Source organism: Gemmatimonadota bacterium, from assembly GCA_030747075.1.
Classification (GTDB): Bacteria; ARS69; ARS69; order ARS69; family ARS69; genus ARS69.
Genome location: JASLLL010000010.1, coordinates 1 through 57,671 on the forward strand (window position 1 = coordinate 1; position 57,671 = coordinate 57,671).

49 protein-coding genes (1 of these 49 running past the window's edge) are annotated in these 57,671 nt (G+C 65.6%); 45 read left to right on the plus strand and 4 right to left on the minus strand.

Going from position 1 to position 57,671, the window contains the following annotated elements; all coding sequences use genetic code 11:
• From QF819_04920 to QF819_04940, 5 genes are all read left to right on the plus strand, one after another.
• Nucleotides 1-865 (plus strand): hypothetical protein (locus QF819_04920; protein ID MDP6802502.1); only part of this gene is annotated, 865 nt, incomplete at its 5' end.
• Between the two features lie 85 nt (nucleotides 866-950).
• Nucleotides 951-2,063: a hypothetical protein gene (locus tag QF819_04925; GenBank protein MDP6802503.1), complete on the plus strand. Its 1,113-nt coding sequence runs from the start codon at nucleotides 951-953 to the stop codon at nucleotides 2,061-2,063.
• Nucleotides 2,064-2,271: 208 nt separating this feature from the next.
• The gene (locus QF819_04930) at nucleotides 2,272-4,359 is read left to right on the plus strand and encodes a multiheme c-type cytochrome (GenBank protein ID MDP6802504.1); all 2,088 of its coding nucleotides are present in this window, start codon (nucleotides 2,272-2,274) and stop codon (nucleotides 4,357-4,359) included.
• Between the two features lie 5 nt (nucleotides 4,360-4,364).
• A complete protein-coding gene (locus QF819_04935; protein MDP6802505.1) occupies nucleotides 4,365-6,959 on the plus strand; it encodes an FG-GAP-like repeat-containing protein in 2,595 nt (864 codons plus the stop codon).
• A 74-nt stretch (nucleotides 6,960-7,033) separates the two neighbouring features.
• A complete protein-coding gene (locus QF819_04940; protein MDP6802506.1) occupies nucleotides 7,034-11,455 on the plus strand; it encodes a S8 family serine peptidase in 4,422 nt (1,473 codons plus the stop codon).
• Nucleotides 11,456-11,461: 6 nt separating this feature from the next.
• Here the strand turns inward: QF819_04940 and QF819_04945 are convergent, their stop codons facing one another.
• Nucleotides 11,462-13,483 (minus strand): hypothetical protein, encoded by a 2,022-nt coding sequence (locus QF819_04945; protein ID MDP6802507.1) that lies wholly within the window; start codon nucleotides 13,481-13,483, stop codon nucleotides 11,462-11,464.
• A gap of 35 nt (nucleotides 13,484-13,518) precedes the next feature.
• The gene (locus QF819_04950) at nucleotides 13,519-13,983 is read right to left on the minus strand and encodes an NUDIX domain-containing protein (protein ID MDP6802508.1); all 465 of its coding nucleotides are present in this window, start codon (nucleotides 13,981-13,983) and stop codon (nucleotides 13,519-13,521) included.
• Nucleotides 13,984-14,139: 156 nt separating this feature from the next.
• Between QF819_04950 and QF819_04955 the strand changes: the two genes are divergently transcribed.
• From QF819_04955 to QF819_05060, 22 genes are all read left to right on the plus strand, one after another.
• Complete coding sequence (locus QF819_04955) at nucleotides 14,140-14,796, plus strand: YkgJ family cysteine cluster protein (protein MDP6802509.1); 657 nt, start codon at nucleotides 14,140-14,142, stop codon at nucleotides 14,794-14,796.
• Between the two features lie 181 nt (nucleotides 14,797-14,977).
• Nucleotides 14,978-15,406, plus strand: coding sequence for an NADH-quinone oxidoreductase subunit A (locus tag QF819_04960; protein ID MDP6802510.1), 429 nt, complete (start codon nucleotides 14,978-14,980; stop codon nucleotides 15,404-15,406).
• 146 nt (nucleotides 15,407-15,552) lie between these two features.
• Nucleotides 15,553-16,158, plus strand: a complete 606-nt coding sequence (locus QF819_04965; GenBank protein ID MDP6802511.1) for an NADH-quinone oxidoreductase subunit B family protein — start codon at nucleotides 15,553-15,555, stop codon at nucleotides 16,156-16,158.
• Entirely contained in the window at nucleotides 16,155-16,757 is a 603-nt protein-coding gene (locus tag QF819_04970) for an NADH-quinone oxidoreductase subunit C (GenBank protein MDP6802512.1), read from the plus strand. The genes QF819_04965 and QF819_04970 overlap by 4 nt, the downstream gene beginning before the upstream one ends.
• 1 nt (nucleotide 16,758) lies before the next feature.
• Nucleotides 16,759-17,934, plus strand: coding sequence for an NADH-quinone oxidoreductase subunit D (locus QF819_04975; GenBank protein ID MDP6802513.1), 1,176 nt, complete (start codon nucleotides 16,759-16,761; stop codon nucleotides 17,932-17,934).
• Nucleotides 17,931-18,932, plus strand: coding sequence for an NADH-quinone oxidoreductase subunit NuoH (gene nuoH / locus QF819_04980; GenBank protein ID MDP6802514.1), 1,002 nt, complete (start codon nucleotides 17,931-17,933; stop codon nucleotides 18,930-18,932). The genes QF819_04975 and nuoH overlap by 4 nt, the downstream gene beginning before the upstream one ends.
• A 7-nt stretch (nucleotides 18,933-18,939) precedes the next feature.
• Nucleotides 18,940-19,599 (plus strand): NADH-quinone oxidoreductase subunit I, encoded by a 660-nt coding sequence (locus tag QF819_04985; GenBank protein ID MDP6802515.1) that lies wholly within the window; start codon nucleotides 18,940-18,942, stop codon nucleotides 19,597-19,599.
• Nucleotides 19,596-20,099, plus strand: coding sequence for an NADH-quinone oxidoreductase subunit J (locus QF819_04990; protein ID MDP6802516.1), 504 nt, complete (start codon nucleotides 19,596-19,598; stop codon nucleotides 20,097-20,099). The genes QF819_04985 and QF819_04990 overlap by 4 nt, the downstream gene beginning before the upstream one ends.
• The gene (gene nuoK, locus QF819_04995) at nucleotides 20,096-20,401 is read left to right on the plus strand and encodes an NADH-quinone oxidoreductase subunit NuoK (GenBank protein ID MDP6802517.1); all 306 of its coding nucleotides are present in this window, start codon (nucleotides 20,096-20,098) and stop codon (nucleotides 20,399-20,401) included. The genes QF819_04990 and nuoK overlap by 4 nt, the downstream gene beginning before the upstream one ends.
• 40 nt (nucleotides 20,402-20,441) lie before the next feature.
• Nucleotides 20,442-22,481, plus strand: a complete 2,040-nt coding sequence (nuoL, locus tag QF819_05000; GenBank protein MDP6802518.1) for an NADH-quinone oxidoreductase subunit L — start codon at nucleotides 20,442-20,444, stop codon at nucleotides 22,479-22,481.
• An 11-nt stretch (nucleotides 22,482-22,492) separates the two neighbouring features.
• Nucleotides 22,493-23,977 (plus strand): NADH-quinone oxidoreductase subunit M, encoded by a 1,485-nt coding sequence (locus QF819_05005; protein ID MDP6802519.1) that lies wholly within the window; start codon nucleotides 22,493-22,495, stop codon nucleotides 23,975-23,977.
• Nucleotides 23,978-23,998: 21 nt separating this feature from the next.
• Nucleotides 23,999-25,456 (plus strand): NADH-quinone oxidoreductase subunit N, encoded by a 1,458-nt coding sequence (locus QF819_05010; GenBank protein ID MDP6802520.1) that lies wholly within the window; start codon nucleotides 23,999-24,001, stop codon nucleotides 25,454-25,456.
• Nucleotides 25,457-25,616: 160 nt separating this feature from the next.
• Complete coding sequence (locus QF819_05015; protein ID MDP6802521.1) at nucleotides 25,617-27,158, plus strand: exo-alpha-sialidase; 1,542 nt, start codon at nucleotides 25,617-25,619, stop codon at nucleotides 27,156-27,158.
• Nucleotides 27,159-27,368: 210 nt separating this feature from the next.
• Nucleotides 27,369-27,911, plus strand: a complete 543-nt coding sequence (locus QF819_05020; GenBank protein ID MDP6802522.1) for an Rrf2 family transcriptional regulator — start codon at nucleotides 27,369-27,371, stop codon at nucleotides 27,909-27,911.
• Entirely contained in the window at nucleotides 27,908-29,356 is a 1,449-nt protein-coding gene (gene sufB / locus QF819_05025; GenBank protein MDP6802523.1) for a Fe-S cluster assembly protein SufB, read from the plus strand. The genes QF819_05020 and sufB overlap by 4 nt, the downstream gene beginning before the upstream one ends.
• A 49-nt stretch (nucleotides 29,357-29,405) precedes the next feature.
• Entirely contained in the window at nucleotides 29,406-30,176 is a 771-nt protein-coding gene (gene sufC / locus QF819_05030; GenBank protein ID MDP6802524.1) for a Fe-S cluster assembly ATPase SufC, read from the plus strand.
• Entirely contained in the window at nucleotides 30,173-31,501 is a 1,329-nt protein-coding gene (sufD, locus tag QF819_05035) for a Fe-S cluster assembly protein SufD (GenBank protein ID MDP6802525.1), read from the plus strand. The genes sufC and sufD overlap by 4 nt, the downstream gene beginning before the upstream one ends.
• A 5-nt stretch (nucleotides 31,502-31,506) precedes the next feature.
• A complete protein-coding gene (locus QF819_05040; GenBank protein ID MDP6802526.1) occupies nucleotides 31,507-32,775 on the plus strand; it encodes a cysteine desulfurase in 1,269 nt (422 codons plus the stop codon).
• A gap of 3 nt (nucleotides 32,776-32,778) precedes the next feature.
• Nucleotides 32,779-33,237, plus strand: a complete 459-nt coding sequence (locus QF819_05045) for an SUF system NifU family Fe-S cluster assembly protein (GenBank protein MDP6802527.1) — start codon at nucleotides 32,779-32,781, stop codon at nucleotides 33,235-33,237.
• Nucleotides 33,238-33,272: 35 nt separating this feature from the next.
• A complete protein-coding gene (locus QF819_05050) occupies nucleotides 33,273-33,605 on the plus strand; it encodes an iron-sulfur cluster assembly protein (protein MDP6802528.1) in 333 nt (110 codons plus the stop codon).
• Nucleotides 33,606-33,619: 14 nt separating this feature from the next.
• Nucleotides 33,620-34,819 carry a cysteine desulfurase family protein gene (locus QF819_05055; GenBank protein MDP6802529.1) on the plus strand — a complete coding sequence of 400 codons (1,200 nt, stop codon included), beginning with the start codon at nucleotides 33,620-33,622 and terminating at the stop codon, nucleotides 34,817-34,819.
• Nucleotides 34,816-35,223: an iron-sulfur cluster assembly accessory protein gene (locus tag QF819_05060; protein ID MDP6802530.1), complete on the plus strand. Its 408-nt coding sequence runs from the start codon at nucleotides 34,816-34,818 to the stop codon at nucleotides 35,221-35,223. Before QF819_05055 ends, QF819_05060 begins: the two co-directional genes overlap by 4 nt.
• Here the strand turns inward: QF819_05060 and QF819_05065 are convergent.
• Nucleotides 35,159-35,632, minus strand: coding sequence for a hypothetical protein (locus QF819_05065; GenBank protein ID MDP6802531.1), 474 nt, complete (start codon nucleotides 35,630-35,632; stop codon nucleotides 35,159-35,161). The two genes, QF819_05060 and QF819_05065, sit on opposite strands and share 65 nt — an antisense overlap.
• Between QF819_05065 and QF819_05070 the strand changes: the two genes are divergently transcribed.
• Both QF819_05070 and QF819_05075 read left to right on the plus strand, forming a co-directional pair.
• Complete coding sequence (locus QF819_05070; GenBank protein MDP6802532.1) at nucleotides 35,633-36,853, plus strand: DNA polymerase IV; 1,221 nt, start codon at nucleotides 35,633-35,635, stop codon at nucleotides 36,851-36,853.
• Nucleotides 36,854-36,860: 7 nt separating this feature from the next.
• A complete protein-coding gene (locus tag QF819_05075; protein ID MDP6802533.1) occupies nucleotides 36,861-39,965 on the plus strand; it encodes a DNA polymerase III subunit alpha in 3,105 nt (1,034 codons plus the stop codon).
• Here QF819_05075 and QF819_05080 read toward each other — a convergent pair.
• A complete protein-coding gene (locus tag QF819_05080) occupies nucleotides 39,910-41,367 on the minus strand; it encodes a beta-propeller fold lactonase family protein (GenBank protein ID MDP6802534.1) in 1,458 nt (485 codons plus the stop codon). The two genes, QF819_05075 and QF819_05080, sit on opposite strands and share 56 nt — an antisense overlap.
• Before the next feature lie 170 nt (nucleotides 41,368-41,537).
• Between QF819_05080 and QF819_05085 the strand changes: the two genes are divergently transcribed.
• The 16 genes from QF819_05085 to feoB all read left to right on the plus strand — a co-directional run.
• On the plus strand, nucleotides 41,538-42,074 hold the full coding sequence (locus QF819_05085) for an NUDIX hydrolase (GenBank protein MDP6802535.1): 537 nt from the start codon (nucleotides 41,538-41,540) through the stop codon (nucleotides 42,072-42,074).
• Between the two features lie 91 nt (nucleotides 42,075-42,165).
• Nucleotides 42,166-42,687 carry a hypothetical protein gene (locus QF819_05090; GenBank protein MDP6802536.1) on the plus strand — a complete coding sequence of 174 codons (522 nt, stop codon included), beginning with the start codon at nucleotides 42,166-42,168 and terminating at the stop codon, nucleotides 42,685-42,687.
• Nucleotides 42,688-42,791: 104 nt separating this feature from the next.
• Nucleotides 42,792-43,889, plus strand: coding sequence for a rhomboid family intramembrane serine protease (locus QF819_05095; protein ID MDP6802537.1), 1,098 nt, complete (start codon nucleotides 42,792-42,794; stop codon nucleotides 43,887-43,889).
• Nucleotides 43,890-43,893: 4 nt separating this feature from the next.
• On the plus strand, nucleotides 43,894-45,036 hold the full coding sequence (locus QF819_05100; protein MDP6802538.1) for an MFS transporter: 1,143 nt from the start codon (nucleotides 43,894-43,896) through the stop codon (nucleotides 45,034-45,036).
• A gap of 99 nt (nucleotides 45,037-45,135) precedes the next feature.
• Nucleotides 45,136-45,708 carry a 3'-5' exonuclease gene (locus tag QF819_05105; protein ID MDP6802539.1) on the plus strand — a complete coding sequence of 191 codons (573 nt, stop codon included), beginning with the start codon at nucleotides 45,136-45,138 and terminating at the stop codon, nucleotides 45,706-45,708.
• Entirely contained in the window at nucleotides 45,705-46,265 is a 561-nt protein-coding gene (locus QF819_05110; GenBank protein MDP6802540.1) for a uracil-DNA glycosylase, read from the plus strand. The genes QF819_05105 and QF819_05110 overlap by 4 nt, the downstream gene beginning before the upstream one ends.
• Nucleotides 46,266-46,330: 65 nt before the next feature.
• Nucleotides 46,331-48,913, plus strand: a complete 2,583-nt coding sequence (locus QF819_05115; GenBank protein ID MDP6802541.1) for a CRTAC1 family protein — start codon at nucleotides 46,331-46,333, stop codon at nucleotides 48,911-48,913.
• Nucleotides 48,914-49,062: 149 nt separating this feature from the next.
• Nucleotides 49,063-49,401, plus strand: coding sequence for a ferredoxin family protein (locus QF819_05120; GenBank protein ID MDP6802542.1), 339 nt, complete (start codon nucleotides 49,063-49,065; stop codon nucleotides 49,399-49,401).
• Nucleotides 49,402-49,479: 78 nt separating this feature from the next.
• Nucleotides 49,480-50,382 (plus strand): proline dehydrogenase family protein, encoded by a 903-nt coding sequence (locus QF819_05125; protein MDP6802543.1) that lies wholly within the window; start codon nucleotides 49,480-49,482, stop codon nucleotides 50,380-50,382.
• 134 nt (nucleotides 50,383-50,516) lie between these two features.
• Nucleotides 50,517-51,200 (plus strand): hypothetical protein, encoded by a 684-nt coding sequence (locus tag QF819_05130; protein MDP6802544.1) that lies wholly within the window; start codon nucleotides 50,517-50,519, stop codon nucleotides 51,198-51,200.
• Between the two features lie 72 nt (nucleotides 51,201-51,272).
• Nucleotides 51,273-52,385: an adenosine deaminase gene (locus QF819_05135; GenBank protein ID MDP6802545.1), complete on the plus strand. Its 1,113-nt coding sequence runs from the start codon at nucleotides 51,273-51,275 to the stop codon at nucleotides 52,383-52,385.
• Between the two features lie 56 nt (nucleotides 52,386-52,441).
• Entirely contained in the window at nucleotides 52,442-53,794 is a 1,353-nt protein-coding gene (locus QF819_05140) for an MBL fold metallo-hydrolase (GenBank protein ID MDP6802546.1), read from the plus strand.
• Nucleotides 53,791-56,769 (plus strand): fused MFS/spermidine synthase, encoded by a 2,979-nt coding sequence (locus tag QF819_05145; GenBank protein ID MDP6802547.1) that lies wholly within the window; start codon nucleotides 53,791-53,793, stop codon nucleotides 56,767-56,769. The genes QF819_05140 and QF819_05145 overlap by 4 nt, the downstream gene beginning before the upstream one ends.
• A 93-nt stretch (nucleotides 56,770-56,862) precedes the next feature.
• Entirely contained in the window at nucleotides 56,863-57,420 is a 558-nt protein-coding gene (locus QF819_05150) for a metal-dependent transcriptional regulator (GenBank protein ID MDP6802548.1), read from the plus strand.
• Nucleotides 57,417-57,662, plus strand: coding sequence for a FeoA family protein (locus tag QF819_05155; protein MDP6802549.1), 246 nt, complete (start codon nucleotides 57,417-57,419; stop codon nucleotides 57,660-57,662). Before QF819_05150 ends, QF819_05155 begins: the two co-directional genes overlap by 4 nt.
• Nucleotides 57,646-57,671, plus strand: partial view of a ferrous iron transport protein B gene (gene feoB, locus QF819_05160; protein MDP6802550.1) — the start only. Its footprint extends 2,206 nt past the window's final position; 26 of the gene's 2,232 nt are visible here — the first part of the coding sequence; it begins with the start codon at nucleotides 57,646-57,648; its stop codon lies off the right edge, out of view. The genes QF819_05155 and feoB overlap by 17 nt, the downstream gene beginning before the upstream one ends.

Below are 57,671 nucleotides of genomic sequence, written 5' to 3' on the forward strand. Positions count from 1 at the left end.
GGCGATCACGGATATCGAAAACCAAGTCCATGAAGGAATCCGCAAGACGATCCGACGTTTTCGCCTTAGGCCTTACGAGTTCTTCACCGAGGCCGAACTGCACACTTCCCTGCGGCAGGACATCCGCGCTGGACATTCGAAGATCATGACGGCTCGCCCTGGGAACCTGGCCGTAACCCTTGTGCATCAGGAATATCCGACGAACTTCCGGTACTCGAAGAGTGGCCTTCTCAGGGTAGGGCAAGGCGGACAGATCACCCCTGGATACCGCGGCATTCCTCTCACGGAAACAGATCTGAACTGCAGGAAGGGTGATCGGGGCCATTTCGACCTGGCCGTCCTTTCCCCCGACTTCCTGGATGACCGTCTCCCAAAGGCGGGGACGTCCAGTGGATCCCTCGAAGAGGGCCTGCGACACGTCATCAACAAGAGGATTAGTCTGGCACAGGAGAGGTTCACGGATAACCCTAGGAAGCATCGTCAGGAACTTCTCTACGCAATCGAGGTGAAGTACATTCACCTCTTCAATGCTGGGCACAGCAACATGCTGCGTGAAGTGGCCGCTGACTGCGAGAAACTCCACCTAGCCCACGCTCATTCTGGGGGCTTCGTCAAACCGATCTGTATCGTGTTCTGCTCATCTAAGGTGCACAAAGGGCGCGGCAAGAAAGCCCCCCTCGTCGATCAGCTGGCCAAACTCGCTGAGGGACAACTGGGCAGTTACAAGGTTCCAAAGGATGTGGCCCTGATCTTTGTCCGGTCCTTTCTCTCCGAAGGCGATGAGAAGTCCACCCCTCGGACGATCGTCTCGCCCGCCAAAGGCGGCGAGTCCTGGGTGGGAGCCCTTCGAAGGGCCGTGAAATGAACTCCTTGAGCCTTCCGCCAGCATACGCAGTTGGTTAACCTTCCCCAGCAATGGAAAGCGGCGAGCGGCCGCAAATGGAGTCCAAATGAGTGACCGACGGGCCTTTGACGGATTCTGCGCGGGCATCGACGACCAACCAAGACCCCGCACCGTTCTGCACGGGGAGCCTGTGGACGAGGAGCACTTCCAGGATCTCTCCAAGGGTCAGTTCCTGCCATTCTGCCCAGACCTGACTCACCGGTTCGAATACATTGCCTGCAACGACCCGGACGATGAGGGACTTTTCAAGGAACTATTCGGCCAGCGTAGGAAGGTCGCTGAGGAATGTGAAATGTGGTCCGCGAGACGGCTCATGGACTCCAGCGGAGAGCACATGTATCCAGAGTTCCTGGAACACTTCTATGAGCCTCCGTGCCCTTGTCCGCTGTACCAGCCAGTTGAAATAGCGGGCACGTACTTCTCCTCGCCGCACCGCATCGAGTACTACAAGGGGGCTCACAAGACCATCACCACGCTCCACGAGCGGTTCCATGCCTTACATCATCTCACGCCTGACTCCAATGGCGATATTTGGATTGACTTCCCAAGAGCAGGCCGCTTTGCCAAGGAAATGCTCGCGCAACTATTCACGTACAAATGGATCGAACTCAATCTACCCGACACTCTCCCTGACTTCACACGTCGCACAGACGGGCAGGGCATTCTCTATCAGACCTATCGTGCTTATCAGAATCGGTCGCCAGATGAGGTTGTGGAGCTGTATTGGGCTATTCGCATGAGAAAGGCCGGGGGATGGCTGGATCGAATGCCACGTAGACGTCTCGGCCTCGATCCCCGATCCCCATTTCCGAGTGACTCCATCACCTTGCGGTTCAGGACGCCTGCGGGTCGAGAAACTGACGATTCCGCCCAACACTTCATCCAAGCCGTAGGGGACCCGATCCTCAAATTGCTCGGCGTGCAACTCGGCACCCCCTCACGCTCCAAGGAACTGGATCCATTCCTCGGGTGGGAGAAGAGCGAGTGCACATCGAGCATTGTCTTTCCTTCCATGGCACCGCAAGGCTCGGGCAGGCATGAGAATTGGCCCGAGAGAATGAAGACGACGCGAAGACTGGTGGAAGTCCTGAACACTCTGCGCAAGGCACCAGCATTCATGTCGCTTCGACTCGGTAGGATCCTTATTCCATCCGAGTGACGCGCTGCCCGCGCGTGCTCACGCCACCCATGTCGCACGATATCACCAAACTTTGACCATATCTCCTTTCTCCGGCGCCGCGCATACCGCTTCCTCAATCTCTGGCATCTTCTGGTCGATAATAGGCGAGTTCTGGACCCGGTAGCCCTCTTGTGGGTAGGATGCCCGGGTCCAGCGTAGTTGGCCTCAAACTGCCAGGGAGGTTCGCATGAACCAGTCATCCAATCCCAGTCCCGCCGGTCCGAACAGGGCTGAGGAGTGGAAGTCTCGACTCGCGATCTTCGTGTCGGGGCTCCTGCTCTTTGAGACCCTCTCCGGGCTGTCGATCTGGCTTCTCCCGTTCAGCGTGCCGAATCAGGTTCTTGTCCTTCTTCACACGGTGGGCGGGCTCGTGTTTGTCATTCCGTATCTCGTCTACCAGGTGCGTCACTGGATGGTCTATCGAAAGAGAGCATGGTCTCACTACATGCTGACCGGCTATGTCGCTTTCGCCGCGATGTTCGCGAACGCGCTGTCCGGTGTCCTGCTCTCGATCCAGGCGCTGTTCTTCACGCGCATCTCGTACGCGTGGGACACCGTCCACATTGTGACGACCGTGGCGCTCGTGGCCTTCCTCCTTCCGCATGTGGTGCTTCTGATGGTCCGTGACCGAAAGGGCCGTTCCGGGAGTGCCGGGGAACTGGTGGACGCGGAGAAGCGCTGGACCTTCGGCGTCCTTGCGTGGACGGTGGGGATGTTCGTCGTGGCATTTGCCCTTTCCGCGCTCTACACGCCGGTGGAGTGGAACAACGAGTTTCCCGAAGGATACGCTTACGAAGAGGGGAAGAGCCCCTTCCGCCCGAGTCTGGCCACCACGCTCACCGGCGGCGCCTACGATGACCGGTCCCTGACCGGAAGCGAAGGCTGCGGCACCTCGGGATGTCACGAACAGATCTACGACGAGTGGGCCATCAGCGCGCATCGCTGGTCTTCGATGGATCCCGTCTTCCAGACGATCCAGGGGGTCATGGCGCAGCAGAACGGTCCCGAGTCGACGCGCTATTGCGGAGGGTGCCATGATCCGGCAAGCCTCTTCGCGGGCACGAAGAACATCTTCACCGAGGATCTGTCGAGCGTTCTTGGATACGACGAAGGCGTCTCCTGCCTGGTCTGCCACTCCATTCGCGAGACGGACCTCAAGGGCAACGCCAACTATGTGATGGCGCAGCCCGAGCGCTATATGTTCGAGACGGAGGAAGGGCCGAAGGCGAAGTTCCTGTCGGACTTTCTGATTCGCGCCTATCCCGCCAAGCATCTGGAAGTGTTTTCCAAGCGCCTCTTCAAGACGCCGGAGTACTGCGCGGCGTGCCACAAGCAGTTCATCGACGAAGAGGTCAATCAGGTCGGCTGGGTCCAGCTCCAGAACCAGTACGACAACTGGCGCAAGAGCAAGTGGAACCCCGAGGACAATCCGGAAGGCGTGGTGGAGTGTCGCGAGTGCCACATGCCGCTGAACGTCTCCACGGATCCCGCAAGCGGTGACGATCTGGATTCCTACAGGACGCTCGACGACGGGAAACACCGCGACCATCGTTTCATCGCGGCCAACAGTTTCGTGCCGAAGCTCCTGGATCTCGAAGGCTGGGAGGAGCACGAACGCCTCACGCAGGAATGGATGCGGGGAGAACGCGCCATTCCGGAGATCGACCACAAGTGGCCTTCCGGCCCGGCCGTTTCCCTGGAGATTCTGGCGCCGGAAGCCGTGGCGCCGGGTGAAGATCTGGATCTTCGCGTGGTCATCACTTCGAACAAGGTCGGACACGACTTCCCGACCGGCCCGCTCGACATCATCCAGGCGTGGGTCCGCATCGAAGTGACGGACGACGCGGGCCAGGTGGTCTACTCCAGCGGCAACCTTGACGAAGAGCACTTCATCGAGCCGGGAGCGTTCATGTTCAAGGCGGAACCGGTGGATCGCTACGGGAACCTCATCGATCGGCACAACCTGTGGGAGATGGTGGGTGTGCGGTATCGCCGGGCGATCTTCCCCGGATTCAGCGATCAGGCGCGCTACCAGTTCCAGTGTCCGTCGGAACTGGCGCAGGTCGGGGGAGCGGATCCCGACGCTCCCATCGGGAAGGACTTCACCGTGGATGCCACCGGCGTGGAGGGGGCGCTCCATGTGACGGCCTATCTCGATTACCGCAAGGTCGATCAGTACCTGCTGGACTTTGTCTACGGGGAGGACAATAAGGTCACGGCTCCCGTGGTGCGGATGGCGACGGCCGCGGCCACTGTTCGAATCGGGAGCGTGTAGACCGTATGTCCGCTCGCCGGAAGCTGATTCGGAAGACGCTGATCTTCTGCGCCGCCCCCGTCCTCGTGGTGGGGGCGGCGGTCATTCTGACCCGTCAAACCCCCGATGCCCCGTATGTCGCGGGGAAAGAAACCGACGGGATCACCCGCTCGCTGGATCGCGCCGCGGGGGATGGGTCCGCCGAACTCCGTTTCACCGAAGTCACCGCACAGGCCGGGATCGACTTCACACACTTCCCCGGTCTGCGCACCAGCCAGCTTCCCGAGGACATGGGGGGCGGGGTCGCCTGGGGAGACTACGACGGAGACGGCTGGCCCGACCTCTTCCTGGTCGGATACGCCGCGCCGATGGGGGCGGATCTCCACACGCCCGAGGCGCGCGCCGCATGCGATCGGCTCTATCGAAACCGCGGGGACGGCACTTTCGAGGATGTCACCCTTGCCGCGGGAGTGGCGGAACCGCATCGGGGCATGGCGGCGTCGTGGGCGGATTACGACTCCGACGGAGATCTCGACCTTCTCGTCTCCGGCTGGGGCGAACTCATCCTGCATGAGAATCTGGGGGAGGGGACCTTCCGCAATGTCGCAAGGGAGGCAGGCCTGTCGGGTGACGGATTCTGGGCCGGGGTGTCGTGGGCGGACGCGGACCTCGACGGCGACCTCGACTTCTATGTCTGCGGGTATGTGGACTACGAGGCGCTGCCTTACGGCATGTCGCCCCCGACTTCCGGTGCCGCAGAGTTCCCCTTCACGATCAACCCGTCTTCGCACGACGCTCAGGGCAACCGGTTCTTCGTAAACCAGGGCGACGGGACATTTGTGGACCGGGTGACGGAAGCCGGCGTGGAGTGCGTGGGCGGGAAGAGTCTGACTTGCGCGTGGGCTGACTTCAATGCGGACGGCCGACCGGATCTGTATGTCGCCAACGATGTCTCCGACAACGCCCTGTTCCTCAACCGGGGTGACGGCACTTTTGACAATGTCAGTTATGAAGCGCTGGTCGCCGACTATCGCGGAGCGATGGGCATCGGGATCGGCGACTGGGACGGCGACCTCGATCTGGACCTCTTCGTGACCCACTGGATCGCGCAGGAGAACGCGCTGTACTCCAGCATGATCACGGATCTGTCGGCGCCGGGCGAAGAAGCGCCACTGGAGTTCATGGACGATGCCGATCGCGTGGGGCTGGGGCAGTCCGCGCTGGATCTGATTGGATGGGGAACGGGATTTGTGGACTTCGACAACGACTCGCGCCTGGACCTGTTTGTCGCCAACGGGAGCACATTCCAGGATCCGAAAGACCTGTCGCGCCTCCTTCCGATGGATCCGCACCTGTACTGGAACGCCGGGGCGGAAGAGGGTTTCTTTGAGATCGGGGAGCAGGCGGGGATTCGAACCGACCCTCCCGGCGTGGGACGAGGCGCCGCTCATGCCGACTACGATCGGGATGGCGACCAGGATCTGATCATCCTGCGGCACGGGGGGCGCGCACGGCTTCTGCGCAACGACAGCGACGGCGGGCACTGGATCGGGCTCCTGCTGAAGGCGCGCTCGGGGCACGCGTCGGGGCTGGGCGCGCGGGTGATCGCCTATGCTGGCGGGAAGGCACTCTTGCGGGAAGCGGGGGCGGGGCCGTCGTACCTGTCGCAGAACGATCCGGAGGTGCGCATCGGACTGGGGGACGCCGCGCTGGTGGACAGCCTGATCGTGTCCTGGCCCGGCGGACCGAGGGAAGCGTGGACGCGGCTGGATGCCGACCGGCGCTGGATCGTGGAAGAGGGCGTTCGTCCGAAACCGGTGGGGCCGCGCGTCTCGGATGTCTCCGGGAAGGCGGTCGTCGCGGACATGCGCACGACCCTCACGCGGGACGAGATCCGTCGGTTCTGGGACCTGCGCAAGCAGGCGGACCGTCTCTTCGGGAGCGCCGACTGGGTCGCGGCGGCACAGCGGTACGGTGAGATGCTCGCGCTCGACTCCGTTCACGAGGACGCGCTGTACTACCGCGGCAACTGCTTCCTGGAACTGGCGCGTTACCGGGAGGCCCGGGATGCCTGGGAGGCGCTCACCCGCGTGAATCCGTCGAGTTCACGCGCATGGCTCCAGCTGGGGATCGTGTACTCCATTCCGGAAGCGGGCGGCCTCTTCGACCTCGCCAGGGCGGCGGCCGCTTTCGAGCAGGCTCACGACATCAACCGTGAGGAGAGCGGGTCGCTTGTCCGCTGGGGCGAAGTGGAGCTCGCGCGGGGGAATCGGGAGTCGGCCGGGAGGATCCTCCGTGTCGCGCACGAGATGAACCCCCGATCCACCTCCGCGCTGCTGTTGAGCGCGTACCTGGCCCGGGAGAATGGCCGGGGAGCACGATCGGGGGAGCTTCTGGAAAGGGCGGCGGCCTCCCTGGAGAAGATGGAACAGGTCGAGGGCGTCGCGGGAGAGGGAGACACCCGCTCGGACAAGCTGAGCGAGTCAGGCCGCAGAGCCGAGAGGCGGCGTCTTTTCTCCGCCTGCGTTCGGCAGCTGGCGCGCGCGCCGCGTCCGCTTGACGGAGAGGTTCTCTTCGCGTGTGTCGAGGAGGAGATCCGGGAGATGTCCGCGGCTCGTTGATCCGCCGGCGTGGCGGTGGTAAACTGGCGAGAAGTACCCCCCCGGCGGTTTGCCCATTCGCGGAACGAGGTCCCATGCATTCGTCTGCTGTTGTCCTGCGCGCGACGCGCTGTCTGTGTCCCCTTGCCTTTGTGCTGTTCCTCCTCGTTTCGGTCTCGGCTGCACGCCCCGCGCTGCCCGATCCCGAAGCGAGTACCGGAGTGTCGGCCGAGCCTGTTCGCCCCCTGATCTCGCGCTTCCAGAGCGATCCGAAGGGCGAGGCGGACCGGCTGCTTCTCTCCAGCGGGTTCTCCTTCCGTACTTCGGTCGGGGAGCCAGTGCTTCCGGCGGAGCTTCGGTCTTCGGCACCGCTCTCCCCGAACGAGACGGTGTCCCTTCTCGTGCAGGTGGAGGCGCCGGTTCAGGAAGGCGTCGTGCGCGCGATCCGTTCCGCGGGGGCGCGGATCGAGTCGTTCATTCCGCGGAATGCGTTCCTCGTGCGCGTTCGCGCGGGGGATCGTGCCGCGCTGGCCGCTGTTCCCGGCGTGCGATGGGTGGGAGACTACCATCCCGCGTACCGGATCTCCGCACAGGAGTCCACTCGGCTGCCGGGCGGCCGGGCGGACTTCACGCTTCTTCTCTTTGACGACGGAGACACCGGTGCGGTGTCCGGACGCATCACCGAACTCGGCGGGGAAGTGGAGATGGTTTCCGCCAACGGAATCAACCGCGCCATCCGCTGTCGGGTGGATCGTTCGCGGATCGTGGATCTGGCCGCGCATCCGGCCGTGCGCTGGATTGAACCCACGGAGCGCCCACGCTTTCAAAACGCCGATGTGCAGTGGGTGAACCAGACCTTTGTGAGCGGAGACCGCAAGGTCTGGGACGAGGGCATTGACGGGACCGGGCAGGTCGTCATGGTCGGGGACAGCGGTATCCGAACCAGTCACAACATGTTTCGCGATGATGCCGTGCCGATCACCGAATGGGGCCAGTTCCCCACGCACCGGAAGGTCATTGCGTACGAGAAGGCCGCGCCTTACGGCGACATTCTCTTCGGCGACACTTCCGGCGCGTCGTACCACGGCACGCACACCTGCGGCACAGTCGCCGGGGATGACTCGCCCCACGGGGGCAGCAGCAACGACGGGATTGCCAAGGGTGCGAAGATCTACTTCGTGGACGCGGGCGGTTCCACCAACGGGCTCTATCTTCCGGGGGATCTGAACGACTACTTCCAGCCCGCCTACGACGGGAACGCGGGCGGAGCGGCGCGCATCAGTTCCAACAGCTGGGGAAGCACCAGCGCGGGCGCTTATACGATCAGCTGTATGCAGACGGATCAGTTCTCCTGGAGCCACAAGGACTTCCTCATCTGTGTCTCGAACGGGAACAGCGGAAGCGTGGGTTCGGTCGGGTCTCCGGCGTCGGCGAAGAGCATTCTCTCGTCGGGAGGGACCAAGAACGGTTCGTGGGCCGGCCAGATCTACACATCGACCAGTCGCGGCCCGACCGTGGACGGCCGCACGAAGCCGACGGTCTGCTCACCCGGGCAGAGCGTCCGCTCCGCATCCGGGTCGAACGATGCCGGATACCAGTACATGTCCGGGACCTCCATGAGTTGTCCGAACCTCGCGGCTTCCGCCGCGCTCCTCCGGCAGTACTTCATGGAAGGGTGGTATCCCACCGGTGGCGCGGTGGCCGCCAACGCGATCACGCCGACCGCGTCGCTGCTGAAAGCGATGCTCGTGAACTCCGGCGTGGACAACTTCTCCTCGTACTCCATCCCGGACATGAACATCGGGTGGGGGCGCATCCTGCTCGACCAGGTGATGTACTTCCCGGGGGACGGGCGTCGGACGCTGGTCGTGGACGCCACCGACGGTGTGGCGACGGGCGAAGCGCATGAGTACACCGTTCGCGTGACGGACCCCTCCGAAGATCTGAAGGTCACCCTTGTCTGGACGGATTACCCGGGTGATCCCGCGGCGGCGGTCCAGCTTGTGAACGACATCGATCTGGAAGTCTCCCACGCGGCGAGCACATGGCTCGGGAATGTGTGGTCCGGCGGACAGTCCTCCACCGGCGGGTCCGCTGATTCGCTGAATGTGGAAGAGAATGTGCGGCGTGCCACTCCGACGGCCGGGGAGTACACGATCCGCGTCCTCGGCGCGAATGTGCCCTTCGGGGCGCAGCCCTACGCTCTGGTGGTGAGCGGCGGCATCGGCGGAAGCGCGGGTGTCCTGACGCTGGACGCGTCCTCGTACGCGCCGTCGCAGGCGGTCGGGATTCGCGTGGAAGACACGGATGCGGGAAGCGTCTCGGTAACGGTGGCATCCACGACGGAACCGGCCGGGGAGACGGTGGCACTCACCGGCGGGAGCGGCGTGCACACGGGTTCGGTGGCGCTGTCGCTCGGCGTGGCGGCTCCGGGTGACGGACTCCTCAGCGTCTCGCACGGGGACGCAGTGACGGTCACCTATCTCGATGCGAACCCGTCCGGGGTCGTGACCGCGGCGGCCATGATCGATGCCGACGACCCGGGCATCGGCGATGTGGCGGCCGTGGGCCGGGACATCTCCGCGACGATCTCGTGGACGACGGACGCTCCGGCAGACTCCCGCGTGGAGTACGGCACGACACCCGCGCTGGGGAACTGGAGCACGCTCGACACGCTGCAGGTCATCTCCCATGCGCATGAGTTGAGCGGCCTCAGTCCCCTGACGACCTACTACTTCGATGTGGTCTCGACCGACCACGCGGGAAACACCGTCCGTGACGACTTCGACGGCGGGCACTACCGCGTCACGACGGGAACGCAGGCGGATGTGCTGCTGGTGATCGCCGATGACACCTTCATTGAGGACCAGGCGTACGAAGACGCCTTTGCCCGGACGGGCTGGACCTTCAACACCTGGCGAAAGGCGCAGGCCACGGAGCCGGAGGTCGGAGATTCGTCGACGGGACTTCGCTCCTACCGCGCCGTCTGGTGGCAGGTCGGCTGGGAGCAGTATCCTCAGTTCCTCCGCCCGGCGCGGGACTCGCTGTCGGTGTACCACGATGGCGGCGGCCGCCTGGCGGTTGTGTCGCACGATGTTTCGTGGGCCTTTGCGAACATGGGTTCGGGGTTCTGGAGTCCGGTGAAGGCGGCGTGGCTGAATGACTACCTGCACACGGCATGGAACTCCGACCCGACCACCTGGACCGCCAACATCGGGGTCGCGGGGGATCCCATCAGCGATCCTTACGCAGCCGGCATCTCCTACACACCCTATCGGGACGGGGGAGCGGGCGACGAAGTGAGCATCGTGGACGGGTCGGGGAGCGGGGCCGCCAGTTGGTCCAACGATGATCTCTTCCCGGGCGACATCGGCATTCGCTGGGAAAGCGCGTCTCCGAACGGCACACCCGGCGACGGCGTCTGGGGCGGAACACCGACGAAGTACGCGGGGATGTACTTCGAGTGGTCCCGAATCAACGCGGGCGTCGCGGACGACGCCGACCGCGCGGAGATTCTCGACCGCACGCTGCAGTGGCTCGTGGGCGGAGACCATCCCGATGTGGCGGTCGTTGGACCCAACGGCGGGGAGGCGGTGTCATCGGGGCCTGTGGACATCTCCTGGACCGCGACGGCGGACGCGGCGACCGGCCGGGCGATCGATACGGTCAGCATTCAGATGTCTGACGACGGCGGGCAGTCGTGGAGCCTTCTGACCGACGCTCCGGGAGCCTCCCCCTATTCATGGGATGTTTCCGCGCTGCCGACCTCGGATCTCTACCGGGTCCGGGTGGTGGTCACGGACGACGGCGACCCGACCCTCTTCTCCTCCGACGCCTCGGATGGCGTCTTCACCATCGCAATCCCCGGGAACGAGACACGCGGTCCCGTGGTGCGCGCCGGTTCTCCCTCGGTGGCGCCGTTTCCCGTGGCGGCTCCCGGGAATGCCGTGCTGACGGCGGTCGTGTCCGACTCGCTGACCGGGGGGAGTCCCGTGGACGCCGCGGAGTGGAGCGTGGGCGCGGCAGCCGCCGCCGCGGGGAGCGGGACGGCCATGAGTGGATCGTTTGGAGCCGTCGTCGTGGCGGTTTCGGACACGGTGGATGCGTCCCTTCTGCCGGTGGGCGATGTGTCAGTTTGGATTCGCGGACGCGACGCGGCAGGCAACTGGGGTACGGCGAGAGAGTTCCCGATTCGCGTGAACGGCGACGCAACCGGCGTCGCTGTGCACGAAGCCGCCACGGCCTTTTCGCTTTCCCCCTCCACGCCGAACCCGTTCCACGGGTCGGTACGGATCGGGTATGCGTTGCCCACTCCGTCGCGGGTGCGCTTGAGCGTCTTCGATGTCGGGGGGCGTCTTGTCGCGCGACTGCTCGACGGCCCCGTTTCGGCCGGGCGGCACCATGCCGTCTGGGACGGGCGGGACGCGCACGGATCAGTGGTGGCTCCCGGCGTGTACTTCTGCCGGTACGAGGCGGGTGACTTCCGCGCAGAGGGCAAGCTGGTTCGCGTCCGGTAGCGGAGGCTACTCCTCTACCGGCGACGCCCTCTCCGGCGCGAACTCCGCATCGGTGTACAGCGGCAGGAGCGGAGGCGGGGGGGCTCCCGACGGCGCGTCCTCGAATCGCCCGAGGACGCGCCGGATTCGTTCGTCAACGCGCGCGGCACGCGCCCAGAAGTCGCGCGCTTCGCCTTCGAGGCCGGCGGTCCACAGAAGGGTCCCGCGGTTTGCGAGCATTCGCGGCTCGACGGGTCGAAGGAGAATGCCCCGCTCCGACGCGGCCAGCGCTTCTTCCAGCCTCCCCTGCTCGCCGAGAAGCCGTGCGCCCACGCCCCAGGTCTTCGCCTCCTGCGGGTTGAACGCGGTGGCCTCACTCAGGAGCGAGTCGGCCCGCGCCAACCGGCCGCGGCTGATGGCACGGTCCGCAAGGTGTCCGCGTGCGCGGCAGGTGGCCGGGTCCTGTCGCGCCCTCTGGAACGCGCGTTCGGCGGCGTCATGGTCGCGCCGCAGTTCCTCCAGAACGCCGACCCACTCATGCGCGATCCCCAGCCCGGGCGGTTCCGCGTCCGCCGCCTCCCGGAACGCCTCCCGGGCGGCGTTCCGCTCCCCGCGAGCCTCCGCCAGCCACCCCCGCCGGAGCGCGTTGCGGTAATCCGCCGGGACGCCGGTGGCTTCGGGAAGTGCCGGGGTCCGCCGAAGCATCCACAGCGCATCGCCCTTCGTGCGTCGCGGCCCCCGGTGGAAGGAGAGCGGCGCGTAGCGGTCGAGAAAGGACGGGTTGTCGAAGAGTGCGTGTTCCGCCGGGAGAGACGGGCGGATCCCCTCGCGAAAGACCACGACTCCCGGAGCCTTCGGAAGTCCCACGGGAAACACGCGTCCGGTGTGGGGAGTGAGCGGGAAGGTGCGTCTCCCGGAGAAGAGAGACAGCGCTCCGGTGCGCGCCGCGAGAAGTGCGCCGTCGCCCGAACCGGGGTCCGATCGGAGCCGTGCGCCGATCTGCGCCAGCCGGGTCCCCTCGGCCCGGGCAGCACTTCGGCGCGCGCGGTCCGCGGGCGTCGTCAACACCATGAGTACGAACGGCAGAAGCAGGGCGAAGACTTGCGCGCGTGGAATGTGCGTGGCGTCCGACGAATCGTCGGGAGCGGGGGCCTGCGCCCGCGCCACCGCATGAAGGGCCAGCGCGGCGAGTACGGTGAAGGCAGGCAGCAGCACCGGCGACGCCTGCGCGAAGGCCTCCGGCCCGGAGAAGAGGAGCGCCACGCCCGCGCCGACAGCGGGGGGGATTACGAATGCGGCGGGAATCGCGCGCCGCGCGACTGCGGTCACGACGAGGAAGGGGGCGACCAGGAGCGATCCCCACACCCAGACCCCGCCCAGCGTCGCGACCGTCGTCGGGAATCCGGGGCCGGGGGCGCTCCAGCCGCCGAGCATCGCCCGCGCGATCTCCAGTCGCGACCCGGCGGGCAGTAGCAGCGAGAGTGCGGCGATTCCCGCCATGACGCCCGCCGGGATCCACAGCGCGCGCCGACGGCATGGACCGGGCAGCGCACAAGACGCCACGGCGACCGGCAGGGCGGCCGGTGCCGAGAGAACCGCGGCCGACGCGAGGAGCGCTCCCGTCCGATCCGGCCCGCGCCGAGCGGCCCGCGCGAGCGCGGCCAGCACAAGAACCCCCGCCGCGGCGCTTCCGGGATGCGCGGAGAATGACGACGCAATCGCGGGGGGCAGGAGGAGCATCGCAGTGCCGAAGATCGCCGGTGGAATGCCGACCCGCTTCCGGAGGACGGTCCACGCGAGAGCGGCCGCGCCACCGAGAGCGAGGGCGCCGGGCAGGCGGAGAGCCGCCTCCGCCGTCGGGGCGACCTGATCCGCCATCCCGACGAGGAGCGCCGCCGCGGGAGGTGCGCCTTCGCCCCCGGGGGGCGTGGCATACCCGTGGAGCGATCCACGGAGCAGATCGCGCCCCACGCGGAGCAGGTGGAAGGGGCTGTCACCAATCGCGGGGAGGTTCCACCCGCGCACCGCCCCGCCCGCGAACGCCACCACCGCCGCAATCCGCCCGGGGAGCTCCGCGCGACGCTTCAGGGGGTCGGGTCCAGGATCTTGCGGGCTGCCGCGAGCACATCGCGCTCCCCTGCGTGGAAGAGAATCCTCCCCCCGAGGCCCAGCGGAAACCACTTCACTTCCAGCACTTCATGATCGTGGTCTTCCGTCCTGCCCTCCACAAACTCAAGCAGGAAGAAGTGGACCGTCTTGTGGATCGTCATCCCGCGTCGGTCGTCGTCGTCGCGGGATTTGTAGGTGTAGCGGATGACTGAAAGCGGACGAACGATGCGCCCCAGAAGGCCGGTTTCCTCCCGGACTTCACGCAGCGCGGCTTCTTCGGTGGTCTCTCCCTCTTCGATCCGTCCCTTGGGAAGGACCCAGACCGGCCCGCGACGGGAACGCGTGAGCGCCACCATCGGGGCATCTTCGTCGGCACGGTAGATCACCCCGCCGGCGGAGACTTCCGTGGTCTCGCGAAGAGGTTCCTCAGCTTCTGCCATCTCTGCCTCCCGAGCGTGTGGCGTCACCGTAACAGATCGCGCTGGCCCCGGCACTTGCGATTCCGACTCGCGCACGCCGCCCGGTTTGCCCTATATTGCTGCGCGGACCGGTTCGCCATTGTCCGGTGCGCGGGGAAGGGGAACAGGAAGAGGAACATGACCGAACTGGATGCGAGAAGTCAGGGAGAGATGACCTCCCGTCTGGACGCTCTCTCCAGAGAGTCCATGGAAGGGGAGGATGTGCTGGACCCTGCCCGGGTGCCCCTGGAGCGACCCAAGGGCCCCTTCGTCATGCCCGACTGTGCCAACTGCACCGATACCTGCTGCGTTCACGATGTTCCAGACTCCGGCATTCTGCTCTCGCTTCGGGACATCGCCCAGCTCATGGACAGCGGACTTTCGGATGTGGTTCACGGCACCTTCACCTTCAAGCGGACGCGCAAGGGGAAGCTCAAGCCGGAGATCGACACCATGCCCCGACTGGCGAAGAAGGACGGCCTGTGCATCTTCTACGACGGGGCCACCCGCCGATGCACCGGCTACGGCACCCGCCCCACCATCTGCCGCCGGTTCCCTTACGAGGTCCACTATCGGAGTCGCACCGGGAACCCCTACGCGCGCTTCATCGGCTGGGCGGACTGCCCCACGGTCACCGGAGGGGAGCATGAGGAATCGATCCTCCAGATGGTCCGGGACGCCGTTCACGACGAGAATGTGTCGCTGGAAGATGCGGTTCTCCTGGAACAGTGCGTGGACGAACTTCGGGAAGCCGGGTTCGACTTCGTGCTGCCTCCTCCGGATGAGTGCCCCTGACTCACATTCCTCCCGACTCCACGGTTGACGGTTTGCGCTGCCCGGATATTCTACCTTCAGCCTGAGTGCGGGGGAGGGGCGCGGAAGCGGGTCGAAGGCGCTTCCCCGAGCCTCCCCGGCCAGTCCGGAGACCCGATTGAGAGAGTCCTACGCCGTCGTTCTCGTGTTCCTCGCGGTGGGCATGGCCTTCGCGTGGGTCAGCATTCTCGTGTCCAGGCTCGTCCATCCGCATCACCCCACGCCTGAGAAACTCACCACCTACGAATGCGGCGAGGACCCCATCGGACGCGCCTGGGTTCGGTACAACACGCGTTTCTACACGGTTGCGCTTGTGTTCATCATCTTCGAGGCGGAGATTCTCTTCATGTTCCCGTGGGCGGTGGCTTACCGGAAGCTGGGACTCTTCGCGTTTGTGGAGATGCTCCTCTTTGTCGGAATACTGCTCACCGGGCTCGTCTATGTCTGGGCGAAGGGAGATCTGGACTGGGTGAAGCCCAGCCCTCCCTTCACGCGCGACGATGCCAGGCTTCCCGATCAGGTCCGAAGATGGGGTGCCCGCCCGGCGCGCCGGGCAGCCCCCGCGGCGGTGTCCGCGGAGGACGCATCATGAGCGGTCCGGACGCACCCCGCCGGGTCGAGGGCATCATCCCGCTTCAGGATGTGCGCGAAGTCGCCCCGAATCCGCCGACCGACAGTGCGCGGTGGATCGTCACCCGGAAGCCCTACACGACGGGAGTCCACGAAGGCGTTCCGCCTCTGGTTCGCGGGTTTGCGGAGAATGCTCTCGTTCAGAAGCTGGATACGCTGCTCAGCTGGGGTCGGGCGCACTCGCTCTGGCCCATGCAGTTCGGGCTGGCGTGCTGTGCCATCGAGATGATGGCCGCGCTGGCTTCGCGGTTCGATCTGTCGCGATTCGGGTATGAGGTGATGCGCGGCAGCCCCCGCCAGTGCGATGTCATGATCGTGGCCGGCACGGTGACCTACAAGATGGGGCTTCGGATCAAGCGTCTCTACGAGCAGATGGCGGAACCGCGGTATGTCATTTCCATGGGATCTTGCGCCAACTGCGGCGGCCCTTACTGGAAGCACGGCTATCATGTCGTGAAGGGCGTGGACAAGATCATCCCGGTGGATGTCTATGTTCCCGGCTGCCCTCCCCGTCCGGAAGCGCTCATCGAGGGCTTTCTGGTCCTGAAGGAGAAGGTCCGCCGCGAGCGACTCCTGGGCTACAAGGTGGAGTCGATGACGGCCGCGGATGTGGAGCCCGGAGAGATGGGCGAGTTCACGCGCCGGGAACGGGAGGAGGCGCTGGCCGCCGGAGAGTCGGCACCGGAGCAAGCGGAAGGGATGGAAGCCCGATGACCGACGCCACGCCCGCGCCGAAGCCGCCGCCGAAGAAGAAGCCCGCGCCGGAGCCTCCCGCGTGGACGGGCCGGGAGACGGCGGCGTCCATTCTGGCGGCGAAGTACCCGGAGGGCTGCCGGGTGGAGGAGGAGCGCGCGGATCCCACGGTGGAAGTGGACGCGGCGCTCTGGCCTGTGGTGGCGCGGTGGCTGAAAGAGGACGCGGCCCTGGCCTTCGAGACCTGCCACCTGGTGACGGGCATCGATCGCGGAGCCGAGGCGGACCGTCTGGAGGCGGTGTACTCGCTCTACAGCCGTGTGCGCCGCGAGTGGCTTCATGTGCGTATCCCCACCGGGCGCGCGGAAGGGGCGGAAGTGCCGAGCGCCGCGGGAGTCTGGCGTGCCGCCGACTGGCACGAGCGCGAGACCTTCGATCTGGTCGGCATCCACTTCACGGAGCATCCGGATCCGCGCAGGATTTTCCTTCCCGACGACTGGGAAGGCCATCCCTTGCGGAAGGACTACGACTATCCCGTCGAGTACCACGGCATTCGGGATGTCTACCGAATGCCCGGCGGCATTCTTGCCCCCGACGCCGACCCGCCGGAGGGAGACTGACATGACGGCTCCCCCGAAGCGCCGCTCCTACCTCATCGCACCCGCCCCGGATACGGGCCGGGATCTGGTGACAGAGGAGTTCACCGTCAACATGGGCCCGCAGCACCCCTCCACGCATGGCGTTCTCCGTCTGGAGATTGTCACGGACGGGGAGATCGTGGTGGATGCGGTGCCGCACCTTGGGTATCTCCACCGGAACTTCGAGAAACACGCGGAGAACGAAGGCTGGCAGCAGGTGGTTCCGTACTGCGACCGGCTGGATTATCTGGCGTCCATGAACATGGACCACGGATACGCGCTGGCGGTGGAAAAGCTCGCGGGCATTGAACCAAATCGCCGCGTCCAGACCCTGCGGGTTCTCTTCGCGGAGCTTCAGCGGATTGCCAGCCACATTGTCGCGATCGGCACCTACGGACTGGACCTCGGAGCCATGACCCCGTTCTGGTGGCTGTTCCGGGACCGGGAGATGATCCTCGACATCTTCGAGACCGTCTGCGGCGCCCGGCTCCTCTACAACTTCATGTGGGTGGGTGGGCTTTCCCACGACCTCCAGGAAGGGATGGAGGACCGAATCCGGGACTTCGTGGACTACTTCGAGCCGAGGCTCCGCGAGGTCGATGTTCTGCTCACGGACAGTCACATCTTCATCGAGCGGACGGCGGATGTGGGTGTGCTTCCCGCGGAGGTTGCGCTGGAGTACGCCTGCACGGGGCCGGTCCTTCGCGGGTCCGGCGTCGAATGGGATCTCCGTCGGGATGAACCGTACGACATCTATCCGGAGCTGGATTTCGACATCGTCGTGGGACAGGGCGCGAAGGGAACGCTCGGCGACTGCTGGGACCGCTACTGGGTGCGGCTGGAGGAGATGCGCCAGTCGTGCCGGATCATCCGCCAGATTCTCGATCGCGGGATTCCCGAGGGGGATGTTCGGGAGTCGGTTCCGAAGAAGCTGAAGGTCCCGGCGGGTGAGTGCTACGCCCGCTCCGAGGCGCCGCGCGGGGAACTCGGCTTCTATCTGGCCTCCGGCGGAAAAGACCGCCCGGAGCGCGTGCGCTGCCGGTCCGGCTGCTTCTGCAATCTCTCCGCGCTGCCGGAGCTCGTGCCCGGCGTGATGCTGGGGGATCTGGTGGCCATCATCGGGAGCGTCGACATTGTTCTGGGCGAGGTGGACCGATGAACCTCACCGGGATCATCTGGCTGGACGGCCTTCTCTTCGCCGGGGTTCTTGCGATCTGTATCGCGGTGGGTGCGCTGGTGGCCGTGTGGCTGGAGCGAAAGGTGAGCGCCCTTGCGCAGGATCGTCTGGGGCCCATGGAAGTCGGGCGTTACCACGGCGTGCTGCAGACCATCGCGGATGCGCTGAAGCTCCTCCAGAAGGAGGACATCGTTCCGAAGGCCGCGGATCGATTCCTGCACATTCTGGCGCCCGGTATCGTGATGGGAGGCGTGATCGCGGCGGCCGTGGTCATTCCCTGGGCGGCCGATGCCATTCCCGCGGACCTCAACATCGGCATCTTCTACTTCGCGGCGATTTCCTCGCTCGGCGTGATCGGCATTCTGCTGGCCGGGTGGGGGAGCAACAACAAGTGGGCGCTCTTCGGGGCGCTGCGCGCCGTTGCGCAGATTGTGTCGTATGAAATCCCGGCCGGGCTGGTTCTCCTGGCGGCGGTGATCTTCGCGGGTTCGCTTTCCACCGTGGACATTGTTCAGTCGCAGGCGGGCGGCTTCTGGAACTGGATGCTCTTCCGCGCGTTCCCGTTCAACTTCATCGGCATGGTTGTGTTTTTTCTGGCCGCCATTGCGGAGACGAATCGCGCGCCCTTCGACATGCCGGAAGCGGAGTCGGAACTGGTGGCCGGCTACCATGTGGAGTACTCGGGCATGCGGTTCGCCATCTTCTTTCTGGCGGAGTACGGGGCCATCTTCATGGCGGTGGCCATGCTGAGCGTCGTTTATCTGGGCGGGTGGCACGCGCCGTTCCCGTTCCTGGACTTCCTCCCCGGCGTCTTCTGGATGGTGCTGAAGGTGTTCCTGCTCACGAACTTCGTCATTCTGGTGCGCTGGTCGCTGCCGAGAGTTCGCGTGGATCAGCTCATGACAATCTCGTGGAAGTATCTCACTCCCATCGCCTTCGTCTGCGTGCTGGGCGCGGGCGCGATGGCCCTTCTCCCGTGAGGCGCTCATGACGGATACCGCGACTCTCCGGCGAAGGTCACCCGTGGCGGTGTACTTCCGCAATATCGCCCGGGCCATGGGGACGGCCGTGCAGGCGCTTCTTGTGACGGGAGGGCACCTCTTCACGCGGTCGGTGACCATGCAGTACCCGCGTGAGGTGCCCGAACTTCCGGCCCGAGCGCGCCATCGGCTGCATGTGATGATCGAAGACTGCATCGGCTGCCGGTTGTGCGAGCGGGCGTGCCCGGTCGAGTGCATCACAATGGAGACGATCAAGTCCCCGGCGTCGGTGGACCTCGGAAAGACATCCAGCGGCAACAAGAAGAACTACTGGATGACGGACTACCGGATCGACATGGCGAAGTGCTGCTACTGCGGACTGTGCGTGGATCCCTGCCCCACCGGGTGCATCACGATGACTCCGGACTTCGAGTACTCGACATCGGACATCGTGGACCATGTGTTCACTTTCTCGCGCATGAGTCCCGCGGAGGTGAAAGAGGTCACCGGGCAGGCCGAGGAAGAGGCACGGCGCAAGGCGGAGGAGAAGAAGCGCAAGGCGGAGGAGCGGGCGCGAAAGGTGGCCGAGGCGAAGGCGGCCGAGGCGAAAGCCGCCGGAGACCCGCCAGCCGGGAAGAGCGCGGATCCTGAAGGAGGGGGCGAATGAGCGGCGAAGTGCTTCTCTTCTGGGGGACGGCTGCGTGGACCATCCTGTCCGCCATGACGGTGGCGTTTGCGCGGAGCCTCATCTACGCGGCGCTGGGGCTGTTGGGGACGCTTCTGGGAGTGGCGGTCCTGTACGGGTACCTGGGGTCTCCGTTTCTGGCGGGTGCGCAGGTCATGCTCTATGTGGGCGGCGTGCTGATTCTCATGCTCTTCGCGATTGTCCTGACCCGGCAACTCGGCGGAGAGGAAGCGCTGGACATTTCGCCCGGGCAGAGGCTGGCGGGGATCTTCGTCGCGATGGCCGCTTTCGCGACGATCTGGGTGGGGATCGCCGGAATCCGCTGGTCACCGGGAATCCCGGACTTGAGCGGCGGGCCGTCGCCGGAGGATCTGGGGAACGCGTTCATGACCGACTGGCTCCTCCCGTTCGAGGTGGCCTCCGTTCTGCTGCTGGCCGCACTCATCGGTGCCACCGTGATGGTGCGGAGGAAGAGACCATGATCGGACTCGGCCACTTCCTGGGGATCTCGTCGATGCTCTTCGCACTGGGTCTCACGACCATCATGATCCGGCGCAACGCCATCGCGCTCCTCATGGGAATCGAACTCATGCTGAACGCGGCGGCGCTGAACTTCGTCGCGTTTGCGCGTTTCCGCCCGGCGGGTTCGGAAGGGGATCTGGTCGCGCTCTTTGTCGTCGTGGTGGCCGTGGCGGAGGCCGCGGTGGCGCTGGGAATCGTGCTCAACATGTTTCGGGCTCTCCGGACGGCGCGTCTGGACGAAGTCTCGGAACTCCGGGGGTAGGGGAGATGACCATCGCTCCCGCCGGGAGGCGGACTGAGGAATGCTGACCACCGGTGGACTGATCCTGGGGATCCCGCTGTTTGCCTTTGTCGTGCAGTTCACCGTGGGGCGGCGTCTGCCCCGGCAGGGGGACTGGGTCTCGACGGGTGCGGTGTTCGCGGCGTTCCTCCTCTCCATCCCGAACTTCCTGTCGGCGGTGGCCGCCGGGGGGGCGCGGCCTCTGGACAATCCTCGCTTCGTCTGGATGGACCTCGGGACGGCGAAGCTGTCGCTGGGGATTCTCTCGGACAACCTGATGGCCGTGATGCTGACGGCGGTCTTGTTCGTCTCCTTCCTGATTCATGTCTACAGCATGGGCTATATGAAAGGAGAGGAACGGTACAACCGGTTCTTCGGATACCTGAGCCTTTTCATCTTCTCGATGATGGGCATCATCATGGCCGACAGCCTGCTCGGGCTCTACATCTTCTGGGAACTCGTGGGCGTGTCGTCCTACTTCCTGATCGGATTCTACATCGGGAAGCCCTCTGCCAATGCCGCTGCGAAGAAAGCGTTCATCACCAACCGGGTCGGCGACGCATTCATGTTCGTGGGAATCGCCATTGTCTTGAACGCGACCGGGACGCTGCACCTGCCTTCCGTGTTCACCGCCGTGGCGCACGGAGATCTGTCCGGAGGGACGCTGACGGCCGCCGGGTTGTGTCTCTTCATGGGAGCGGTCGGCAAGTCCGCGCAGTTCCCGCTTCATGTGTGGCTTCCGGATGCCATGGAAGGCCCGACTCCGGTGTCCGCGCTGATCCACGCGGCTACGATGGTTGCGGCGGGCGTGTACTTCGTTGCGAGGATGTACCCGGTTCTCACGCCGGATGCGTTGCTCGTGGTGGCGTACATCGGGGGCATCACCGCCATCATGGCCGCGCTGATCGCCGTGACGCAGTTCGATATCAAGCGCGTGCTGGCTTACTCCACCATGAGCCAGCTCGGCTACATGGTGATGGCGCTCGGCGTGGGCGCGTACACAGCCGGTTTCCTGCACCTGGTGACGCACGCCGTGTTCAAGGCCCTGCTCTTCCTGGGGTCGGGCAGCGTGATCCATGCAGTCCACACCCAGGACATGCGGGAGATGGGCGGCCTTTCAAGAAAGATGCCGGTGACTTACGGGACCTTCCTCGTCGGGACGCTCGCGCTGGCGGGGATTCCGTTGACTTCGGGGTTTGTGTCGAAGGATGCCATCCTTGCGGGGACCCTCGCTTTTGCCGGAGAGCACCCGGCGCATCTGCTCCTGCCGATCATGGGATTCGCGGCGGCAGGGCTCACGGCGTTCTATATGTTCCGTCTCCTGTTCATGACCTTCTGGGGAAAGCCCGCAGACGCACAGCGGCATGCCCACGCGCATGAAAGTCCCGCCGTCATGACCGGTCCGTTGGTCGTGCTGTGCGTCTTCTGCTTCTACGCGTTCTTCACATTCCCCAGCGGAAACCCCTTCGGTGGCGAAGGATGGTTCCACGAGCTCATCCATGCGCCGGAGTCGGTGGCTGTCGCAAACGCGCACGATGCCGCGCACGGCGGAGGACATGGCGAGGTCGCGCACTCTTCCGGTGAGCATCACGGTTCCGCGCATTCCATTGCGATGATGCTCAGTCTTCTGATGGCTGCGGGCGGGATCGTCCTGGCCTGGCTGACCTACGGGCGACGCCTCATTCGCGCGGAGGTGCTGGCGGCTCGACTCGGGCCCGTCTACCGACTGGTGCGGGACAAGTTCCGCTTTGATGAACTCTATGCCGCCACGGTCATTGCGCTCGTCCGCGTCTTGCGCGAAGGCCTGGCGCGTTTCGATGGCGCTGTGATCGACGGCATTGTGAACGCCACGGCGCCGGTGCTGCGCTTCTTCGCTTCAGTGAGTGGAGGAGTGGACCGGTACGGGGTGGATGGTCTTGTGAACGGAGTCGCCTCTGTCGTCGAGCGTCTTGGAGACTCTATGCGTCGTCCGCAGACCGGACGGATTCAGAACTACCTGGCCGTGTCCGTCGGCCTGCTCCTGCTGATCGTGTTGACGAGCGTCCTTGCGGGCGCCAGATAGGGAAGGGACTCATGCCGGTGCTGTCAATCATCACATTCTTCCCGCTGCTGGGGGCGCTGGCCGTCCTCTTGGCGCCTCGGGAAAGAGACGACCTCGTCCGGTGGATCGCTGTGGTGGCAACCGCCGTTCCCCTGGCGATCTGCCTCTGGCTCCTGCCCCGGTTTGACCCGGGTCTGGCCGGAGCGGTCACGGAGACGAGCTTCCAGTTCGTGGAGCATCTTCCGTGGATCCACCAGTTCCATGTGGAGTACTTCATTGGTGTGGACGGGCTGTCGTTCCCGTTCGTCGTCTTGACGGCGCTCATCTCGTTTGTCTGCATTTTCGCGTCCTGGGGGATTGATCGCGGCGTGAAGGGCTACTTCGCGCTCTTCCTCCTCCTGGAAACGGGAATGCTGGGAGTCTTCGTCTCGCTGGACTTCTTCCTGTTCTATGTATTCTGGGAAGTCATGCTCCTTCCGATGTACTTCCTGATCGGCGTGTGGGGCGGTCCGCGACGCGAGTATGCGGCCATCAAGTTCTTCCTCTATACGCTGCTTGGCTCCGTGCTGATGCTGATCGGGATGATCGCGGTCTACTTCTCCTCGGAGCCGCACACATTCAATATGCTGACGCTGATGGCGGAGTCGGGGCGCTGGAGCGTGGAGTTCCAGAAGTGGATCTTCCTGGCATTCTACATCGGGTTTGCCATCAAGATTCCCGCCTTCCCGTTCCACACATGGCTTCCCGATGCTCATGTGGAAGCGCCGACCCCGATCTCGGTCATTCTTGCGGGCATTCTGCTGAAGCTGGGAACCTACGGGCTCTTGCGGATCTCCTTCCCGATGCTCCCCGCGGCCACCGTCTGGTTCGCTCCCGCGCTTGCGCTCATCGGGGTGGTGAACATTGTGTACGGGGCGCTCTGCGCGATGGCGCAGAAAGACCTGAAGAAACTCGTGGCGTATTCGTCCATCAGCCACATGGGGTTTGTGATGCTCGGCATGGCGTCTCTGACTCCGCACGGCATGAACGGCGCCGTCTTCCAGATGGTGAGTCACGGCATGATCACCGCCATGCTCTTCCTTCTGGTCGGCGTGATTTATGATCGTGCACACCATCGGAACATTGACGGCTTCGGCGGGCTGCTCGTCCAGATGCCGGTATACGGTGGCGTCGCCGTCGTTGCTTTCATGGCCGCTCTCGGGCTTCCGGGCATGACCGGGTTTATCGGCGAGGCACTCTCGCTGCTCGGTTCCTTCCAGGTCTTCCGGGTGCTGACCATGTTTGCTGTCTCGGGGATCGTGATTACGGCGGCGTATGTCCTGTGGACGGTCCAGCGCGTCTATCTCGGCAAGGGCCGGGATGAATACGCCGTGTTTCCGGATCTCTCGGGCCGGGAGGCGTTCACTCTGTTCCCGCTGATGATTCTGGTGATTGTCTTTGGTGTGTACCCGGCGCCTTTGCTGGGTCTCATGCGCACGACTCTCCAGGAGATTCTCCGCGTGATCGGTCAGGGATAGGAGGGCGCGAAAGTGACCAACATGGAGAGCCTGCCTCGCTATCTTCCCGAGTTCACGCTCTGCGTGGCACTTCTGGCTGCCGTACTGGTGGATGCCGTGCGACGGGAACGCGGGGCGGTCCTTGCCGCGTGGATCACGATTGTGGGCGCGCTCGCCGCGGCCGGGCTCACCATCACCGGGTCCGCGGATCCCGCACCGGTTCGTGTCTTCTCCGGGATGGCGGCCCTCTCTCCGTTCGTGGACTTCTTCCGTGTGTTCCTGTCACTCACCGCCGTGGCCGCGGCCGCCTTTGCTCTGCCGCATGTGCGTCCGGGCGGTGCGCTCTTTGGTCGCGGCGCCGAGTTCTTTCCGCTCCTGATCGCGACCACGCTCGGCGGTTTCCTGCTGGCGGGAGCCACCCACCTGGTCATGGTTCTTCTGGCGCTGGAGATCATCTCGATCCCCTCGTATGTGATGGCGGGGCTTTGCGCGGACGATCGCCGGGGCGCGGAGGCGTCGGTCAAGTATGTGATCTACGGCGGGTTTGCCACGGGAGCCATGGTCTTCGGGTTCTCGCTGCTCTACGGGATGACGGGATCGCTGGACCTCGGAACGATCGGCACGGCGCTCGCGGGCCGTCCGGAGAGCCCGGGGTTGTGGATCGCCGTCCTGCTCTCGCTTGCCGGCGCCGGATACAAGATCAGCATGGTGCCGTTCCACCTCTGGGCACCGGATGTCTACGAAGGCTCTCCGACTCCCGCGGTGGCGTTCTTCTCGATCGGGCCGAAGGCGGCCGGAATCGCGCTCATGGTTCGGCTGGCGTTCGGGCTGGGTGGAGGCGGCGGTTCCTTCCCCTGGCCGACGCTCTTCGCGGTGCTGTCCGCGCTGGCGATGATTGTCGGCAACGCGGCCGCGCTCGTCCAGAAGGACACGAAGCGTATGCTCGCCTACTCCGGGATTGCGCACGCAGGGTACCTGTTGCTGGGGCTCGCCGCATTCGACCAGTTCGGCCTTCAGGCGATGCTCCTCTATCTGGTGGTGTACGGTCTGGCGAATCTCGGCTTCTTCCTGGTGATCGACATGGTGGAACGCTCCGGCCGGGACTCCTCCATCGACTCGTTCCGCGGGCTGGGCTGGCGGGAACCGATGGTGGGTGCGCTCCTCGCGATCTGTCTGTTCAGCCTGACGGGGCTCCCGCCGACGGCGGGGTTCATCGGAAAGGTCTTCGTGTTCGGAGCGGTGATCCAGCACGGGATGTGGAATCTGGCTGCGCTCGGACTCCTCACCTCCGTGGTGAGCCTCTTCTACTATGTGCGCGTGTTGCGTGCGCTCTACCTGGAAGGCACCGCCGAGGAGCGCGCCCCGTCGCCGGACGGGAAGCGTCTCGGTCCCGTGCCGCTGCTTGCCGTGTTCGCCGTGCCGGTGCTCGTCCTGGGTCTCTGGTGGGGTGGACTGGTGGACATCGCAGCGCACGCCGCCCGCATTCTGGGAATGGGCTAGCCCCTCTCGACGCGCTCGGCGAGGCGTCATCAGGCTTCGTGCGTCCGCTTCTTCTCGGCAAGTGGAGCCGCTCCGCCCTCCGTTGGAGTCCGGGCACCCCCGTTGTGCTACCATGGTCGGACAGATTCGTCCTCCTCCATCCCACCCCCGGGAGGCTTCGATGCCGCGGTCTCTGCTCCTGCGTGCTCTTTGCATACCCGCGTTCTGCGTCGCTGTCCTTGCCGCTCCCGCGGTCCCTGCGCTCGAGTTCGATCCGCCAGGCCCGCTGGGATCTTCGCTCGTACACTCCTGGAACCAGCGACCGCGACTCCTTCCCGCGCCGGGCGGAGGGTTCCTCGTCGCTTGGGCCGGAGGTGCGTCCACCGGCGCGGAGGCACTGCTGTGCGCGACGGCTCCCGAAGGCGGGTCGTACACGACCGCCGTGTTGCTCTCGCAGGGTTTCGACGGCGTTCGCATCGGAGCCGGCGACGGTGTGACGCTGCACGCGTCCGGCAACACGGTGGTCGCCGGGTGGGAGGGAACGGACTTCTACAACCGCCCGGTCTGGTTCGCAAGGTCCACGGATGGCGGAAGTTCGTGGGAGGCGGCGCTTCGTGCCGACCCGGATATCACGGGCGAACGCGCCTACGCGGTCGCCGCGCCCTTCCCGGACGGACGGGTGGCGGAAGCATGGATCGTGTACGAAGAGGGAACCGGCACTCCGGACATCGAGTGGACCGCACAGGATTCGACGGGGGCGTTCGGCCCGCCCCTTTCCCCGGCGGTGCTGTCCCCGGCGATTCCCTGCGAGTGCTGCAACCCGGATCAGGTCGTGCTGGACGACGGGCAGACCGTGCTGATCGCCTACCGGAACAACGATTCCAACCGACGGAACATGTATGTGGCCCGCTCGACAGACGGGGGAGCGTCGTTTGTGTCCTCGACGAAGCTCGACACGGGCAACTGGTTCTTCCCCGCCTGTCCCTCCACCGGCCCCGCGATTGCGCACGACGGGCAGGATGTGGTGATCGTCTGGAAGAAGTCCCCCGGGAACTCGCATCACATCTGGTCGGCGCGGAGTTCGGACGGGGGGAGTAGCTGGAGTACGAATGTACAGATCGACGACAGCGACGGCTCGACGGGCGCAAACTACCCGGCCATTGCCATGCGCGGTGCCGTGGTCGTGGCCGTCTGGGAGGCGCGAGATCCGGTGACCGGGCACCCCGAGGCGTGGGGAGTCGCGTCCACCGATGCCGGGGCCACCTGGGGAGTCCCGGCGATGGTCCCCGGGGACGGGGCGAACAAGGCGCTGAGCCAGACCACCGTTGCGATTTCGCCCTCGCTGGAGGTGGAGCTGGCCTGGCGGGACTCCCGCGACGGACCCTCGTACATCTACCGGACGCGCGGCAGCCTGGGGGCCACCGGCGTGGATGTTGCGGTTCCGGCGGGGTCGGACGCCCCCTCGGCCCGGCCCAATCCGTTCGCAGGCGGCACGACCATCGAGTTCCAGCGGTCGGAATCCGGCGTCGCCCGCTTGACGGTCCACGATGCGTCCGGGCGCGTGGTGGCCCGGCTCCCGGGAGTGGCGCCCGGTCCCGGGGTCGCGCAGGTTCGCTGGGACGGGAAGGACACCGCCGGGAAACCGGTCGCCGCCGGGGTGTACCTTCTCCGGCTGGAGTCGGCCGGAGGAGTCTCCACCGGGCGAGTGACCCGACTCCGGTAGGTTCGGCTACGCGCCATCGCTGTGGGATGCCCGGGAAGAAACACCGGCCGACGAGTCTCCCCGAGCCGGTTGCGACTTCGCACGATGCCCTCGATTTCACCCGTTCCGGTCCCCTTTTCCCTTGAATCAGTACAGAAATGGTACTACTTTGGTCGGGACTGGATTTCGTGCAGGAAAAACCCCTCTGGGCCCGAAAATCGGAGGATCCCGGTGTTCGCCTTCACCCGAAAGACGGATTACGCGCTCGTGGCGCTCGCCGGACTGGCGGAAAGGGCCGCTCGCGGGGGCGGGGTCTCCAGCGCGAGGCTCATCGCGGCGGATTACGGGATTCCGCTTCCGCTTCTGATGAATGTCCTGAAGGACCTCGTGCGGGGCGGGGTCGTGGAATCGGCTCGCGGGGCCAGGGGCGGGTACTTCCTGGCGCGGGACACGGACGGGATCACTGTGCGCCATGTCATGGAGGCCATCGAGGGACCCGTGAAGGTCACGCTGTGCTGCGATGACGACGAGGACCCCGCCTGCCCGGAGTGCCATGTACAGGTGCGCTGCCCCATCACGGATTCCGTGCGCCTCCTCAATGAGCAGATCCACGATTACCTCAGCCGGATCACCCTCACGGACATTGTCGAAGGGCGTGTGGAGAGCGTGAGTCCTCCGGCGCCGGGGAGGCCTTCACAGAGTTCGCCTTTTCGCGTCTTGCCGTCCACCCGCACTGCCCGGGTTCGCGGGAAGGACTCATCGGGAGAGAAATGAACGAGAACCGAAATGTCGTGGAGGAGTTTGCGAACCGCAAGTACCGCTATGGGTTCGTGACGGACATCGAACAGGATTCGCTTCCCCCCGGACTCGACGAAGGGGTGGTCCGCTTCATCTCCGAACGCAAAGGGGAACCGGACTGGCTCACCGAGTGGCGGCTCAAGGCGTATCGCAAGTGGCTCACCATGAAGGAACCGGACTGGGCGAAGATCCAGTACGCGCCGATCAACTACCACGACATCATCTACTACTCCGCACCCAAGAAAGAGGGCGACGGCCCGGCGAGTCTGGATGAAGTGGACCCGAAGCTTCTGGAGACCTATGAGAAGCTCGGGATTCCTCTGGAGGAACAGAAGGCTCTCTCAGGAGTCGCGGTGGACGCCGTGTTCGACAGTGTCTCGGTCGCCACGACTTTCCGGGCGAAGCTCGCGGAACTCGGCATACTCTTCTGCCCGCTGTCGGAAGCGGTGAAGGAGCACCCCGAACTGGTTCGAAAGTACCTGGGGTCGGTGGTCCCGCACTCGGACAACTTCTTCGCGGCGCTCAATGCGGCGGTGTTCAGCGACGGGTCATTCGTGTACATCCCCGAGGGCGTGCGCTGCCCGATGGATCTCTCCACCTACTTCCGCATCAACGCGGCCTCCACCGGGCAGTTCGAGCGCACGCTGATCGTGGCGGACAAGGGAAGCCAGGTCAGCTATCTGGAGGGTTGCACCGCGCCGATGCGCGACGAGAACCAGCTTCACGCGGCCGTGGTGGAACTGGTGGCTCATGAAGACGCAAACATCAAGTATTCCACCATCCAGAACTGGTACCCCGGAGACGAAGACGGGCGTGGCGGGATCTTCAACTTCGTGACGAAGCGTGGCCTTTGCCGTGGAGCGAGGAGCCGCATTTCGTGGACGCAGGTGGAGACGGGGTCCTCGATCACCTGGAAGTACCCCGGATGCATCCTCAAGGGCGACGACTCAGTCGGAGAGTTCTACTCCGTCGCGCTGACCAGCAACTGCCAGCAGGCGGACACCGGCACGAAGATGGTCCATGTCGGGAAGAACACGCGCAGCACCATCGTCTCCAAGGGCATCTCGGCCATGCGCGGGCAGAACACTTATCGCGGGCAGGTCAAGATCCAGAAGAGCGCTCGCAACAGCCGCAACTTCACCCAGTGCGATTCCATGCTGATCGGAGACCGCTGCGGCGCGCATACCTTCCCGTACATCGATGTGCATAACACGACCTCCCGCATGGAACACGAGGCCACGACATCGAAGATCGGAGAGGACCAGATCTTCTACTGCCACCAGCGCGGGATTGAACTGGAAGATGCGGTGTCCATGATCGTGAACGGATTCTGCAAGGAGGTATTCCGGGAACTCCCGATGGAGTTCGCCGTAGAAGCCCGGAAACTGTTGAATGTGAGTCTGGAAGGAAGCGTTGGCTGACGCAACCCGTGACGGAACGCCGCCCGAGGGCGGAGGAGCAGAATAGACAATGCTGGAGATCCGCGATCTGCACGCGTCCGTGGAGGGCACGAAGATCCTGAAGGGAGTGGACCTGACCGTGAAGGCCGGGGAGGTTCACTCCATCATGGGGCCGAACGGTTCCGGGAAGAGCACGCTGGCACAGGTGCTTGCCGGGCGGGAGACCTACGAAGTCACCGGCGGGCAGGTTCGTCTGGGCGGAGAGGACATTCTGGAGATGGAGCCGGATGTCCGTGCGCGTGAAGGCCTCTTCATGGCGTTCCAGTATCCGGTCGAGATCCCCGGCGTCAGCAACATGGAGTTTCTGAAGACTGCGTACAACTCCATCCGGAAGCATCGCGGGGAGAGCGAACTCGACGCCATGGACTTCCTCACGCGGGTGCGTGAAAAACTGGCCACCGTGGAAATGGACGAGGAGTTTCTTCGTCGCTCGGTCAATGCCGGGTTCTCAGGCGGCGAGAAGAAGCGCCACGAGATTTTCCAGATGGCACTCTTGGAGCCTCGGCTTGCGGTTCTGGACGAGACGGACTCCGGGCTGGACATTGATGCGCTTCGTGTCGTGGCAGGCGGTGTGAACTCGCTTCGTTCCGGGGACAACGCGATCGTGCTGATCACTCACTACCAGCGACTCCTCGATTACATCGAGCCGGATTTCGTTCATGTTCTCATGGACGGGAGGATCGTGCGTTCCGGGGGGAAGGAACTGGCGTTGAAACTGGAAGAGCACGGCTATGCCTGGGTGGCGGAAGAGGTGGCCGCCGGGAAGGGAGCAGCCGGATGACCGTGGCGGAACGATGCCCGAAGAGCTGGCTCTCGGCGATCGGCGCGCAGGCCGAAGAGAGCGCGGCTCCGGAGTGGCTTCGTGAATTGCGCAGGCGCGGCGCGGAGTCCTTCGCGGCCGGCGGGTTCCCGTCGGCCTCGGAGGAGGACTGGCGATTCACCGACATCTCGACGCTCGTGGCCACGCCCTTCCGTCTTGCGGAGACTCCCGCAAGAATCGCCGATCCTGCCGCGCTCGGCGTTCCCGGGCTTTCCGGGGCGCGCTTCGTGTTCGTGGACGGCATCCTTGCGCAAGGGGCGTCGCGCATGGGTGGACTGCCCGCGGGTTTCTCCGCGCGGCCTTTCGCGGAGGCGGCTGCCGATCCCGAAAGTGGACTTGCGCAGCATCTCGGCGCCTCGCTGGACGCGCGTTGCGACGGCTTCGTCGCGCTGAATACCGGACTCATGAACGACGGCCTCCATCTCCGCGTGGACCAGGGCGTGCGCGTGGCGGACCCCGTACACATCCTTCATGTGTCCACGGGCAAGGGCGCGCCGACAATGTCCCACCCGCGCCACCTGATCGTCGCGGGTGCGGGCGCCTCGCTGACCGTCGTGGAGGAGTTCGTGTCGGAAGGCGGGGAGAAGGCGTTTACCAACGCGGCTACGGAAATCGTGGCCGAAGCCGGGAGCGCGGTCCGGCACTACCGCCTGGTTCGCGAGAACCCGCAGAGCTTTCATCTGGCCACGCTTGCCGCGCGTCAGTTTGAGGATAGTCTCGTGGAGGCCCATGTCGCACTACTCGGGGGTGCGCTGGCACGCTGCGACATTCGGCCCATGCTTCTCGGCGAACGGTGCCGGACGCTGGTGAACGGTGTCGGTTTCGGTTCGGGGAACCAACGGCATGATCTGAGAGTCCGCGTCGGGCATTCCCGCCCCCACGGAGAGAGCCGACAGTACTACCGGAGCGTTCTGGCCGACCGCGCCCGCAGCGTGTTCACCGGGCGGATTGTGGTCGATGAAGGGGCGCAGAAGACGGATGCCGTACAGACGAATCGCAATCTCCTGCTTTCGGAAGACGCGGTCGCCCGGGCGCATCCGCAGCTTGAGATCTTCGCCGATGATGTCAAGTGCACGCACGGCGCGACCATCGGAGAACTGGACGCCGAAGCGATCTTCTACCTGCGATCGCGAGGGATCCCGGAAGCACAGGCCCGCCGACTCCTTGTGTACTCCTTCGCGGGGGAGATTCTGGACCGGATGGAGGTGGATCCCGTGAGAGAAACCCTGCGCGCGCTTCTGGAGAGCCGCGTATCAGAGGCCCTCGATCCGGGAGGTGACCAGTGAGCACGATCCAGCGGTCCTGTTTCGGCCCGGGGGGGGAACCCGTACCGCGGTGCGATCCCGAGCGGATCCGGCAGGACTTCCCACTGCTTGCGAACCCGCCGGACGGTCGGCCCCTGGTCTATCTGGACTCGGCAGCGACCACACAAAAGCCGCAGGCGGTGATCGATGCCGTGAATCGGTTCTACACGACCAGCAATTCCAATGTTCATCGGGGTGTGCATCGCCTGAGTCAGAAGGCCACGGAAGCGTACGAGTCTGCACGAAGCGCGGTGGGCCGCCTCATCGGTTCGCCGTCACAGGAGGGGCTTGTGTTCGTCCGGGGCGCGACGGAAGGCATCAATCTTGTTGCGCAGTCCTGGGGCCGGCCGAATCTCAACTCCGGCGACGAGATTCTCGTCACGGAGATGGAGCATCACTCCAACATCGTGCCGTGGCAGATCCTGTGCGAGCAGACGGGGGCGATCCTGAAGGTCGCGCCCATCGACGATCGTGGAGACATCCTCCGGGAGGAGTTCACCGGCCTTCTCAGCGACCGGACGCGCATCGTTTCCATCGCCCATGTCTCCAACGCGCTCGGGACGGTGAATCCCGTCCGGGAACTGGTGGCCCTGGCCCATGACGCCGGTGCGGTCGTTATGATCGACGGGGCCCAGGCTGCCGGGCACATGCCGGTTTCGATCGGGGATCTGGATTGCGATTTCTATGTGCTCTCCGGACACAAGATGATGGGGCCGACCGGAATCGGTGTGCTCTACGGGCGCCCGGAACTGCTGGAAGCCATGCCGCCGTATCAGGGCGGGGGGGACATGATTCGATCCGTCACCTTCGAAAAGACGATCTACAACGACATCCCGTACCGCTTCGAGGCCGGGACTCCGAACATCGCCGGTGCGGTGGGGCTGGGAGCGGCCGTCGGTTATCTGGAGGAGATCGGCTGGGAGTGCGTGGAGTCTCGCGAGCGGGATCTTGTGGAGTATGCCACGCACCGAATGGCGGAGGTGGAAGGGTTGCGCATCATCGGAACCGCGCGGGTGAAGTCGAGCGTGGTCTCGTTCATCTTGGAAGATGTTCACCCGCACGACATCGGCACCATCCTCGATCATGACGGCATTGCCATCCGCACCGGCCACCACTGCGCGCAGCCCGTCATGGAACGGTTTGGGGTGCCCGCTACCGCGCGCGCGTCGTTTTCGGTCTACAATACGCGGGCGGATGTGGACGCTCTCCTGGGAGGGCTCGAACGGGTGATCGAGATGTACCGGCGGGGGGGATGACCGATGGAGTCGGATCTTCGGGATCTCTATCAGGAGATGATCATGGATCATGGAAGAAGCCCCAGGAACGTCGGGGATCTTCCGGAAGCGGATGGCACCGCGGAGGGGTACAACCCGCTGTGCGGCGACCGCATCCGTGTGCAGGTGAAGCTGGATCCGGAGGGCGGCGTGGAGGACATCCGCTTCTCGGGTTCCGCCTGCACCATCTGCACGGCCTCGGCATCCATGATGACCGACTGCGTGAAGGGGAAGTCGTCGGAAGAGGCGCGTCGCCTGTTTGAGGAGTTTCGGGGTCTCGTGGCTCCGGAAGAAGTTGCGGCATCCGAAGGGGCACTCCCCGCGAAGCTCTCCGTGTTTGCGGGCGTACGGGAGTTCCCGATCCGCATCAAGTGCGCGGTGCTTCCATGGCACACGATGAAGGCCGCGATGGAAGAAGAGTCGGGAGAAGTCACCACGGAATGAGCACGGGCATCGCATTGCCCGGCGGGAGAAGAAGCATGACGGAAAGCGGAAACCGGCCATCTCCACAGGAGATGCGGGAGAAGATCGTGGCCGCCCTCAAGACGGTCTTCGATCCGGAGATTCCCGTGGACATCTGGGAGATGGGACTCGTGTACCGGCTGGATGTGACGGAAGACGGGGTGGTGTCCATGGAGATGACGCTGACTTCACCGATGTGCCCGGTGGCGGAATCGCTGCCGGAGGAAGCGCGCCAGAAAGCCGCGCAGGTTGAAGGCGTGGAGCGCGTCAGCATGGAACTGGTCTGGGAGCCACCGTGGGGACCGGATCGAATGTCGGAATCGGCGAAGCTGGCCCTGGGGATGTTCTGAGGCCGGGAGGAAGAATGGGCGCGAACCCTCCGATCTACCTGGACGGGCACTCCACCACTCGCGTCGATCCGCGTGTCCTGGAAGCGATGATCCCCTTCATGGAGCGCGCCTACGGGAACGCGTCCAGTCGTACGCACGCCCTCGGCCGCGAGGCCATGGAGGCGGTGGATCGTGCCCGGGAGCAGGCGGCGGGGCTCATCGGCGCTTCCCCGCGGGAGATCCTCTGGACGAGCGGCGCCACCGAGAGCGACAACCTTGCGGTCCTGGGTGCGGTCCGCGCTCTTCGTTCGCGCGGAGACGGGGTCGTGACTTGTGTCACCGAACACAAGGCTGTTCTCGATGCCTGCGCGGTTCTGGAGCGGGAGGGCTGTCGGGTGACGCGTCTGCCCGTGGACTCCTGCGGCGTGCTGGATCTGGATCGCCTTGCAGATGCTCTCGACGGGCGGACCGTGCTCGTCTCGATCATGGCCGCGAACAACGAGACGGGCGTGCTGCACCCGGTGGGGGAGATCGCGAGCATTGTCCATGAGCGCTCTCCTGCGCTCTTCCACACGGATGCGGCGCAGGCGGCGGGACGCGTCGCGCTCGATGTCGAAGCGGCCCGGATTGATCTCCTGTCGCTCTCCGCGCACAAGATCCACGGGCCGAAGGGAACGGGGGCGCTCTTCGTGCGCCGTCGTCGGCCGACCGTTCGTCTGGAACCGCTGACGCACGGCGGAGGACAGGAACGCGGGATGCGCTCCGGGACGCTGAATGTCCCGGGGATCATCGGCATGGGAGAGGCGCTGGCGATGGCGGCGGAATGCGGGGAGGCCGAGTCGGTGCGAATCCGGGAACTGCGCGACCAACTGCACGAGCGGCTCCTCGCGGATCTCGACGGCGTCCACCTCAATGGGCATACGGAGCGGCGCCTGCCGGGCAGCCTGAATGTCTCGTTTGACGGGGTGGATGCGGAAGAACTGCTCGTCGGTCTTCCGGAAGTGGCCGTTTCCACGGGGGCGGCCTGCGCGTCGGCCAGCATCGAGGCGAGCCATGTCCTTCGCTCGATGGATCTGCCCGAGGGACGAGCGCGCTCCTCGGTTCGGTTCGGCGTGGGGCGGTTCAACACGCGGGAGGAAATCGATCGCGTGGCGGAGAGGGTCGTGGACCGCGTGCGGCGGCTTCGCAGCGGTCGCGGTCAGGTTGTGGGCGGTGAATCCGGAGGGATGATGTGAGCGGAGCAGAGGTGATGACCATTACCGCGATGGCAGCCCGGATCATTCAGGAGAAGGCGGACCGATACGGAACACCGGGAAGTCCCCTTCGGGTGAAGGTGGTCGACGGGGGGTGCTCCGGAATGAGTTACCACATGGAGTTCGATCCGCACGCGCCCCGGGACGGGGATGCGGTCGTGGAGCGCGACGGGGCCACCGTTGTCGTGGACGAGCATTCCGCCGAATACCTGCGTGGCTCCGAACTGGACTTTCAGCGGACGCTGATGGAGCAGCGGTTTGTCTGGACCAACCCGAACGCTACGGGAACCTGCGGATGCGGCGAGTCCTTCTCCGTGCTGGTCAGTCCACCGGACCCAGCGGATCCAGCGTCACGGAACGATAGATGTCGGTCGCGGCGGCCTTGAGCACCGTTCCGTGACCCTCGACGACGCCGACGCCCGTCCCCTGCGCGAGTTCACGAGCGCGGTTTGCGATGACCGCGTTGGGCGGGCACGCGATGAGGCGTCGCAGGTTCTTCTTGCCCGGAATGCCGCGCGCGCGTGCGAGAAGCTCCGGCGTTAGTTCTTCTTCCGTTCCGGCAATGACGATGGCCCACCCGTTCCCGGCAAGATCCGCCCCGGCCGGTCCCCCCGGCGAGACTCCCAGTTCACGGGCCAGACTCTCGGCGATCTTTTCATGCGTCCACTCGGTCATGGCACCCTCCTCGGCGACTCCTGCACGGTATCCCTGCGACCGCGGCGCGTCCACCCGCAGAACGAACGGACCGCGCAGGATTTGCTGGAGACCCAGACAGATGTCTGGTAGTCTGCCCATATGAGCACTCGCCGACCTCTCCGTTGCGTCGCCCATGTGGATGTAGACGCCTTCTTCGCATCGGTGGAGCAGCTGCGCAATCCCAGGCTGCGCGGCAAGCCGGTGGCGGTGGGGTCGGGGGTGATTGCGAGTTGCTCGTACGAGGCGCGGGCGTTCGGGTGCCACGCGGGCCAGCCGTTGTCTTCGGCGCGGCGCGCGTGCCCGGGGCTGGTCGTGCTGGACGGAAGCGCCGCCGTGTATGCGGCGTTTGGGGATCGCGTGTTTGCCGTGTGCCGTCGCTTTTCACCGCAACTGGAGACGCATCTCGACGAGGCCGTTCTGGAGCTGACGGGCACCGAGCGTCTGTGGGGTGACGCCCGGGCCGTGGCGGAACGCATTCGCCGGGAAGTGCGCCGGGAGACGGGGCTTGCGGTCACGGTCGGTCTGGGACGCAATCGCCTGGTCGCGCGGGTGGCCACTCGTCTTGCGAAGCCGGACGGCGTGGGCCTGATGGAGCCGGGGACGGAGGCCGCACGGATCGGTGCGCTGGCCGTGGCGGAACTGCCGGGTGTGGGACCGAATACCAGCGCTGTTCTTGCGGAGTTGGGCATACGGAGCGTCAGGGACTTGCGTCGTCTCAGCCGGGAGGAACTGGCGACGCTTTTCGGCACGCGCGGCGGGGCGCTCTACGAGCGGTGCCGCGGGCGTGACTCGCGTGCGGTAACCCCGCGCGAGGTGCCGCGGAGCATCTCGCGGGAGACGAGCTTCCATTCGCCGGTGACCGACGCCGCAAAGATCCGCGCCATGCTGCACTACCTCGTGGAGCGTGCGGGGCGAACCACGCGGGACCTGGGCCTTCGCGCGCGCACCGTGGCGGTTCATGTGCGTGCATCCGGCGGGCGACGCGTGAGTGCCTCCCATTCGCTGGCGCAACCCGAAGCGACCGATCGTGCCTTCTTCGCCGCAGCCGACCGGCTCTTCGCGCGTACCCGTCCGCATCGAGTGGCGCTGCGGGCAGTGGGCGTGTCGCTGTCGCGGCTTGTTCCGGAGGGGCCGACGCAGCTGGACCTGCTGGACCATGGAGCCGTCGAGATCGCGGAGGATCTGGCTTGCGGCGTCGATGCAGTGCGCCGCCGGTTCGGGCAGGGAGCCCTCGTTGTGGGCCCGTCGGTGTCACTTCTGTCGGCTTTCCCCTGCGACGCAGACGGCTTCGTCCTGCGAACGCCCAGCCTCACGCAGTGAGGGTGCCATGACCTTCGCTCCGCTGCGGGTTCACAGCCACCACTCGCTCTTGTGGGGCACCGCGTCGCCGCGGCGGCTCGTCGAAGCGGCAGCGGATCTGGGGTGCAAGACGCTTGCGCTGACGGATCGGGACAGCGTCGCGGGGCTGGTGGAGTTTCTGGACGCCGCGGAGGAACACGGCGTGCGCGCGCTCGTGGGGGCGGAGATTACCGGAGAGCATCCCATGCTTCTTCTGGCGCGGGACTCCTCGGGGTACGAGTCCATGTGCCGTGTCGTCACGGACCGGAAGACTGCCGCCGTATTCGACCCGGCGTCGTCGCTGGCCGAAGCCCCCGGTGGAGTGCATGTCGTGTGCGGGCGGCCGGACACGGCGCGTGCACTGGCGGATGTGGTGGAGCGGGGTTCGCTCTGGGTGGATCTCCCCGCGCGGGGAAGGCGGGGCATCGCGCCGGTCGCTCTGCGGCGCGCGGCCGTGCAGCTCGGAGTCGGGCTTGTCGCGACCGGTCGTGTGTCACTGGGCAGTTGCGCGGATGCGGGGGCGCATGCGGTTCTCCGCGCGTCGGCGGAGGGGCGTCTCGTGGGAGACAGCCCCCTTGCCGGGTATGCGCAAGGGGCGGATGTCCTCGGGCGGCCGGAGAGCATGGGTCGGGGCTGGGAAGACGCTCCGGACGCGCTTCTTGCGAACCGGCGCGTGGCCGATTCGTGTTCGGTGGAGCTTCGACGCGGCACGCCGGTCTTTCCGCGCGCTCCCATGCCTCGGGGAATCACTGCGGGAGAGCATCTCCGAAGCCGGTGTCTCGAAGGACTGCGCTCGCGCGGCGCGGCTCCGAACGGAGAGGTGCTGCGCCGTCTGAATCACGAACTGGATGTCATCGGGCGCCTGGGCTTTGCAGACTACTTTGTGATCGTGGGGGACATTGTGCGGGCGGCCCGCGCATCGGGCATCCCCACGGTCGGGCGTGGCTCCGGGGCCGGCTCGCTCGTGTCGTGGGCGCTGGGCATCACGAATGTGAACCCGCTGCGCTACGGCCTGATGTTCGAGCGGTTTCTGCACGAGGGGCGGGCCGACTGCCCGGATCTGGACATCGACCTGTGCTGGAAGGGTCGGGATCGCGTCATTGATCATGTGTACAGAACCTACGGGCGGGACCGGGTCGCCATGATCTCGACGCATGTGCTGTTCCACCCGCGTTCCGCCTTCCGCGAGGCGGCTCGTGCGCACGGGGTTCCCGTGGCGCGGGTGAACCGGCTTTCACGACTTCTGCCGTCCGCATGGGAAGATGGCGGGGTCGCGCGCGCCGTCCGTGCCGATCCCGCGCTGGCCCGCGCGTTCGGCGCGGAAGATCCGCAGATGGCGAAGGTGCTGGAGGTCGCGGACGCGCTGGAAGGGCTTCCGCGACACCTGGGGATTCACAGTGGCGGAATCGTGATCGGGGACCGGCCGCTCGTCGCGTATACGGGAATGGAGCGTGCGTCGAAGGGGATCATCGTCACGCAATATGAGATGCGCTCGATTGAGCGCGTCGGCCTGGTGAAGATCGACCTTCTCGGGAACCGCGCTCTCTCCACATTGCGTGAGACCGCCGCGTTTGTGGAGCGCTCACGGGGAGTGCGCGTGGATCTCGATCGCGTTCCGGACGGGCACGCGGGAGCGGCCCGCCTGCTTGGGGCGGGGGAGACACTGGGCGCGTTTCAGATCGAGTCCCCCGGAGTCCGGAACCTGCTTCGCCAGCTTCAGCCGGTGGACCTCGACGGGGTGATTGCGGCGCTGTCGCTCATTCGACCCGGCCCCGCCGGATCCGGCATGAAGGACCTCTACATTGCGCGGGCGCATGGAGAGACGCCCGTGACCTGGCACGACGGCCGCCTTCGCGCCGTCCTGGCCGAGAGCCACGGCATCCTCCTCTACGAAGAAGATGTGATTCGTGTCGCGTCCGTGATCGCGGGGATCAGCCCCGGAGACGCCGACGGGCTTCGCCGGGCCATCGCCCGGGCGGAGTCGGACCCGGAGCGGGACTCGCTGGGTCGCTGGTTTGTGGAGCGCGCCGTGCGAAACGGAACGGACCTCGCTGCCGCGCGCGCGGTGTGGAAGGAACTGGCACGGTTTGGCGCCTACGCCTTCTGCAAGGCGCACGCTGCCGGGTATGGTGTGCTGGCGTACCTGTCCGTCGTCATGAAGGCGGACTACCCGGTGGAGTTCACGGCCGCGCTTCTCAATCATCATCAGGGAATGTACCCGCTGCGCGTTCATGTGGAAGAGGCACGCCGACGCGGTGTGCGCATTCTGGGTCCCTGCGTGCAGCACTCTCAGGCGGGGGCTACCGTGGAAGACGGCAGCGTCCGCCTGGGGATCAGCGGGGTCGCGGGCGTGTCGGACCGAACCGTGCACGCGGTGGTCTCCATCGGTGAGCGTTCGGCGGAGCGCCGATACACGGGCATGGCGGACCTGCTCCGCCGCGCGCGTCCGTCTTTCCCGGAAGCGTCGGCCCTCGTGCGGTGCGGGGCGTGCGACGCATTCGGCGAGAATCGATCCGTACTGGCATGGCGACTTCGGGCGTCATCCGGACGACGAACGAAGCGGCCGTCTCCGACCGCGCCCGGCCTGTTCGACGCGGCGTGCCCGGTACTCCCGGATCGCGCACCAGATCTCCCGGCGCCCGATGTCCGGGAGCGGGCGGCCGCAGAAACCGAACTCCTGGGATTCCCGCTGGAAGCGCACGCGCTGGCCGCGTGCGCGCGCGAGCTTCGTCAAGAGGGGGTCACTGCCGCGGCGCGTCTTGCCGGGCGAGCCGGGCGGCGCGCACGAGTCGCGGGGATTCCGGCCACACGGCGAACGGTGGCGGCGCGCGGCGGACGCCGGATGCTCTTCCTCACGCTGGAGGACGACACCGGTCTGGTGGAGTGCACGCTCTTTCCGGATGTGTATCGCCGCCACCGGGAACTGGCGCGTTCCGGGCGAGCGGTGGTGGCATCGGGTCGCGTGGAGGACCGGCGGGGAGCCCTCACGCTGGTCGTGGACGGGCTCCGGGCGCTGGAACAGGCGGACAGGCCACAGGTTACGGAAGAAAGCTCACAAAACGCGCGAAGTTCGGAACGCTCGTATCCCGGATGACTTCGCGGGATGTCGCGTCGAAGATCGTCACGCTTCCGGGGTTCTTCTGCCCACCGGGTGTCGGGTGGTGCCCGGCCGAGTCGTCGTCGTTGGCGTTGGACACATAGACGCGGCTCCCGTCGGGCGTGAAGGAGATCCCGATCGGCCGCCGGAGGATGTTCATGGGCATCCCGTTGCTCATGTCCATGGTGGGCTGAAGAGTGGCGAGGACCGAGGGCGCATCCGCGGATGTCACATCCACCACGGAGACGGATCCCTCGACCCAGTTGGCCACCCACAGTTCCGTCCCGCCCGGGGCCAGCGTCAGGTGCCAGGGTGTGTCGCCGACATCCACCGACGCGGTCCATGCATAGGAGGCGGTATCCATCACGAAGACCTTGTCCGTGCCGAGCGTCGAGACAAAGAGGCGGGAATCATCGGCCGAGAGCACGCACTGCTGCGGCTGGTGTGCTTCCGTGCCTGCCGGAATCGCGATGCCCTGCTTGACAACGGCAGGTGCGGGCGTGGTCCGGTAGATCGTCACATTGTCGGTCAGGATGTTGGTGACATAGACGAGGCTTCCATCGGCAGTCATGTCGAGTCCGTGCGGAACCTCCGCATTCGGGATCGTGAACGAGTGCGTCTGCGTCAGTGTGGAGGGATCGAATACGCGAACCGCGTTGTCGCCGCTGACCTGATCGAAGTTCGTGACCCACAGCTGCGACCGATCCGGCGTCAGCATCATGAGCGCGGGGAAGGTCCCTGCTTCTCCCGTGCGGAGCAGTTCGTAAGTGTCCGCGTCATACACGCGCAGGTTGTCCGTGGCGGTTTCGAAACGCGAGACATAGACCTCGCGCGCGGCCTCATCCACGAAGACGGAATGCGGGGCCACCACTTCGATCAGTCGGATGAGTTGATTCGACTCCATGTCCAGAACCGCGACGGCGTCTTCACCCTGACAGGCGACGAAGGCCTTCCTGGTGGACGCGGAGTACATCGCCGTTCCGTCATCGGTGGAGGCGCCCTGCTCGATCCAGCAGCGGAGGAGTTTCATGTCCTCCTCGGAGAGGGGATCCCCACCCAGGGGCATCCGGGGTTCGATCCGTCCCTGGATGCGCTGGAGGAGCGGGCTTTGCTCCGCCGCGTAGGGGATCGTGACAGAGCCTGTCGTGCTGCCGTCCGCCAGCTTCCCGTACGAAGTGAGCTGCAGTCCGGCGGCGTTCCCGGTTTCGTCATGGCAGCCGACGATGGAGCAGTTCTCCTGGAGGACCGGAAGGACGCTCCCGGAGAATGCGAGGTCTCCGGGGGGGTCACAGGCGTCGTCGCCCGGGCCGGAGCCGCTGTCACCACAGCCGGCGAAGAGGACGAACGCGGCGAAGAGGGCGGCGGGATGGATCTTGCGGAGAGCGGGCGGCTGGTTCATTCGGGAGATCCTCGAAGCTTGGTAGGTAAAGTCGATACCGGCAGACTGCCGCGAACTATGGCCAGCGGGCATTGCGTTGTCAACGAACCACGCACTCGATGGCGTGCGCGGGTTTTCTCTGGCGAAGTCGCCCCCGCCGGGCCAGACTCGGCCGAATCGACGCGGGAGGGATGAGTGTGAAGCGAAAGGTTCACTCCGGGAGGATTCTCGACTTCTTCGAGGAGGAAGTCCAGCTCCCCAACGGCGCGGTCGCCACGCTGGAGTTCGCGCACCATCCGGGAGCGGCCGCGGCCGTGCCGCTTCACGAAGACATGTCCGTCACCATGCTGCGGCAGTACCGCCATGCGGTGGGCGGATGGATTTGGGAGATCCCCGCAGGCAAACTGGACTTTCCGGATGAAGAACCGCTGGATTGCGCCCGGAGAGAACTGGCGGAAGAGGCCGGGCTGGCCGCCTCGGAGTGGAAGAAGCTCGGGTCGATTCTCACGACCCCCGGCTTCTGCGACGAGGTCATCCACCTCTATCTGGCGCGCGGGTTGTCGGATGTGCCGGTGGCCCACGAGCGCGATGAAGTGATCGAAGTCCACCGCATGGCGCTGGCGGAAGCCGTCGCTTTGATCCCGACGGAGGAGATCCGCGACACCAAGACGGTTGCGGCTCTTCAGGCGACGGTGCTTCTTCTTGCAAAGGGGAGTCCCGGAGGCTGACCCGCGCAGGAGATTCCTCTCGACCGGATGTCTCCATCCGTCGAAAACTCTGGAGAAGCGGCCCTGCCGGGTCGCGGGAAGGGAGGTCCACATGGCGGGAGCCATTCCGAAGCGGAGCGTGTTGGTTCGCATTCGCATGGCTGACGGGGAAACGCGCGAGGGGATGCTCTACCTCGACTACATCGACGCGATCCATCGAGGAGAGCAGACGCTGCTCGACAAGCTGAACGATGATTACCCGTGGTTTCCTCTCGGCGATGCCACGGACGGAACGACCGGAATCGTGAATCGAAGCCAGGTCGTGCTGGTGGAACCGGGGAAGGGCACTCCCGCGGAGGCTCTGCGCACTCCGGCCACGGGGACCTTCCGCGAAGAGTCCGTGACGGTCGAACTCTCCGGCGGCGAGAAGATCCACGGGCGCGTCGCCATGGATCTGCCGGAGGAGTTTTCCCGCGTGTCCGACTTTCTCAACTTCCCGGAGTGCTTCTTCGCGCTGGAGACTTCCGACGGACCGGTGCTGATTGCGAAGGATCACCTGTTCCTTCTCACGCCGCATGAGGACCCGCCGCCCATGCCGGAGACTCTCGACACGGAGACGGGCAGGAACGCGTGAAGGGGGCCTTTCCGGAACCCGTGACGCCGGAGAGTGCCCCCCGGGGGCGCCGGTCGGTGGTTCGACCCAGTGTCCCGGGACCGGTCGTTCTGCGGCCGGCGAAGATGACGCGCTTCCTCCTGGTTGCCATTTCCGGATGGTATGCCGTCATGGTCCTTGCCACGCTCGCGACCCGCAGTGAGGGTGGACTCGGCGTTCTCCTGAAGGTGGACCGGGCGGTCCTTCTGCACTTCGGCGCGAATCACGGCGCTCTGGTTCGCGCGGGAGAAGTGTGGCGGCTGGCCACTTCCTGCCTCCTGCATGCCAATGCCGTCCATCTCGTCGCGAACGGATTCGCGCTCTTCGTACTTGGGCGGAATCTGGAGGCCTTCTATGGAGCGTGGTCGCTCTTGTTTCTCTTCCTGATCTCCGGGATTGCCGGGTCTGCTGCCAGCGCCTTTCTTTCAGAGACCACCTCCGTTGGAGCCTCCGGGGGGATTTTCGGACTGCTGGGCGCGTCGCTGGTCTTCTCCTACCTCCACCGCGACCTTCTTCCGAAGCGTGTGATCCGGATCATGGGGACGGCGCTCGTGCCGTGGGTGGTCTTCAATGTCGTCGTGGGGATGTTCTTCCCGGTCATCGACGCCAACGCGCACATCGGCGGTCTTCTGGCGGGTGCGGCGGTGGCATTCTACCTCCCGGTTCCGGCGGTGGAGGAGGCGCTCGGCAGAAGGCGGGACGGTCCGGGAAGAGCGCTGGGCGTGTGCGCGCTCGGGCTGATGCTGGTTTCGCTCATGGCGGGTCGCCCGACTCTCTCCCGAATGGTCGGAAGCGATCGCGCGCGGTGGGATTCGCGAGTGATGGCCATCATTGCGGTGGGCGAGAGGGCGCAGGATATGCGGGTCGTGAACGAGCGCCTTCGGCGGGAACCGGATGTGCCGTCGCTCTGGCGGGAGCGCGCTCGCCTTCACGCGAGGTCCGCGCTCTGGGTGGCGGCGCTGGAGGACTACCGGCGAGCGGTTCGCCTCGCGGGGGAGGCCGTGGATCCGCTGGAGGCCGTGGATCGCTATCTGCGTGCCGCGGCACTGGCCGCGACCGGGGAGACCGAGGCCGCGGAAGCAGCGTTCGAGCTGGCACTGCGAGCCGACCCCACGGACCCCGGACGGGAATCTGCGGAGCGGGTGTTGCGCAAGGCCGGGATTCCGATCCCGTTGCTCCGTTAGCCGAATGGGCTTCCTCCCGCGCATCTATCTCGCCTCGCTTCTGGCTGATTTCGCACTCTATCTGGCCTATGCCGCGGTTCCGTTCCTGGCCATCGGACTGGGGGCCGGGCCGCTGGTTCTGGGGCTGCTCCCTGCGGTGTCGGCCCTCTTCTACATGGGTTCCGCAGCCGTCTCCGGTCGGCTTTCGGACCGCGTCTCTCGGATCGTGCTGGCCCGGTCGGGCTGCGTCGCTTTCGCGCTGGCCTGTGTCGCAATCTCGACCGCGCCCACCGTTCCGCTTCTCATTGCGGCGGTCCCGCTGGGAGGGCTGGCCATGGGAATGTTCTGGTCGCCGCTTCAGGCAGCGCTATCGGACGCGGCGGGCCGAGACCGTCTCACGGGGTCGGTGGCCATCTTCAACATTGCGTGGAGCCTCGGGAAAGGGCTCGGGTTTCTGGTCGCCGGGTACGCGATGATCATGGGCGGACCCTCCAGGGTGATTCTATGGGCGCTCGTCCCGGTGCTCGCGACCGCCGCGCTTCTTCCCGGGCGATGCGTGCGCGATGCCGCGCCGGGCGCTCCAGGGCCTCACCCCGAAGAGACAGAGGCCCCGCACACGGACTCGCCGCTCCTGCGCATGGCGTGGATGACCAACGCGCTGGCGTTCGGGATCGGGAACGCCCTCAACGCGCACGCTCCCCGGTTCCTTCTTGAGCAAGGCGCGGATGAACGGGACTTCGGGCTCTTTCTCGGCGCAGTGTTCGGGATTCAGACGATTGCCGTGGCGGCCTTCTTTCGATTGCGCCCCGGGCGGTCCTCGCTACTGGCGTCGCATCTGCTGTCGGCGGCAGCCCTCGTGCTCTTCGTCGTGGCGACCTCGACCTTTGGGCGCATTCTGGCCGCAATCCCGCTCGGGGTGGGACTCGGGCTGGCCTATCACTCTTCGATCCACGCCAGCCTCGACCGGCCGACAGGTCGGGGAGCCGCCGCGGGAATGCACGAGACTCTCCTGGGTGCCGGGAACTCCGCCGTCCCCCTCATCGGAGGAGCGGCGGCCGCATTGTCCGGTTCGCTGGCTGCTCCGTTCGTCATGTGTCTGGTGCTTCTGGCGGTCTCGGTCGTCTGGATCGGGGCATGGCGCCCCTCCCGGCCTCGTGAAGGAGTGTAGGCGACTCCGCCATCACACCGGGATCAGAGCGACTCATCCGCGGTCCACACGCAGCCCTGTCTCTGGTAGGATGGCACCCCACGCTCTCCGGGAGACGCCGTGACTGCCTCGCTTCGAACAGCACGCTTCGCCGTCCTCGACTTTGAGACTACCGGGCTCTCTCCGAGGCAGGGTGCGGAGATCGTCGAAACGGGGGCGGTGCGGTTCGGAGGGGAAGGTTCAGGCGATACCTTCTCCCGGCTTTCGCGCCCACGGAATCCCATTCCCCCCATGGCCACACGCATCCACAACATCACGGATGACATGGTGGCGGGAGAGCCTCCCTTCGCGGAGATTCTCCCGGAACTACTGAGCTTTCTGGGCGATCGGATTGTCGTGGCGCACAACGCACCGTTCGACCTGGGGTTTCTCCGCGCCGCCATGGCGAGTGCCGGGCTGCCTCCTCTTTCGAATCTTGTGCTGGACACGGTGCAGCTCTCGCGGAGAGTTCACCCCGCGTCTCCGAACCATCGGCTGGACTTCCTCTGCCACCATCACGATATCTTCCGGGAGGCGGGGCATCGAGCGCTCGATGATGCGCTCGCCACGACGGAACTTCTGCGAATCCTGCTGGAGGCGGCTCCGAGTGAAGTGCTCGACGAGTACTCCGAACTCGTCGAGGCGCGCGCGTGACCGCGCTGGCGGATGTGCGTACGGGACTCGGCGAGTGCGATCGCTGTCCCCTTCATGCAACGCGCGGGAGGCTGGTGTTCGGAACGGGAAACCCGGAGGCGGAACTCGTCCTTGTGGGGGAAGCTCCCGGTGCGCGCGAGGATCGGGACGGGCTTCCGTTTGTCGGAGCGGCGGGGAAACTCCTGGACGCGATGCTTTCCCGCATCCGGCTCACTCGCCGGGACATCTACATCGCCAATGTCCTGAAGTGCCGCCCCCCGGACAACCGAAACCCCCGTCCGGAGGAGATTGAGCAGTGCGTTCCTTTCCTGTTTGAGCAACTCGGGGCCATTCACCCTCAGGTTGTGGGAACACTGGGGAACTTCGCCACGCGCACGCTGCTGGAAACGCGCGAGGGGATCACGGCACTGCGTGGCCGGGAGTTCTCGGTGCGAGGGTTCCGAGTGGTGCCCATGTACCATCCGGCGGCCGCTCTCCACAACGGCTCTCTCCGCCCGGAGATCGAAGCGGACTTTCTCCGACTCGGCCGGATTCTGGGGTGCGCTCCGGTCGCCTGACTCAGAGCGGAATCGCACGCTCAGGTTTGGTATACTGGGCACGGACTGCATCCTGGAGGCTCACCTTGCGCCGCATTCTTCCTCTGCTTCTGCGTTCCGTCGTGTGGTGGTTGCCGCTGCTTCCGTCGTCGTCGGGAGCGGTGTTCGTGGAGAGGGCGGCGACTCTCGGCGTGGACAGTACCGTCTGCATGACCTATGCGGCGGGGTTTGTCGACTTCGATGGAGATTGGGATACGGATCTCTATGTGGGTCGGCACTGGCGCGATCCTTCCATCCTCTATCGGAATGACGGGTCCGGCATGATGACCGATGTGTCTCAGCACTATGGCGTGGGGTACAGCGATCGTCACGATGCCCGGTGGGCCGACCTCGACGGGGACGGCCTGCCGGACCAGTACATCATTCACGGAGCAGGAGGGGGGACGGGCTTCCAGGAGAACGAGTTGTTCTGGAACGAGGGGAACGGCGTGTTCATGGACGGAGCGGTTGCGGCGGGTGTGGGCGACGGCTACGGACGGGGCCGGGAGCTTGGGGTGGCGGACTTCGACCGGAACGGATTCCTGGACTTCTTCGTGGGGAACGACTACCGCCCGGGGTCCACGCGACCCAACCGGCTCTTCTGGAATCTGGGCAATCGCCTGTTCTCCACCGACCCGGGCGGGGGTGACCTCTTCATGGCCCGCAATCATGTGTCCGCCGTGGACTACAACGGCGACTTCTGGCCGGACCTGATGCTGACCAATCCTCACGCGCAGCCCGGGGAACTCTATCGAAACGAGGCCGGATCGGGCTGGACGAACATCACCGCGACCGCGTTTCCGAATGAGCCTGAAGCACTGGGGATGGCGCAGGGGATGGCGTGGGGGGACATGGACAACGACGGCGATCTCGATCTCTTTGTTTCCGCGGGAGTCCGTGGCATGTGGGATTTCGTGGGGCTGGAGGCCGACTCCGTGCGGTGGTATCTGGAGTGTGAGATCGGGGAGACGAAGCGCGTCGACGCGGTTGTGGTTGCGGACTCGGTGACGATTCGCGCGGTGGCGTCGGACTTTCACCCGCTGACCTTTCATGTCGGAGCACTCGGGCTGGTTCCGCCGGACTTCCCGGCGACCTTCGCGATCGCGGACATTGTGGGTGAGCCGGTCGATCCCGGCGAAGGGGGACTGTTCCTGTGGAGCGATCCGGGCGCGTCGTCGGACACAGTCCGGGTACGCCTCTCCGGCGGATCGGCGAAGGGCCTCCTTGCGGGAGGATCGCTTCGCTTTCCCGGCGGGGCCATTCTCTCCGTGACCGCCGACTCTCTGTCGCCTCCTCCGCCCTACGCGTTCGCCTCGTGGCAGAACGGTCTGTTTGAGAATCGGGGGGACGGGACATTCGCCGAGTCGAAGTCGGGGTTCCGCGATCTGGACAACCCCTCGTGGAATACGATGGGCGCCGCGTGGGTGGACTACGACAATGACGGCTGGCTGGACCTCTACCTGTGCAACGGCGGGACCATCGAGACCGGCAACCAGCCGAATGTGCTCTTGAGGAACACGAACGGAACATCCTTCCTGGATGTGACGACCGCAGAGGGGGTCGCTGGCTCCACGGTGGGAATGACGGATGGCGCGTGCTGGGGAGATGTGGATGGCGACGGCGACCCGGACCTCTTTGTGACGCACGGCGCGGAGCACCCGCCGGATGGCGTCGGGCCGCGCGAGCTGTTTCTGAATGAAGGAACCCGCGGGAACTGGGTGGTTCTTCGTCCGCGCGGGATGGTCTCCAATGTGACGGGAGTGGGGTCCGTCTTCCGTGTTGTCACGGGAGGACGCGAGATCTGGAGAACGCTCCTCGGGGAAAGCGAGAACGGTTTCCACTCGACCCCGGAGGTGCGCGTCGGCCTCGGCGTGGAGACGGTCTGCGACACGGTGGAGTGCTTCTGGCCGTCGGGTGTGGTGGACCGGTGGACGGCGGTCTCCGGCAACGCCTCCTATCTTGCGATCGAAGGCGGAGAGCTTCGCGCCGCCGGCCCGCCTTCGCTGGAGATCACGCCGGCCGTCATCGCGGACACACTGGTGGCGCGCGAGTTCCGGAGCTACGGCGTGGACCTTGCGAATACCGGGGCAGCGGCAGCGGACTTTTCCGTATCGATCGAGGATTGCACCGGGGGCGCCGTTTCGTGGGTGACGGTCTCTCCGTCGGCGAGCGCCGTCTGGCCTGCCGGGACCCGGAGCGTTGTGCTGAGTGCGGATGCCTCCTTCGCGACTGCGGGAGATTATTGCCTCCGGGCGGTGTTTGCATCGTCCGATCCGGCGGGGCCGGACACGCTCGACATTTCCCTGACCGTGAACGAACCCGAGACGGGAGTCTCTCTTTCTGAAGGGGCTCCCGTTCGCTTCGCGTTGGGTCGACCGCTGCCGAATCCATCGCGCGCAGGTGTCCGGATGGAACTGGCTCTGCCGCAGGCAGGGGAGGTGGATGTCGCGGTCCTTGATCTGCAGGGTCGGCGGGTTGCCACGCTGGCGCGGGGACGCCGACCGGCGGGGAGGTCCACGCTCGTCTGGACCCCCGGCAAGGGCGACCTGCGGCCCGCGCCCGGTGTCTTCTTCGTCCGTGCGAGCTGGAAGGGTCTCACTTCCTCCAGAAAAGTCGTTCTGATCCCCTGATTCAGGCCGATCAACCCCCCACGGCCGCATTTTTCCCTTATCCAAGAGTGGACATCGGTCTAGAATGGCCACGATTTGCGTCGGGCGTCTCGCTTGCGAGGCAGCCCGGAACCTGTGTGTTTTCAGACTCACCATGAGGACCGGTTGTCATGACCTATGTCGTTGCGGAGCCTTGCGTTCGCTGTAAGTACACCGATTGCGTGGCCGTCTGCCCCGTCGAGGCATTCAAAGAAGGCAAGAACTTCCTCGTCATCGATCCAGACATCTGTGTCGATTGCGACCTTTGCGTTCCGGAATGTCCCGCGGACGCGATCTTCTCGGAGGACAATCTCCCCGAGAAGTGGGAGGCGTACACGGAGATCAACGAGCGATACTCTCAGGAGTGGCCGGAGATCTCTGAACAGAAGGAACCCCTTCCGGACGCCGACGAATGGAAGGGCGTCGAGGGCAAGTTGGAGCACCTGGATGCAGGGGCCTTCGAGGAGTAGGACTCCGCAGGCTCTGGCCCGGTCCAATCCGCGAACGGCCCGCCTTCGGGAGGGCCGTTCCGCTCGGGGGGTGGGTCCGTGAATGTTCTCGATTCAGCGATCGCGGCGGTCGTCCCACGGCTTCCTCAGTCCGTGGTGGGTCGCGTTTCCAGGAAGTACATCGCCGGAGAAACACTGGACTCCGCGCTGGATGCCACGCGCGCGCTGAACCAGTGCGGGATGTCGGTGACGCTGGATGTTCTCGGCGAGAACATTGACAGTGCGGGGCAGGCGGATCCCACGGTGAAGACCTACCGGGACGCACTGTCCGAGATGGACTCCCGTTCGCTGGACGGGAACATCTCCATCAAGCTGACGCATCTGGGACTTCGCGTGGATCGCGCAGCCTGCGAGGCGAACGCCCGCGCCATCGTGGCGGATGCGCATCGCCGGGGGATCTTTGTCCGGGTGGACATGGAAGACTCCGGCACGACGGACGCCACGCTGGAGGTGTTTCGCGAACTCCGGTCTGAGTTCAGCGGAGTGGGGATTGTCCTGCAGTCGGCGCTTCGGCGAAGCGAGGCCGATGCTCGCGCGCTGGCCGCAGAGGGAGCGCGGGTCCGGGTCTGCAAGGGGATCTACCGCGAACCGAAGGCCATCGCCTTTCAGGATGCCACGGAGATTCGACACTCCTTCCTGCGGCTTGTGGACATCCTTCTGGGACACGGCTGCCATGTCGCCATTGCCACGCACGATGACGAACTGGTCGAGAAGTCCGGGCACCTTCTGGAGGAGCGAGGTGGCTGTGACGGGAGCTACGAGTACCAGATGCTTCTTGGCGTGCGCGAAGACCTGCGGCGGGACCTCGTGGCTGCGGGGCACCCGATGCGCGTCTATGTTCCGTTCGGGCAGGACTGGTACGCTTACTCCATCCGCCGCCTGAAGGAGAATCCCCGGATCGCGGGGCACATCGCGCGCGCGATGCTGCGGAGACGCGGGTGATCTCCGTGTGTCCCCGTCCTGCGCTCGCCGCAGTTCTTGCGCTCGGGCTGCTGGTTCCCTCGCGGGCCGGCGCCGGTTGAGGCGTGCGCGGGCCCTGACCCGGGTCCGGTTCGCCGGTCGGCGGCGCGAAATCCATGGCATTTCGTATGATCCGGGGGGCGGCCCCGGAGCTTTCCGCCGCGCTGCGTTCACTCGACGAGAGCATCGCCGTGGAATTCGCCGGGACGATCGGCATCGGCGGCAGTCTCCGCGCGAAGGTCACGCTCCCGTGGGGACCGCGCGGAGGCTGCTTCGACCCGTTGGTGACGCTGGCGCGACCGCTCTATCCCGGCGGACTTTCCCCGCTTCTCGGCAGCGTGGTGGTGGAGGGTGGACTCACGCTTCCCGTGGGCCGACACACCCGTTCCGTCCCGCTCACCTTCCCTCACGATTCCGACGACAACCCCGGGTTGATCCTCGGCGGGCGGGGAGTCCGTCGCCTGCGCGGTGCGCTTCGCGCATCGGGTTCACTGGATCTGCGGGTGCCGCTTGGCAGGGGAAGTCGCCGCGGTCGCCTGGCGATGGCGGGAGGGGATCTCACCTGGCGATTCTGGAGACCGGGGCTCGAAGTCAGCGCGGGCGTGCTCGGCGTGAGGCAGGATGGCGGAACGGTGGCACCCCGCAAGCACGCGGCCCTCCTCGTTGTCGGCGTGGCCGGTGCGGCGCGTGGATTCCCGCCGGGGAAGTGGTGGTGGCGGCTGGAGGCGGAATCTCGGGTTCTCGGGGAAGCGTCCCGCGGCCTTCGCCTGTCCGCGGGGCGGCGGTTTCACGGAAGGTAGTCCGCTGCTTGCCCGGCGCGCCTTTCCGGCGTATCCTCCCCGGTTATTCGGACCAGATCAGGAAGGGATGCCATGACACTCTCCACGGATGTTCTTCGCAGAATGCCGAAGGTCCTGCTTCACGATCATCTCGACGGCGGTCTTCGCCCGGGAACCGTGATCGAACTGGCGGGCGAGGCGGGTTTCGAACTGCCGACCACCCACGAATCCGACCTTGAGAAGTGGTTTCACGAAGGAGCCATGTGCGGAAACCTGAGTCAATACCTTCAGGGATTCTCGGCGACCACCGGTGTCATGCAGACTTCGGAGGCGCTGGAGCGCGTCGCCGAAGAGATGCTGGAGGACATGGCAGGCGACGGCGTCGCTTATGTGGAGACGCGCTTCAGCCCGCTCTTCCACACGGAAGGCGGTCTCAAGCACGACGAGGTGGTGGAAGCCGTCATCAAGGGACTGGAGCGCGGGCGTGAACTCTACGGCGTTCGCTGGGGGCTCATTCTCTGCGGGATGCGCAGTATGGACCCCATGACATCGCTTGCGATTGCGGAACTGGCCGTGGCTTACAGGCATCGCGGTGTGGTCGGGTTCGATCTGGCCGGGGACGAGATGGGACATCCGCCGAAGGATCATCTGGAGGCATTTCAGTACATTCATCGCGAGAACTTCAACATTACCATCCACGCGGGGGAAGCGTTCGGGAAGGAGTCCATCTGGCAGGCGCTCCAGTACTGCGGCGCGCATCGGATCGGCCACGGAACGAGGCTTCGGGAAGATCTCTTTCTTGAGCAGGATCGCGTGGTCGGAATCGGATCTCTTGCCGGATACATCCTGGACAAGCGCATTCCCGTAGAGATCTGCCTCACTTCGAACATCCATACCGGCGCGACGAAGTCGTACGACGACCATCCCTTCCCGTACTTCTTCGAGAAGAGATTCCGCGTCACGCTGAACACGGACAACCGGCTGATGAGCGATGTCACCATGACTGGGGAGTACGAGGCTGCCCACCGGGAGTATCGCCTGGACTTCACGGACCTGGAGAAGATCTCCATCAACTCCATGAAGAGCTCGTTCCTGCCTTACCGGGAGCGGCTTGCCGTCATCTACGATGTCCTCAAGCCGGGTTTTGCCAGGTTGCGGCAGGAACTCGGGATCCCGATGCCTGCGTCAGCCGTCATTCTCCATTGAGTCGGATTCCCGCCGGCGTTGCCCACGCGACACCGGCCCGGCCGCTCCCGAGTGCGGTGGCCATTCCCGTGAGCCGCGATGCGGGACGCGGGCTCTTGGTGCTGGCCGGGCGGAGGGATCCCCGGGCCGGATTCCTGGGCGGCTTCCATGCGTTTCCGGGCGGAGTGCACGAGGAGTCGGACGGGGAGCTCATCCCCGGGGCGGAGGAGGAAGTCCTTCGCCGGACGGCGGCCCGGGAACTGCTGGAGGAAACCGGGCTCCGTATCGATCCGGCAGACCTGCTGGACGCCGGGCGGAGAATCACGCCGCCTTTTTCGAGCCGCCGTTTCGATTCACGGATGTATCTGGCGCCCTTTGCGGAACCGCTGCTCCCGTCACCCTCGACCGCGGAACTCTCCGACCTCCACTGGACCCGGCCCGCCGACCTTCTGACCCGATGGGAGAGGCGTGAGATTCGTGTCTCGCCGCCGCTCTTGCCACTCTTGCGGGAGATGGTGCGGGATTCGTCGGGGAGTCCGCGGGATCTTGCGGGTCGGCTGCGATCCGTGAACGAAGAGATCGAACAGGTCGGGGCGAGTGCTGAGTTTGCGCCGCATGTTCATCTCATCCCGCAGGCCACCCCGACGCTTCCGCCCGCAACGCACACCAACTGCTATCTGGTGGGCTCGCGGGAGTTTGTGGTGATCGACCCGGGAAGCGCCCGGGCGGACGAGGCCGAGCGGCTTCGCGCGCACATTGCCCGGCGCGTGAAGGAAGGCGGTCGTCCGGTGGCCATCCTGGGCACCCACCACCACCCGGACCATGTGGCGGGAGTAGAGGTGGTGGCGAACGAGTGGGAGTTGCCGGTTCGTATGCATCGCCTCACATGGGAAGCGTGGGGCGGCATTCCTCCGCAGGGTCTGGACCGGCAGGATCTGGAGGATGGTGCAGAGATCCATCTCTCCGGTGGGGAACGCTTGCGCGCACTGCACACCCCCGGGCATGCCGTGGGGCATCTCTCGTTTCTGGAGGAACGCGCGGGCGCACTCTTCGCGGGGGATCTGGTGAGCGGAGCTTCGACGATACTCGTTGAGTCGGCACCGGGGGGGCTCGTTCGGTATCTGGCATCCCTGGCGCGCATCCGCGATCTGAACGCGACCACGCTCTTCCCGGCGCACGGCACTCCCATGACGGCCCCCGCCGCGGACATTCAGCGCGTGATGGATCACCGCCTGGATCGGGAGCGTCGCATTCTTGCTGCGGTCGTCTCGGGTGCGCGCACGGTGGACGAGGTCGTGGGTGTCGCGTACGACGATCTGCCCGATTCCGCGCATCCTCTGGCCGCGCTTCAGGCCGGTACGCACCTGATGAAACTGGAGGACGAGGGTCGCATCAGCCGGGACCCCTCCGGCACATGGAGCCCGGCGTGACCTCCCGCCGTCTCACGCCAGTTCTTCTCCTGTTCTTCCTCTCGGGAGCCAACGGGCTTCTCTATCAGGTGGTCTGGGTGCGGCAGTTCGTGCATGTCTTCGGCGCGACGGTGCTGGCCGTGTCGACCGTCCTGGCCGCATTCATGGGAGGGCTTGCGCTGGGCGGTGCCTGGGGCGGGCGCATCGCGAGGCGCCTGCGCCGTCCTCTCCGAACCTATGGCTGGATGGAACTGGGGCTTGCGCTCTACGCGGGAGCGGTCCCCTGGATTCTCGTGCTGCTCGACCCGGTGTACGGGGCGCTCAACGCGAAGCTCGGCGGGTCTTTCTGGATGCTGTCCACCGTCCGATTCGCACTGTCCACCCTGGTTCTCGTGCCTCCCACCTTTGCGATGGGAGCCACGCTGCCGATTCTCGCGCGGTATGCGGAGGGCGGGAATCGAGCGGCTTCCGGAGTGGCACGCCTGTACTCCGTCAACACGCTGGGGGCGGTGGCGGGGACGGTGGCGACCGGCTTCGTTCTTCTGCCGGAAATCGGGGTCTTGCGGACGCTGGCGCTCGGGGTGCTGGTGAATCTCCTTCTTGCGGTCACCGCAATACTCCTTGGCCGCCGCGAAGAGGCGGGTGCTCCGCGCACTCCCGAAGCCCCGCGTGCCGGAGAGACCGTCGTTCGCGCGATCCCCGGCAGCCTGATCCTTCTGACGGCCGGAGTGCTGGGCTTTGCGGCGCTCTCCTCCGAGATCCTCTGGACGCGGGTCTTGTCACTGGCTCTTGGCGGAACGGCGTATTCGTTCGTGATTGTGCTCGCGGTGTTCCTGCTCGGGATTGCGGGGGGGAGCGCATGGGCGGCGCACCTCTTGCGGGGCGGGGGGAGCCGGGCGCAACGCGTGTTCGTGGCGTGCCCGGCCGCCATCGCGTGGCTCACGCTGGCGCTGCTCCCGGTGTTCGACCGTCTCCCCGGGCTTTTCATGGAGCTGTCGGCCCGTGGTGGAGGCTGGGCAGGGGGGATTGCCGTGCGCGCGGTCGTGGCGGCCATTCCGCTTCTCCCGCCCACATTCCTCTCGGGGGCCGCCTTCCCGCTGGCGGTGGGGATCCTGCGCCGGGATGGCGTGAGTCGTTCGGTGGGCGATGTCTACTCGGCCAACACGCTCGGCGCGATTCTCGGATCCTGGGCTGCCGCTTTCGTCTTGATTCCCGCGTTCGGCCTGCGCGGAGGACTCCTGTTCGGCTCGGCGGTCCTGACTGCGTCAAGTGCTGTTCTGCTGCTCGCGCTCGGGTCCCGACGAACTGCCGGAATGTCTGTGGCTCTGATTCTCGTCACAGCGGCCGGGATGGTAGGTCTCCCCGACTGGAATCGTGCGCGGCTGACCCGGGGTGGCTTCGCCGTGGCCGTGGATCTCCGGCGTTCCGGCGCGGCCGAGCTGGGCGAGGAGCGAGGCGAGGTGGTCTTTCTGGAGGAGGGCATCACTTCCACGATCACCGTCCGGCGCTGGGGGGGGGATCTCAGCATGCAGATGAACGGCGTGACCGAAGCGAGCAACACGAAGGATCTGGTTACGCAGGTTGTGCTCGGCGGTCTGGGGGCGATCCTGCACGAAGGGCCGCAGGATGTGCTGGTGATCGGACTGGGAAGCGGGATTACGGCCGCGGCCGCCGCCAGTCATCCCGGCGTGGAGAGTGTGGACTGCGCGGAAATCTCCGAAGCCGTCATCCGGGGTGCCCGCTGGTTCGATGAAGATGCCGACCACATTCTGGACGATCCGCGTCTCCGCATGATTGTCGGAGATGGCCGGAATCACCTGCGCCTGACGGATCGCACCTATGACCTCATTGTGTCGGAGCCGTCGAATGTGTGGAACTCGGGAGTCGGGGCGCTGATGACGGCGGAGTTCTTCGAACTGGCGTCCGAGCGACTCAACCCCGGCGGCATTCTAGTTTCCTGGATTCAGGGGTACTCGTTGTCGTCGGAAGCCCTGCGATCCGTTCTGGCCGCCGCCCGGGGGAGTTTCCCCAGGGTGTCGTTGTGGATGGGTGGATGGGGCGACTTCATGATTGTCGCGGGAGATGCCCGGTTTGGGATCGATGGGGAGCGCCTCCTTCGCAAGGGTCGCAATCCCGAGGTCGGCAAGCTGCTCGCGCGCATGGAGACGCCGGACCTGCTCAGCCTGCTTGCGAAGAACCTCCTGGCCGGAGATGCGGTCGACCGGTTTGTGGACGGGTTCCCGGCGAACTCGGACGACAATCTCTACCTGGAGTTCGAGGCCCCCCGCCTGATCCACAAGGACACCATGCCCGAGCTCTTCCGGCGGTTGCAGCGGAATGCAGGCGGCACGGAGCAGCTGCTCGTGAACGCCCCCCCCGGACTGGCGGAGGCTCTTCCCGGTGTCCGCCGCGCGGCGAGTCTCGATACGGCGGCGCGCCTCTCTTTCCGAGCAGGGGAAGGCGTGGAGGGAATGCGCCAGGCGGAGGAAGCCTACCGCCTCCAGCCGGCCTCTCCGTCAACGGCCCGGCTTCTGGCCATCGCATTCACCGGGCGGGGAGAGGCGCGAATGCGTCAGGGGCAGTCGCGGGAAGCGGCGGAAGACTTCCTGCGGGCGGTGGAACTGAGTCCGGCGGATCCGGCGCCCTTCGCGAATCTGGCACGACTCCATCGTGGCGAAGGCCGGTGGACGACGGCGTGCGAAGCCTCGGACGAGGCCCTCCGGCGTGCGCCGCGGAATCCCGACTACCTTGCGCAGCGTGCCGAGCTTCACTTGCGCATGGGCGAATCGGAAGAGGCGGCCCGCCTGGCGCGGGCTGCGCTGGAGCGAAGCTCCGGGAACCGGGAGGCGTTCATCGCGCTGGGGCAGGCCCTGGATCGCCTGGGGAGGGGGGCGGAGGCAGACGGCGTGTGGGCGACAGCGCTTCGCCGCTTTCCGGAGGATCGGGACCTGGCCCATCGGGCGGCGAAACGGTCGCTTCAGCCGGATCCGGAGTGAACGGGAGAATCCTCTGTGCCGGGGCTTGACGGAGAGGGTTAAGCCCGGTAAACATAATGAAGTTCACCACTACCTCCGCGGAGAGACGAGCCCATGAAAGTCTGGAAACGGTTCAGCCAGAAGGAGATCACCCACTCCATGGCCCATTACCTCCAGGCCGTGGCCGCGCTGAAGCGGGAGAAGGGGCACGCGCGCGTCGGGGACATCGCCGGGAAGCTCGGCGTGTCGAAGAGCGGCGTCACGAGCATGCTGCGCTCTCTCCAGGGTCGGGGTCTGGTGGATCACGAGCGCTACGGCTGTGTGGAACTCACCACCGAGGGCGTGCGCTTCGCCCGACAGACGGAAGCCAACCGGCGCATCCTCACGGTTTTCTTCAGCGAGATTCTGGGCGTCACGCCCCGGGCTGCGGACGAAGACGCTTGCATGATTGAGCACCTCGTGAGCCCGGAGGCCATGAATCAGCTTCTACGCCTGACCACGCTGGTGCAGTCGGATGACCCGGTGGCCACGGCCTTCCGCGAGGCATTTCGCGAGTACCGCCAGACTTGCAGTGTGGGTGGAGAGGACTGTGGAATCTGTGAAGACACCTGCCTCCGGGAGACTTGGTGCGAGGACGCAGACCGAACGGATTCCGGAAGGGGTGAAGGATGACGCATTTCACCCACCCCCGGACGCTGGACAAGGTGCCCCCCGGTACCGAAGCCGTGATTCAGGAAGTGGGCGGTCTGCCGGAGGGTTCGCGTCGCCTGATGGAGCTGGGGCTCGTTCCCGGAACGCGCGTGCAGGTCATCCGCCGGGCGCCGCTGGGTGACCCGCTGGAGATTCGCGTCCGCGGGACTCACTTGTCTCTGCGCCTGTCGGAGGCAGCTGAAGTCTATGTCTCACCAGCCTGAGAAGGAGAC

Coding starts and splice junctions, on each gene's coding strand:
- QF819_04955 (MDP6802509.1), top strand. CDS start 14,140: ATGACCGAACTGGATGCGAGAAGTCAGGGAGAGATGACCTCCCGTCTG.
- QF819_04975 (MDP6802513.1), top strand. CDS start 16,759: ATGACGGCTCCCCCGAAGCGCCGCTCCTACCTCATCGCACCCGCCCCG.
- QF819_05150 (MDP6802548.1), top strand. CDS start 56,863: ATGAAAGTCTGGAAACGGTTCAGCCAGAAGGAGATCACCCACTCCATG.
- QF819_05045 (MDP6802527.1), top strand. CDS start 32,779: ATGGAGTCGGATCTTCGGGATCTCTATCAGGAGATGATCATGGATCAT.
- QF819_05120 (MDP6802542.1), top strand. CDS start 49,063: ATGACCTATGTCGTTGCGGAGCCTTGCGTTCGCTGTAAGTACACCGAT.
- sufD (MDP6802525.1), top strand. CDS start 30,173: ATGACCGTGGCGGAACGATGCCCGAAGAGCTGGCTCTCGGCGATCGGC.
- QF819_05050 (MDP6802528.1), top strand. CDS start 33,273: ATGACGGAAAGCGGAAACCGGCCATCTCCACAGGAGATGCGGGAGAAG.
- QF819_05010 (MDP6802520.1), top strand. CDS start 23,999: ATGGAGAGCCTGCCTCGCTATCTTCCCGAGTTCACGCTCTGCGTGGCA.
- QF819_04930 (MDP6802504.1), top strand. CDS start 2,272: ATGAACCAGTCATCCAATCCCAGTCCCGCCGGTCCGAACAGGGCTGAG.
- nuoL (MDP6802518.1), top strand. CDS start 20,442: ATGCTGACCACCGGTGGACTGATCCTGGGGATCCCGCTGTTTGCCTTT.
- QF819_05065 (MDP6802531.1), bottom strand. CDS start 35,632: ATGGGCAGACTACCAGACATCTGTCTGGGTCTCCAGCAAATCCTGCGC.
- QF819_05085 (MDP6802535.1), top strand. CDS start 41,538: ATGAGTGTGAAGCGAAAGGTTCACTCCGGGAGGATTCTCGACTTCTTC.
- QF819_04990 (MDP6802516.1), top strand. CDS start 19,596: ATGAGCGGCGAAGTGCTTCTCTTCTGGGGGACGGCTGCGTGGACCATC.
- QF819_05075 (MDP6802533.1), top strand. CDS start 36,861: ATGACCTTCGCTCCGCTGCGGGTTCACAGCCACCACTCGCTCTTGTGG.
- QF819_05005 (MDP6802519.1), top strand. CDS start 22,493: ATGCCGGTGCTGTCAATCATCACATTCTTCCCGCTGCTGGGGGCGCTG.
- QF819_05070 (MDP6802532.1), top strand. CDS start 35,633: ATGAGCACTCGCCGACCTCTCCGTTGCGTCGCCCATGTGGATGTAGAC.
- QF819_05155 (MDP6802549.1), top strand. CDS start 57,417: ATGACGCATTTCACCCACCCCCGGACGCTGGACAAGGTGCCCCCCGGT.
- nuoK (MDP6802517.1), top strand. CDS start 20,096: ATGATCGGACTCGGCCACTTCCTGGGGATCTCGTCGATGCTCTTCGCA.
- QF819_04950 (MDP6802508.1), bottom strand. CDS start 13,983: ATGGCAGAAGCTGAGGAACCTCTTCGCGAGACCACGGAAGTCTCCGCC.
- QF819_05130 (MDP6802544.1), top strand. CDS start 50,517: ATGGCATTTCGTATGATCCGGGGGGCGGCCCCGGAGCTTTCCGCCGCG.
- QF819_05135 (MDP6802545.1), top strand. CDS start 51,273: ATGACACTCTCCACGGATGTTCTTCGCAGAATGCCGAAGGTCCTGCTT.
- QF819_05090 (MDP6802536.1), top strand. CDS start 42,166: ATGGCGGGAGCCATTCCGAAGCGGAGCGTGTTGGTTCGCATTCGCATG.
- sufC (MDP6802524.1), top strand. CDS start 29,406: ATGCTGGAGATCCGCGATCTGCACGCGTCCGTGGAGGGCACGAAGATC.
- QF819_04940 (MDP6802506.1), top strand. CDS start 7,034: ATGCATTCGTCTGCTGTTGTCCTGCGCGCGACGCGCTGTCTGTGTCCC.
- QF819_04970 (MDP6802512.1), top strand. CDS start 16,155: ATGACCGACGCCACGCCCGCGCCGAAGCCGCCGCCGAAGAAGAAGCCC.
- QF819_05095 (MDP6802537.1), top strand. CDS start 42,792: ATGACGCGCTTCCTCCTGGTTGCCATTTCCGGATGGTATGCCGTCATG.
- nuoH (MDP6802514.1), top strand. CDS start 17,931: ATGAACCTCACCGGGATCATCTGGCTGGACGGCCTTCTCTTCGCCGGG.
- QF819_05015 (MDP6802521.1), top strand. CDS start 25,617: ATGCCGCGGTCTCTGCTCCTGCGTGCTCTTTGCATACCCGCGTTCTGC.
- QF819_05080 (MDP6802534.1), bottom strand. CDS start 41,367: ATGAACCAGCCGCCCGCTCTCCGCAAGATCCATCCCGCCGCCCTCTTC.
- QF819_04985 (MDP6802515.1), top strand. CDS start 18,940: ATGACGGATACCGCGACTCTCCGGCGAAGGTCACCCGTGGCGGTGTAC.
- QF819_04935 (MDP6802505.1), top strand. CDS start 4,365: ATGTCCGCTCGCCGGAAGCTGATTCGGAAGACGCTGATCTTCTGCGCC.
- sufB (MDP6802523.1), top strand. CDS start 27,908: ATGAACGAGAACCGAAATGTCGTGGAGGAGTTTGCGAACCGCAAGTAC.
- QF819_04960 (MDP6802510.1), top strand. CDS start 14,978: ATGGCCTTCGCGTGGGTCAGCATTCTCGTGTCCAGGCTCGTCCATCCG.
- QF819_04925 (MDP6802503.1), top strand. CDS start 951: ATGAGTGACCGACGGGCCTTTGACGGATTCTGCGCGGGCATCGACGAC.
- QF819_05055 (MDP6802529.1), top strand. CDS start 33,620: ATGGGCGCGAACCCTCCGATCTACCTGGACGGGCACTCCACCACTCGC.
- QF819_05100 (MDP6802538.1), top strand. CDS start 43,894: ATGGGCTTCCTCCCGCGCATCTATCTCGCCTCGCTTCTGGCTGATTTC.